General features: G+C 38.8%; 62 protein-coding genes, 4 pseudogenes, 1 riboswitch and 1 other annotated feature (2 of these 68 only partly in view). Of the genes and pseudogenes, 21 read left to right on the top strand and 45 right to left on the bottom strand.

Features of this window, described 5'->3' with window-relative positions:
• From MFF31_RS17575 to MFF31_RS17530, 10 genes are all read left to right on the top strand, one after another.
• Positions 1–158, top strand: the 3' end of a protein-coding gene (locus MFF31_RS17575; RefSeq protein WP_238189617.1) for a GntR family transcriptional regulator. It extends 469 nt beyond the left edge of the window; only the last 158 of its 627 coding nucleotides appear in the window; its start codon lies beyond the left edge, outside the window; its stop codon occupies positions 156–158.
• A gap of 188 nt (positions 159–346) precedes the next feature.
• Positions 347–483: riboswitch (cyclic di-AMP (ydaO/yuaA leader) on the top strand.
• Between the two features lie 529 nt (positions 484–1,012).
• Positions 1,013–1,885 carry an ectoine/hydroxyectoine ABC transporter substrate-binding protein EhuB gene (gene ehuB, locus MFF31_RS17570; RefSeq protein ID WP_238189615.1) on the top strand — a complete coding sequence of 291 codons (873 nt, stop codon included), beginning with the start codon at positions 1,013–1,015 and terminating at the stop codon, positions 1,883–1,885.
• Positions 1,882–2,541, top strand: a complete 660-nt coding sequence (ehuC, locus tag MFF31_RS17565) for an ectoine/hydroxyectoine ABC transporter permease subunit EhuC (protein ID WP_238189613.1) — start codon at positions 1,882–1,884, stop codon at positions 2,539–2,541. The genes ehuB and ehuC overlap by 4 nt, the downstream gene beginning before the upstream one ends.
• A 3-nt stretch (positions 2,542–2,544) precedes the next feature.
• Complete coding sequence (gene ehuD, locus MFF31_RS17560) at positions 2,545–3,216, top strand: ectoine/hydroxyectoine ABC transporter permease subunit EhuD (RefSeq protein ID WP_238189612.1); 672 nt, start codon at positions 2,545–2,547, stop codon at positions 3,214–3,216.
• Complete coding sequence (gene ehuA / locus MFF31_RS17555) at positions 3,216–4,061, top strand: ectoine/hydroxyectoine ABC transporter ATP-binding protein EhuA (protein ID WP_282570511.1); 846 nt, start codon at positions 3,216–3,218, stop codon at positions 4,059–4,061. The genes ehuD and ehuA overlap by 1 nt, the downstream gene beginning before the upstream one ends.
• Positions 4,058–4,594, top strand: a complete 537-nt coding sequence (gene ectA / locus MFF31_RS17550; protein ID WP_238189610.1) for a diaminobutyrate acetyltransferase — start codon at positions 4,058–4,060, stop codon at positions 4,592–4,594. Before ehuA ends, ectA begins: the two co-directional genes overlap by 4 nt.
• The gene (ectB, locus tag MFF31_RS17545) at positions 4,595–5,905 is read left to right on the top strand and encodes a diaminobutyrate--2-oxoglutarate transaminase (RefSeq protein ID WP_238189609.1); all 1,311 of its coding nucleotides are present in this window, start codon (positions 4,595–4,597) and stop codon (positions 5,903–5,905) included.
• A gap of 19 nt (positions 5,906–5,924) precedes the next feature.
• Positions 5,925–6,308: an ectoine synthase gene (locus tag MFF31_RS17540; RefSeq protein WP_238189607.1), complete on the top strand. Its 384-nt coding sequence runs from the start codon at positions 5,925–5,927 to the stop codon at positions 6,306–6,308.
• Positions 6,309–6,337: 29 nt separating this feature from the next.
• Complete coding sequence (gene thpD, locus MFF31_RS17535) at positions 6,338–7,213, top strand: ectoine hydroxylase (protein ID WP_282570508.1); 876 nt, start codon at positions 6,338–6,340, stop codon at positions 7,211–7,213.
• Between the two features lie 741 nt (positions 7,214–7,954).
• Complete coding sequence (locus MFF31_RS17530; RefSeq protein ID WP_238189606.1) at positions 7,955–9,643, top strand: beta/gamma crystallin-related protein; 1,689 nt, start codon at positions 7,955–7,957, stop codon at positions 9,641–9,643.
• 759 nt (positions 9,644–10,402) lie between these two features.
• Here MFF31_RS17530 and MFF31_RS17525 read toward each other — a convergent pair.
• The 4 genes from MFF31_RS17525 to MFF31_RS17510 form a co-directional block, all read right to left on the bottom strand.
• Complete coding sequence (locus tag MFF31_RS17525) at positions 10,403–11,347, bottom strand: tyrosine-type recombinase/integrase (protein ID WP_248565519.1); 945 nt, start codon at positions 11,345–11,347, stop codon at positions 10,403–10,405.
• A gap of 88 nt (positions 11,348–11,435) precedes the next feature.
• Positions 11,436–12,362, bottom strand: a complete 927-nt coding sequence (locus tag MFF31_RS17520; RefSeq protein WP_238189603.1) for a TolB-like translocation protein — start codon at positions 12,360–12,362, stop codon at positions 11,436–11,438.
• Between the two features lie 93 nt (positions 12,363–12,455).
• A complete protein-coding gene (locus tag MFF31_RS17515) occupies positions 12,456–13,511 on the bottom strand; it encodes a hypothetical protein (RefSeq protein ID WP_248565518.1) in 1,056 nt (351 codons plus the stop codon).
• Between the two features lie 843 nt (positions 13,512–14,354).
• Entirely contained in the window at positions 14,355–14,894 is a 540-nt protein-coding gene (locus MFF31_RS17510; protein ID WP_248565517.1) for a hypothetical protein, read from the bottom strand.
• Positions 14,895–14,925: 31 nt separating this feature from the next.
• On the opposite strand from MFF31_RS17510, the gene MFF31_RS17505 reads away from it, so the two are divergent.
• Positions 14,926–15,093 carry a hypothetical protein gene (locus tag MFF31_RS17505; RefSeq protein WP_248565516.1) on the top strand — a complete coding sequence of 56 codons (168 nt, stop codon included), beginning with the start codon at positions 14,926–14,928 and terminating at the stop codon, positions 15,091–15,093.
• 22 nt (positions 15,094–15,115) lie between these two features.
• On the opposite strand, the gene MFF31_RS17500 is transcribed toward MFF31_RS17505, so the two are convergent.
• From MFF31_RS17500 to MFF31_RS17485, 4 genes and pseudogenes are all read right to left on the bottom strand, one after another.
• Positions 15,116–15,583: an MFS transporter gene (locus MFF31_RS17500; RefSeq protein ID WP_238189597.1), complete on the bottom strand. Its 468-nt coding sequence runs from the start codon at positions 15,581–15,583 to the stop codon at positions 15,116–15,118.
• Positions 15,567–16,877 carry an NAD(P)-binding domain-containing protein gene (locus tag MFF31_RS17495; RefSeq protein WP_238189595.1) on the bottom strand — a complete coding sequence of 437 codons (1,311 nt, stop codon included), beginning with the start codon at positions 16,875–16,877 and terminating at the stop codon, positions 15,567–15,569. Before MFF31_RS17495 ends, MFF31_RS17500 begins: the two co-directional genes overlap by 17 nt.
• Positions 16,878–16,905: 28 nt before the next feature.
• A pseudogene (locus tag MFF31_RS17490) lies at positions 16,906–17,940 on the bottom strand (flavin-containing monooxygenase); the annotation flags it as partial.
• A 122-nt stretch (positions 17,941–18,062) separates the two neighbouring features.
• Entirely contained in the window at positions 18,063–18,509 is a 447-nt protein-coding gene (locus MFF31_RS17485; protein WP_238189593.1) for a MarR family winged helix-turn-helix transcriptional regulator, read from the bottom strand.
• 168 nt (positions 18,510–18,677) lie between these two features.
• On the opposite strand from MFF31_RS17485, the gene MFF31_RS17480 reads away from it, so the two are divergent.
• Genes MFF31_RS17480 through MFF31_RS17460 form a run of 5 tightly spaced genes read left to right on the top strand, consistent with a single transcriptional unit; the run spans position 18,678 to position 21,723 of the window.
• Entirely contained in the window at positions 18,678–18,995 is a 318-nt protein-coding gene (locus MFF31_RS17480) for an ArsR/SmtB family transcription factor (RefSeq protein ID WP_375541328.1), read from the top strand.
• 50 nt (positions 18,996–19,045) lie between these two features.
• Positions 19,046–20,338, top strand: a complete 1,293-nt coding sequence (locus tag MFF31_RS17475; RefSeq protein WP_238189591.1) for an arsenic transporter — start codon at positions 19,046–19,048, stop codon at positions 20,336–20,338.
• A 27-nt stretch (positions 20,339–20,365) separates the two neighbouring features.
• Positions 20,366–20,788, top strand: a complete 423-nt coding sequence (gene arsC, locus MFF31_RS17470) for an arsenate reductase (thioredoxin) (protein WP_238189589.1) — start codon at positions 20,366–20,368, stop codon at positions 20,786–20,788.
• Between the two features lies 1 nt (position 20,789).
• A complete protein-coding gene (locus MFF31_RS17465; protein ID WP_238189588.1) occupies positions 20,790–21,269 on the top strand; it encodes an ArsI/CadI family heavy metal resistance metalloenzyme in 480 nt (159 codons plus the stop codon).
• A gap of 22 nt (positions 21,270–21,291) precedes the next feature.
• A complete protein-coding gene (locus MFF31_RS17460; RefSeq protein ID WP_238189586.1) occupies positions 21,292–21,723 on the top strand; it encodes a protein-tyrosine phosphatase family protein in 432 nt (143 codons plus the stop codon).
• 49 nt (positions 21,724–21,772) lie between these two features.
• Here MFF31_RS17460 and MFF31_RS25330 read toward each other — a convergent pair whose 3' ends face one another.
• The 3 genes from MFF31_RS25330 to MFF31_RS17450 form a co-directional block, all read right to left on the bottom strand.
• Positions 21,773–21,973: a GNAT family N-acetyltransferase gene (locus tag MFF31_RS25330; RefSeq protein WP_309296686.1), complete on the bottom strand. Its 201-nt coding sequence runs from the start codon at positions 21,971–21,973 to the stop codon at positions 21,773–21,775.
• Between the two features lie 7 nt (positions 21,974–21,980).
• Entirely contained in the window at positions 21,981–22,160 is a 180-nt protein-coding gene (locus MFF31_RS25325) for a GNAT family N-acetyltransferase (protein ID WP_309296685.1), read from the bottom strand.
• A gap of 353 nt (positions 22,161–22,513) precedes the next feature.
• On the bottom strand, positions 22,514–23,965 hold the full coding sequence (locus MFF31_RS17450) for a SulP family inorganic anion transporter (RefSeq protein ID WP_375541364.1): 1,452 nt from the start codon (positions 23,963–23,965) through the stop codon (positions 22,514–22,516).
• Between the two features lie 179 nt (positions 23,966–24,144).
• On the opposite strand from MFF31_RS17450, the gene MFF31_RS17445 reads away from it, so the two are divergent.
• Positions 24,145–24,687 carry a recombinase family protein gene (locus MFF31_RS17445; RefSeq protein WP_238189583.1) on the top strand — a complete coding sequence of 181 codons (543 nt, stop codon included), beginning with the start codon at positions 24,145–24,147 and terminating at the stop codon, positions 24,685–24,687.
• Between the two features lie 275 nt (positions 24,688–24,962).
• On the opposite strand, the gene MFF31_RS17440 is transcribed toward MFF31_RS17445, so the two are convergent.
• The 19 genes from MFF31_RS17440 to MFF31_RS17355 form a co-directional block, all read right to left on the bottom strand.
• Positions 24,963–25,526: a cupin domain-containing protein gene (locus tag MFF31_RS17440; protein WP_375541327.1), complete on the bottom strand. Its 564-nt coding sequence runs from the start codon at positions 25,524–25,526 to the stop codon at positions 24,963–24,965.
• Between the two features lie 594 nt (positions 25,527–26,120).
• Complete coding sequence (locus MFF31_RS17435) at positions 26,121–28,001, bottom strand: alanine--tRNA ligase (RefSeq protein ID WP_238189581.1); 1,881 nt, start codon at positions 27,999–28,001, stop codon at positions 26,121–26,123.
• A 109-nt stretch (positions 28,002–28,110) separates the two neighbouring features.
• Positions 28,111–28,354 (bottom strand) — a binding site (T-box leader).
• A 482-nt stretch (positions 28,355–28,836) separates the two neighbouring features.
• Positions 28,837–28,998, bottom strand: a complete 162-nt coding sequence (locus tag MFF31_RS17430; RefSeq protein ID WP_238189579.1) for a hypothetical protein — start codon at positions 28,996–28,998, stop codon at positions 28,837–28,839.
• A gap of 308 nt (positions 28,999–29,306) precedes the next feature.
• Complete coding sequence (locus MFF31_RS17425) at positions 29,307–29,453, bottom strand: helix-turn-helix domain-containing protein (RefSeq protein ID WP_238189578.1); 147 nt, start codon at positions 29,451–29,453, stop codon at positions 29,307–29,309.
• 85 nt (positions 29,454–29,538) lie between these two features.
• On the bottom strand, positions 29,539–29,925 hold the full coding sequence (locus MFF31_RS17420; protein ID WP_238189576.1) for a rhodanese-like domain-containing protein: 387 nt from the start codon (positions 29,923–29,925) through the stop codon (positions 29,539–29,541).
• A 346-nt stretch (positions 29,926–30,271) separates the two neighbouring features.
• Positions 30,272–30,526 carry a DsrE/DsrF/DrsH-like family protein gene (locus MFF31_RS17415; RefSeq protein WP_238192118.1) on the bottom strand — a complete coding sequence of 85 codons (255 nt, stop codon included), beginning with the start codon at positions 30,524–30,526 and terminating at the stop codon, positions 30,272–30,274.
• Positions 30,520–30,930, bottom strand: a complete 411-nt coding sequence (locus MFF31_RS17410) for a rhodanese-like domain-containing protein (RefSeq protein WP_238192115.1) — start codon at positions 30,928–30,930, stop codon at positions 30,520–30,522. The genes MFF31_RS17415 and MFF31_RS17410 overlap by 7 nt, the downstream gene beginning before the upstream one ends.
• A gap of 110 nt (positions 30,931–31,040) precedes the next feature.
• Positions 31,041–31,268: a sulfurtransferase TusA family protein gene (locus MFF31_RS17405; RefSeq protein WP_238192113.1), complete on the bottom strand. Its 228-nt coding sequence runs from the start codon at positions 31,266–31,268 to the stop codon at positions 31,041–31,043.
• Positions 31,269–31,289: 21 nt separating this feature from the next.
• A complete protein-coding gene (locus tag MFF31_RS17400) occupies positions 31,290–32,435 on the bottom strand; it encodes an MBL fold metallo-hydrolase (protein WP_238189575.1) in 1,146 nt (381 codons plus the stop codon).
• 25 nt (positions 32,436–32,460) lie between these two features.
• On the bottom strand, positions 32,461–32,856 hold the full coding sequence (locus MFF31_RS17395; RefSeq protein WP_238189573.1) for a DsrE/DsrF/DrsH-like family protein: 396 nt from the start codon (positions 32,854–32,856) through the stop codon (positions 32,461–32,463).
• A 65-nt stretch (positions 32,857–32,921) separates the two neighbouring features.
• On the bottom strand, positions 32,922–33,500 hold the full coding sequence (locus MFF31_RS17390; RefSeq protein ID WP_238189571.1) for a sulfurtransferase TusA family protein: 579 nt from the start codon (positions 33,498–33,500) through the stop codon (positions 32,922–32,924).
• Between the two features lie 151 nt (positions 33,501–33,651).
• Positions 33,652–34,431, bottom strand: a complete 780-nt coding sequence (locus tag MFF31_RS17385; protein ID WP_238189569.1) for a sulfite exporter TauE/SafE family protein — start codon at positions 34,429–34,431, stop codon at positions 33,652–33,654.
• A gap of 357 nt (positions 34,432–34,788) precedes the next feature.
• The gene (locus MFF31_RS25250) at positions 34,789–34,911 is read right to left on the bottom strand and encodes a hypothetical protein (protein ID WP_282570507.1); all 123 of its coding nucleotides are present in this window, start codon (positions 34,909–34,911) and stop codon (positions 34,789–34,791) included.
• 377 nt (positions 34,912–35,288) lie between these two features.
• Complete coding sequence (locus tag MFF31_RS17380) at positions 35,289–35,837, bottom strand: peroxiredoxin family protein (RefSeq protein ID WP_238189567.1); 549 nt, start codon at positions 35,835–35,837, stop codon at positions 35,289–35,291.
• An 18-nt stretch (positions 35,838–35,855) separates the two neighbouring features.
• A complete protein-coding gene (locus MFF31_RS17375) occupies positions 35,856–36,581 on the bottom strand; it encodes a cytochrome c biogenesis CcdA family protein (RefSeq protein WP_238189565.1) in 726 nt (241 codons plus the stop codon).
• Entirely contained in the window at positions 36,578–37,246 is a 669-nt protein-coding gene (locus MFF31_RS17370; RefSeq protein ID WP_238189564.1) for a hypothetical protein, read from the bottom strand. Before MFF31_RS17370 ends, MFF31_RS17375 begins: the two co-directional genes overlap by 4 nt.
• A 98-nt stretch (positions 37,247–37,344) precedes the next feature.
• On the bottom strand, positions 37,345–38,151 hold the full coding sequence (locus MFF31_RS17365; protein ID WP_238189561.1) for a MerR family transcriptional regulator: 807 nt from the start codon (positions 38,149–38,151) through the stop codon (positions 37,345–37,347).
• A 170-nt stretch (positions 38,152–38,321) separates the two neighbouring features.
• A complete protein-coding gene (locus tag MFF31_RS17360) occupies positions 38,322–39,743 on the bottom strand; it encodes a dihydrolipoyl dehydrogenase family protein (protein WP_248565515.1) in 1,422 nt (473 codons plus the stop codon).
• A gap of 462 nt (positions 39,744–40,205) precedes the next feature.
• Positions 40,206–41,261, bottom strand: coding sequence for an RICIN domain-containing protein (locus tag MFF31_RS17355; RefSeq protein WP_238189558.1), 1,056 nt, complete (start codon positions 41,259–41,261; stop codon positions 40,206–40,208).
• A 378-nt stretch (positions 41,262–41,639) separates the two neighbouring features.
• Here MFF31_RS17355 and MFF31_RS17350 point away from each other — a divergent pair, with 378 nt between their 5' ends.
• The gene (locus tag MFF31_RS17350) at positions 41,640–41,792 is read left to right on the top strand and encodes a hypothetical protein (protein WP_248565514.1); all 153 of its coding nucleotides are present in this window, start codon (positions 41,640–41,642) and stop codon (positions 41,790–41,792) included.
• A gap of 1 nt (position 41,793) precedes the next feature.
• Here the strand turns inward: MFF31_RS17350 and MFF31_RS17345 are convergent, their stop codons facing one another.
• The 7 genes and pseudogenes from MFF31_RS17345 to MFF31_RS25320 all read right to left on the bottom strand — a co-directional run.
• Positions 41,794–42,198 carry a GNAT family N-acetyltransferase gene (locus MFF31_RS17345; RefSeq protein ID WP_238189556.1) on the bottom strand — a complete coding sequence of 135 codons (405 nt, stop codon included), beginning with the start codon at positions 42,196–42,198 and terminating at the stop codon, positions 41,794–41,796.
• Between the two features lie 565 nt (positions 42,199–42,763).
• Positions 42,764–44,023, bottom strand: coding sequence for a stage II sporulation protein P (gene spoIIP / locus MFF31_RS17340; RefSeq protein ID WP_238189554.1), 1,260 nt, complete (start codon positions 44,021–44,023; stop codon positions 42,764–42,766).
• 475 nt (positions 44,024–44,498) lie between these two features.
• Positions 44,499–44,747, bottom strand: a complete 249-nt coding sequence (locus tag MFF31_RS17335) for a hypothetical protein (protein WP_248565513.1) — start codon at positions 44,745–44,747, stop codon at positions 44,499–44,501.
• A complete protein-coding gene (locus MFF31_RS25460; protein ID WP_375541326.1) occupies positions 44,654–44,944 on the bottom strand; it encodes a DUF4372 domain-containing protein in 291 nt (96 codons plus the stop codon). The genes MFF31_RS17335 and MFF31_RS25460 overlap by 94 nt, the downstream gene beginning before the upstream one ends.
• A gap of 192 nt (positions 44,945–45,136) precedes the next feature.
• Positions 45,137–45,844: a stalk domain-containing protein gene (locus tag MFF31_RS17330; protein WP_238189553.1), complete on the bottom strand. Its 708-nt coding sequence runs from the start codon at positions 45,842–45,844 to the stop codon at positions 45,137–45,139.
• Between the two features lie 105 nt (positions 45,845–45,949).
• A pseudogene (locus MFF31_RS17325) lies at positions 45,950–46,252 on the bottom strand (S9 family peptidase); the annotation flags it as partial.
• 252 nt (positions 46,253–46,504) lie between these two features.
• A pseudogene (locus MFF31_RS25320) lies at positions 46,505–46,690 on the bottom strand (hypothetical protein); the annotation flags it as partial.
• A gap of 264 nt (positions 46,691–46,954) precedes the next feature.
• Between MFF31_RS25320 and MFF31_RS17320 the strand changes: the two are divergent.
• A complete protein-coding gene (locus MFF31_RS17320) occupies positions 46,955–47,590 on the top strand; it encodes a pentapeptide repeat-containing protein (protein WP_238189552.1) in 636 nt (211 codons plus the stop codon).
• A gap of 562 nt (positions 47,591–48,152) precedes the next feature.
• On the opposite strand, the gene MFF31_RS17315 is transcribed toward MFF31_RS17320, so the two are convergent.
• The 8 genes and pseudogenes from MFF31_RS17315 to MFF31_RS17280 all read right to left on the bottom strand — a co-directional run bounded on the left by MFF31_RS17315 (position 48,153) and on the right by MFF31_RS17280 (position 55,976).
• Complete coding sequence (locus tag MFF31_RS17315; protein ID WP_238189551.1) at positions 48,153–48,542, bottom strand: VOC family protein; 390 nt, start codon at positions 48,540–48,542, stop codon at positions 48,153–48,155.
• Positions 48,543–49,247: 705 nt separating this feature from the next.
• Entirely contained in the window at positions 49,248–50,042 is a 795-nt protein-coding gene (locus tag MFF31_RS17310; protein ID WP_238189550.1) for an N-acyl homoserine lactonase family protein, read from the bottom strand.
• Positions 50,043–50,181: 139 nt separating this feature from the next.
• Positions 50,182–50,511, bottom strand: a pseudogene (locus MFF31_RS17305) (winged helix-turn-helix transcriptional regulator).
• Between the two features lie 460 nt (positions 50,512–50,971).
• Positions 50,972–52,327, bottom strand: coding sequence for an FAD-binding oxidoreductase (locus MFF31_RS17300; protein ID WP_238189549.1), 1,356 nt, complete (start codon positions 52,325–52,327; stop codon positions 50,972–50,974).
• A gap of 183 nt (positions 52,328–52,510) precedes the next feature.
• On the bottom strand, positions 52,511–52,966 hold the full coding sequence (locus MFF31_RS17295; protein ID WP_238189548.1) for a DinB family protein: 456 nt from the start codon (positions 52,964–52,966) through the stop codon (positions 52,511–52,513).
• A 50-nt stretch (positions 52,967–53,016) separates the two neighbouring features.
• A complete protein-coding gene (locus MFF31_RS17290; RefSeq protein WP_238189547.1) occupies positions 53,017–53,562 on the bottom strand; it encodes a GNAT family N-acetyltransferase in 546 nt (181 codons plus the stop codon).
• A 314-nt stretch (positions 53,563–53,876) separates the two neighbouring features.
• Complete coding sequence (locus tag MFF31_RS17285) at positions 53,877–54,623, bottom strand: class I SAM-dependent DNA methyltransferase (protein WP_238189545.1); 747 nt, start codon at positions 54,621–54,623, stop codon at positions 53,877–53,879.
• Positions 54,624–55,001: 378 nt separating this feature from the next.
• Complete coding sequence (locus MFF31_RS17280; RefSeq protein ID WP_238189543.1) at positions 55,002–55,976, bottom strand: glycerophosphodiester phosphodiesterase family protein; 975 nt, start codon at positions 55,974–55,976, stop codon at positions 55,002–55,004.
• A 415-nt stretch (positions 55,977–56,391) separates the two neighbouring features.
• Between MFF31_RS17280 and MFF31_RS17275 the strand changes: the two genes are divergently transcribed.
• Positions 56,392–57,512 (top strand): IS3 family transposase gene (locus MFF31_RS17275; protein WP_238189541.1). Its coding sequence is split into 2 segments (ribosomal slippage): positions 56,392–56,641 and positions 56,641–57,512, totalling 1,122 coding nucleotides; the frame shifts between segments, so codons are not numbered across the junction.
• Positions 57,513–57,533: 21 nt separating this feature from the next.
• Positions 57,534–57,671 carry the start of a DUF3626 domain-containing protein gene (locus MFF31_RS17270; RefSeq protein WP_238192111.1) on the top strand. The gene runs 906 nt beyond the window's last position, so only the first 138 of its 1,044 coding nucleotides appear in the window; the start codon lies at positions 57,534–57,536; its stop codon lies off the right edge, out of view.

Genomic DNA, 57,671 nt, shown 5'->3' with positions numbered 1-57,671 from the left:
ATACTGGAGCTACCATTGTTGCTCTCCGGCGTGGTACTAATGTCTCTATCTCACCTGGCCCTCATGTTATTCTTATGGAGGACGATGTAATAGTAGTTGTTGGAGATGAAAAGATGTTCGAAGCTACTGGGGATTTTATCAATCTAATGCGTGAATAAATAAGTAACAAGCCTCATTTAACAAGTTAACTTCTCTCAAGTGGTTGTTCCTGCTTCAAAAGGGAACAGCTTTTTTTATCTGTGAAATTTCAAAAAAATTACAAACAACCTCATATTAATTATGAAGTTGTCAGATGCTTAATGTTCTGATATAGTAAGTTTAGTGTATTTGTCATAAATTACATTTTAATAATTAAATGCTAAATTTCCAGCAAGACTGGAAAACGGGGGACCCATATTCAGGGGCGAATCGATCTATCCAGATCGTAGGAAACCATCTATTCCGAGTCCGTCAGCTAACCTCGTCAGCAATAGGTGGGTCATATGAATTGACCCAATTTGTTGGGTCTTTTTTTGTTGCATTCCGATGATTTCAAACGATAAAACATCCCTGAACAAGGAAGTGCAAAGTTAAAAAGAATTACAGATAAGTTTGATGACTTACCAGGGAATGAGAAATACTGGGTAAAACCTGATAAGATATCAAAATAAAACGAAAGTTTATAACGTTAATTAAAGTAAGCTCTATTGAGGTTACTTATTTATATTTCGTCAAATTCGGCAAATTATGACGAAATTCATTCATATTTAATCAAATATTTAATAAAACAATATATTTTATACGATTATCTAACGTTTTCTTAATATGAAGCGATTTTTCTCAAATAAGAGTTAAGCAGTATTTCGGAGGAAAGTGGAGGAAAAGGCTGGAAGAGATACACCAGTTCCGCTCATCGCAGCTGAAGGGACCTGAACCCTCTACATGGTCTTATATCAGGGGTGAGTCATCTTTGTAACTCATGTTACGATTATTAACAGATTAAACCAAATTATTGTGAGAGGAGTAAGAAGTAATGATTAAAGTGATGTACAGTGGACTGTGTTTAATGTTGTTAGGACTATTAGTAGGTTGTGGAAATGGTGGGACGCCTGCGGATAGCTCGGAGACTACACTCGCGAAAGCTCAACGTGAAGGATATATCACAGTAGGCTTTGCTAATGAGCGACCGTATGCTTATGCAACTCCAGATGGAAAATTAACGGGGGAAGCCGTTGAAATTTCTCGTAAAATCTTATCAAATTTAGGTATTAAACAGATGGATGGAGTCCTTACTGAATTCGGTTCGCTTATTCCAGGATTAAAAGCTGATCGATACAGTATGATTACAGCAGGAATGTTTATAACAAAGGAGCGTGCTAAGCAGGTAGCCTTTGCTAACCCTGAGTACAGCATTGGTGAAGCATTAGCCGTCAAGAAGGGGAATCCTTTAAATCTTAAAAGTTACGAGGATATTAAAGCGAACCCAAAAGCTAAAATAGCTGTAATGGTAGGTGCGATTGAGCTGGAATACTTAAAAAGTGTGGGGATACCTGAAACACAAATCATTTCAGTGCCTGATCAACCCGCTGCTATATCAGCACTACAATCCAATAGAGTAGATGCATTAACGATGACGGGACCATCCCTTCAATCCATGTTAGAATCTGCTAAAGACGATAATCTTGAACGTGTTATGGATTTTACTCAACCTATTATTGATGGAGTAAGTGTCAGAGGATATGGGGCAGCCGTATTCCGAATTGGTGATGATGAGTTCCGAGAAGCCTTTAATGCTGAGTTAAATAAACTCAAGCAATCCGGTGAACTTCTTGAAATTCTAAAGCAGTTTGGTTTTACTGAACAAGAACTTCCTGGTGATGTTACTGCAGAAGAGTTAATTAAATGATAGATTTGCTATCTCTTGACTTACTGGTACCGTTACTAAAAGGGCTAAAAGTAACATTGTTCATAACATTTTTTAGTATTATATTAGCACTCAGTTGCGCCATTACGGCAGGACTAGGTCGGCTATCAAGATTTAGATTAGTAAGAGGAATTGTTATGGTATATGTTGAGATATTCCGTGGAACTTCACTTCTTATACAGTTGTTCTGGATATATTTCGCTTTACCCATGGTGCTAGATATTAGGATGTCAGCAATGACTGCTGCTATTCTTGCACTTGGTTTGAATTACGGGGCATATGGCTCTGAAGTGGTAAGAAGTTCTATTCTCGCTATTCCAAAGGGGCAAATTGAAGCATCCATTGCTTTAAATATGACACCTTTTCAGCGGATGAGAAGAATTATATTTCCTCAAGCTTGGACTATGATGCTTCCGGGGTTTGGGAATTTACAAATTGAATTGTTAAAAGGAACCTCTCTTGTGTATCTCATTACGTTAGCAGACCTTACTTATCAAGGAATGATGTTACGTTCCTATGATATTTCCCGTACTTCAGCAATATTAGTATGGTTATTGATTTTATATTTTGTTGCAGCGTATGTGCTAACTTTGATTGTTCGTTATGCTGAACGTAAAGCAGCTGTAGGGAGGGTGTAGCAAATGTGGGATTGGGAATATGCTAGATCCATTTTACCTAAGCTGTTGGTCGTAATTCCTACGACGTTAGTTGCAACACTGGCTGCCTTTATACTGGCATGTTTACTTGGTTTACCGATTGTATTGGCAAGGAGATCCAACTATAAATGGTTATCATTAGCAGTATATGCGATTACTGAGTTTATCCGAAGCACACCACTTCTTATCCAGTTGTTTGTACTTGTATTTGTATTACCACAAACCTTAGGACTTACCCTTTCTCCATTGCTGGCAGGAATTATTGGTTTGGGCATTCATTACAGTACTTATTTATCAGAAGTGTATCGCTCAGGTATTGAATCAATTCCTAAAGGACAATGGGAAGCTAGCAAAGCACTCAATTTTAATAAATTTCATACATGGACACGTATCATTCTCCCGCAATCAATTCCACCTATATTTCCAGTAATGGGAAATTACTTAATCATTTTGTTCAAAGAAACGCCCACCTTATCCGCCATTACCGTTGTGGAATTACTAATGACAGCAAAAGTTATAGGTTCTGAATCTTTTAAGTATGTTGAAGCTTTTACATTAGTTGGTGTAATTTTCTTTTTATTGAGTTTTCCATCTGCATTACTTGTTCGAAGATTAGAAAGTCGAGTTAAGCAAAGGGAAAGGAGACGTGCATTTTGATGAGTCAGAATATTCAGTCTAACATTAGTAAAAGTCCAATTGTTAGATACAACAAAATTACAAAGTCGTTCGACGCACAAATTGTCCTAAATGAACTTAACTTAGATATTAATCATGGCGAAAAAATTGCATTAATCGGACCTAGCGGTTCTGGAAAAACAACGATTGCTAGGTTACTAATGACTTTAGAGACCCCAAGCTCAGGTACGATTGAAGTAGACGGTGAACAACTATGGCATATGCAAAGTAGAGGGAAACTTGTAAGGGCAAACGAAAAGCATTTACATAATGTTCGCAAGAAGATTGGAATGGTGTTCCAACATTTTAATTTATTTCCTCACTTAACTATTCTGGGTAATGTTACAGAGGCTTTAATTCATGTGCTTAATTTGTCTAAAGCACAAGCAACAAAAAAGGCTATCGAAATATTAACTAGAGTAGGTTTACAGGATCATATCAAGCACTATCCATCACAATTGTCCGGTGGGCAAAAGCAACGAGTTGCCATCGCAAGAGCTTTAGTGATGGAACCAAAAATCATGCTGTTTGATGAAGTTACTTCTGCGTTAGACCCTGAACTAGTCGGTGAAGTATTAGATGTCATCAAAGGTATTGCTGCTCAAGGAGACATGGCTATGATTCTTATTACACATGAAATGGATTTTGCTCGTGACGTTGCAGATCGCGTTATTTTTACCGATGGAGGTATCATTGTTGAACAAGGCACACCAAAGGAAATCTTTGAGAATCCTCAAAGTCCGAGACTACAAACCTTTTTGTCTCGTTTTCTTAAAGGACATACTGATCAAGTTGCAAATTCACGAATAGCAGCAGGTATTGAATGATCAACAATAATCGATTGACAAATTTGATAACATACCGTAAACCAAACGTTTCCGATGGTTCAATGATTTGGAAGATGGTAAGAGATAGTGGGAAATTAGATATCAATTCTGCTTATTTTTATTTAACGATGTGCACTTGGTTTTCTGAAAGTTGTAGAGTTGCGATGGATACTTCAAAGGGGAGACTTGCTGGGTTTGTTATAGGTTTCCGGCAACCTCAATGCCCTAACACATTATTCATCTGGCAGATTGCAGTAGATCAACGTTATCGTGGGAATAGAATTGCCAGTAAACTTCTCGACGAAGTGTCCGAACATTCAGATATTCAATTCATGGAAGCAACAATTACGCCTTCTAATGTTCCGTCACAGCATCTGTTTAAAAGTTGGGCGATTGTGCGTCAAGCTAATATACTAACTTCCGAAGGATTTAGTAAAGATTACTTTCCTGGAAGGGATCATGAACGTGAGGAATTATTTCGAATTGGACCTATAAAGGATGCAATACCAAAAATAAAGGAGGAACAACTATAGATGACTAAACTAATTAATCAAACTCATGCGAGTAATGACTTATTAATATTTGATAATCTTGAATCCGAGGTCAGAAGTTATTGTCGATCATTCCCGACAAAGTTTATCCGTTCATCAGGCTATCAACTATGGGATGTGGAAGGAAAAGTTTATATCGACTTTTTTGCCGGTGCAGGTGCTTTAAATTATGGTCATAATCACCCGGAAATGAAAAAGAAGCTCATTCAATATTTGACGGAGGACGGTATTTCACATAGCTTAGACATGGCTACCGTAGCCAAAGAAATCTTTCTCACTAAATTTAGAGATATCATTCTTAAACCTAGAGAATTGAATTATAAAATTATGTTCCCTGGGCCAACAGGAACAAATTCAGTAGAAAGTGCTCTAAAACTAGCTCGTAAAGTGACTGGTCGTCAAACCATTATGAGTTTTACCAACGCCTTTCATGGAATGACATTAGGTTCTTTGTCGGTTACAGGAAATAAATTCAAGAGACTTGGAGCTGGAGTACCATTAAACCATTCCGTATCCATGCCTTATGATGGTTATATGGGAAAGGATGTTAATTCTTTATCGTTTATAGAAAGTTTTTTGAATGATAGTGGAAGTGGAATTTCTCTTCCAGCAGCTGTTATCGTTGAAACTTTACAAGGTGAAGGAGGCATCAACATTGCTTCTAATGAATGGCTAATCGGTTTAGCAAAGCTATGTAAACATTATGAAATATTACTCATTGTTGATGATGTACAAATGGGTTGTGGTAGGACTGGCTCCTTCTTCAGCTTTGAACGTACTGGTATTATTCCTGATATTGTGTGTTTATCTAAATCTATCGGTGGTTATGGTCTACCAATGGCGATTACTTTGATGAAACCCGAACTTGACTTATGGGAACCCGGCGAACATAACGGTACCTTTCGTGGGAATAACTTAGCTTTTGTAACAGCAGCTCAAGCTTTGGATTACTGGGAAAATTCACGTTTTACTGAAGAAATTGAAGCAAAAGGCGAAATGATACGCAATGCACTCTCAGAAATTGTAATTAGTGTACCAGAACTGAATGGTGAGGTTCGCGGGCTTGGTATGATGCAAGGTATTGCTTTCGAAAATAATATAGCACAGAAGATATCGGCACTTGCATTTAAACGAGGGCTAATTGTTGAAACCTCTGGCACAGATAGTGAGGTTATCAAGATCATGCCACCACTTACAATCGATCATATTGGATTAGCAGCTGGTTTACGTATATTATCCGACTGTATTTACGATATTGCCGTAGAGAACAACGCACTTGTAAGTAAATTATAGTGCAGAAGGAGAAATGAGAATGATTGTTAGACACTTAAATGAACGGATTGGTACCGAATATGATGTAAATACCGATACATGGAGAAGTCGTCGATTATTGCTCAAAGACGATGGCGTTGGTTTTTCTCTGCATGACACAATAATTAAAGCTGGAACAGAAACGATGATTTGGTATAAACATCATTATGAAGCCGTTTATTGCATAGAAGGTGAAGGTGAAATTGAACTGATTGAATCAGGGGAGAAATTTCCTATCACCGCAGGTATGTTGTATGTATTGAACAATCATGAAAAACATTGGCTTAGAGGAAGCACGGACATGCGAATGGTTTGTATCTTTAATCCACCCTGTACGGGAAGAGAAGTCCACAATAGTGAAGGTGCTTATGAAGTATCAGAATAAAAAATAAAAAATAAAAAGGATGAGTACATATGTCTCAAATTATTGATAAATATCCTACTAGAAAACAGGATCAGCCATCATTTCTTGAACGTCAAGATCCTGTTGTATATAATTATGAGCTGAATCAAGCTGAAATTGATCAATCTCAGCTTGCATTTTATGAGGAAAATGGGTATTTATTCATAGAGCAATTTTTCAATCCTGATGAAGTGGAAAATTTAAAATCTGAGCTTAATCAGCTATTGTTATCCAGCAAATCTGTTGAAGCACCAGAAGTTATTCTAGAACCAGGAGGGGATCAAGTAAGATCGATCTTCGCTGTGCATGAAAGTAATAAAGTCTTTAGTGATCTTTCAGCACATCCTCGATTAACTGCAGTAATAAAGCAAATTATTGGAAGTGAAGTTTATATTCATCAGTCCCGAGTGAACTTCAAACCAGGATTTAATGGCAAAGAATTTTATTGGCACTCTGACTTTGAAACATGGCATGCTGAAGATGGAATGCCTAACATGAGAGCATTGAGTTGCTCAATTGCTTTGGAAGATAATACGTTATTTAATGGAGCATTAATGGTCGTGCCAGGATCACATCGCACATTTGTAAGCTGTGTCGGACAAACTCCAGATGATCATTATAAAGAATCATTACGTAAACAAGAATATGGGGTGCCTGATCAAGCGAGTTTAACTAAACTTGTGCAGCAAGGCGGAATAGAGATGCCGGTAGGAAAAGCCGGTTCAATCCTATTGTTTGACTGTAATCTCATGCATGGTTCAAGCAGCAATATTTCCCCTTATCCTCGAAGCAACGTTTTCTATGTATACAACAGTGTAGAAAATAAATTGCAACAACCTTTTTCTGCAACTACATCTAGACCTCACTACATCGCATCAAGAAAGTAATTACCGACTTAACTTATTAAACTAGTGACGAATCTTATGAAGCAACTACAAAGAGAGTTGATGCAGAAAGTTCTCTGCACCAACTCTCTTTGTAGTTGGATTGTAACATTTTAAGTTGTTAGCTCTGTCTTGAAATGAGTTATTTAACTAGATACATCTCAACAAATTGTTTAATTACGTATGTTTTCCCATTCTTAATACTTGGTGCGTAAGTCAACATTCATTCTTTCATTCCATCATTTTTTTACAATTAATCATTATCATGTAATTAATCGATCTGAGCCAGCTTGTAGAATTGGTGCTCCAGCACACTGCCTTTGATTGAGATGACAAAAACATGGTTGTTCAAGTGTTTTTTGGTTATTAGTAGCATTTCTGTGACTGGTGCTTGATCCCCATTACTTGGGGTGAACTGCATAATTCATATTCAGTGATATCGAACACATATATATTATATTAAAGACTAGACATAATTGAGGTTTGATAGTTAGTGCCTACGTCAGTAGCATCGAATAAAAAACATAATGATCTCGCTTTATCTTTTTGACATTTATGTAGCAGTATTTTTAAAGTCCTAAAATATCGTACTATAATAGATTTATCAAGAATACATTTTATGGAACATACAAGAAATTGAATGCCATCTCCGTTATTATGTGCGTTTTTTAACATTACAACAGAACTGAGTATTCTATGTGACCGTTCTTGCATTGTTAACCTATTTATACAGGAGGATTATCAGTGAACTTAAATGAGAATGAAGAAGTGACTATGGATCATGGACTTATGAGCAATCAAACCGAACAAGGGCTTGAAAAAGTGCAACAGGCGGAAAGCTCAGTTTTGTTCGAAAGTTCTTTATTTAATCACTTAAGTACAGATGGAAAAGCTTATGGAGACTATATTAAAAAATATTCTCCTGTTATTTATCAAGATGTAAATCCAAACCATAATGAAAAAGCAGATTTAATTACAAAATTTAATGTAGACGGTGACTGGAATATGGGTAACCAATGGGAAACAATAGGGGTATATCCTCAAGTCCCATATGTATATGCTTCTATTCAAGAAACAAAGACACATCTCTTTTTAGGCTATTATTTTTATCATGTACGTGATGATGGACCTACCGACTTCGACAAACATGAAAATGACCTAGAAGGAATCATGATGGCAGTGCGAAAAGATGGAAATTATGGTGTTCCTGTTGCTATGGAAACAGTAAATCATTCTGATTTCCTTCGGTATCGTTTAAAGGATCCTAATGTCCAGCCAGGATATGTAGGAATTGAAAGTACAACGGTTCTTTTCTCTGATGTAACCCATCCACAAATTTTTATATCTTCTAATGGATCTGGTAGCAACCACGGGCATGATGTTAGAGCTTTTACAGGTAAAGAGGATGTTGGAAATGATGGGATTGTCTATAAATTTGGTGAGCCTACATCTGGAGAACCTACTCAATTTTCACCGAAATGGCAACATACTTATAATTATGGAATCTTATCAATTGACGAATTGTGGGAGAGGAAATTTCATTATAACAATACACCTTTTCAATCCTTTGGTATTTTTCCAAATACATTACCAATAGTCTACGGTAATGCAAATGCTCCTTGGAACTGGAAAGATAAAGATCAAGAGGGGACGTTAGGAAAAGGAATCTTTTTCACGGATCCAGCTTATTTATTTGATATCGACTTTAATGGATTAGGGACATTCTCTCATGAGTATGTGTACAACCCATATTGGACACATAAAGTAACAATCAAATCTGTCACCCCTAAAGTTTATAAAGACCCTAGCAATAATCTACCTGATATATATATTAGTGTGGCACCAGTAGGTCAAGATAGATATTTAAGTGAAAAAGTGTGGATGAAAGAGAATGCGGCTTTAAATGTACCGCACACCGTCATTTTCGGTGGTGACCAAAAAACCGCAAATACTACTTTTTCAGAACCTACGAATACCATTCATATTGCTTTATCTAACGTAAATCCTCTATTATGGTTGGAAGTCAAAGATTATGATCCATCAGACACGGATGATTATATGGGGTCAATCGTATTGCCATTAGACATAGGTAATATAGCAGGGAAAGCTTCTGTATCAGAAGCGATCATTGACTATGAGGTGATATCAAATCCGAGTTTTCCATTAGCGCCAGAAGGGATATATATTTACAAGGATTCCAACTTTTCAGGGACCTCTAAGCATTTGACAAGTAGTGTTACGAACTTTAAAAATATTGACATGAACGATACAGTAACTTCCATTAAGATTGTAGGTCCTTATGAAGTTATTGGCTACTCCGATGCAGATTATAAAGGGCGTTCCGCAACATTAGTAACAACTGACAATCTAAGTTCTTCCTCCATTGGTAATGATCAAATGTCTTCTATTAAAATCACACGAAAAACAGTCTAGGCCCACAAATACTTAAGACATAAAGATGGGCAAGAGGTATTATTGTAATGTATTTAACTCCCAATACATATCTAATTAAATTGCAATTATCGGTTGCTCTAACTACTTAGGTCTCTCTGAAACTAGAGAGACTTTTTTTGTTTTACAATAGTTTCCATGTCCGTTAAACGAGCAATAAAAAAGTTTAAGAGATGAAGCTAACAGATGAACAAGTGCGTAATCGAGGGAATTTGATAGCCAAGTTGCAACCGCAAATAATCTTGAAATAAATTTACAATATTGTGTGAATCGTTGGAATGATAGGGATGCACAGAACCAATAAGTGATGTTAGAAAACAATAAATACGAAGAAATGGCAGGCAGTATGTTGATTGCTATTTACTAATTTCATTAGGAATATACAACCGAATACTAATATTAAGAACGCGCAGGTATGACTCGCACATTCATTATGGAATTCCAGAATTTAAAGGAACTCATGCACAATGTTAATACGGATAAAACAGTAGTTGTCGTTGGCAGTGGACGGCTAACATGCGGAAGCTACATAAAGTTTATCACACTTTTACACAAAACTCGTATTTTGTACATATGTATTCAAATCGATTCAATGCCTAGTAACTACTGAATTTTCATTTAGTTGTCGGATGACAAGAATGTGTTCCGATAAATGACAAGAATATGTACCGATTACCGTTTCAGAACTTATGTTCCTCTCCTCTTATTATATAACAAAAGGTTAATCTTCATTGTTGAAGATTAACCTTTTGTTATGAGTTGCTTTTGAGTTTTCCTTGCATAGATCAAGGACATTTCGGATGTTACATTTGCAATGAGTTTATGGACCTGTCCAAGATTTAATCCAGTGTTCATAAGTTTCATACCATATCTATGCTTAAATCCATTGGCAGTAAAATGAAATATATCACCAGTTTCTGTTCTGATATTTGCTCTTTCTGAAAACCGATCTAAATACCTTAATATAGATAATTGTAAAAAGGGAATTCCTACACCTTTAGTACCAGAGTATCTTAAAAAAAGAAGTTTATTCGGGTTTAAGCTGCCTGGAAACAATTCTTGAACCTTTGAAATATTCTCTTTAAGCAATTCTGCTAAATCCTTTTCGATAGGAACCATTGGATTCTGATATCGTGAATTAGTACGTTCTGACCTCAGCCAATGATAACCATTAATATCAAATATACAGTCTTGTTTCAATTTTAAAATTTCATCAAGTTTAAATCCAGTAGCCTCCAATACTAATAGAATTGGCAAATACTGTGGCTCTATCATATCTTTTTTAGATACAATTTGATTCCATACGTAGTCTGATACAAATTCATAGTCGTCGTCTTTCTTTGGTTCAAGCTTTGGGCGATCCTCTTGATAAATTAGTTTACGTATTGGTATCTCTGGAGCTTCCGGCCATTCGTATCTCTGTAGGAAATACAAAAAGTTTTCAACCCCTCCTATCATACGCCAAAGATAATAATCTGTAGGTTCGGTTGCATTGTAATTTGTACCCTTGTTACCACGCATTGGTGTACTTTTAAGATTTTCTAGATACTCTTCCATGTCATTCCTGCATAATCCAGTAAAATCAGTCCACTTTGGATATTTCAACCCAATAAATTTTACAAAAGGTACTAAAGTGACAAGTTCATTCCGTGCTGTTGCAAACTTTATAGAATCTTGAACGAACAACCTCTATTGTAAAAAGCTATCCGTCTATAACAATTCCGGAGTCTCACCGGAATTGTTAAATTTGATGGTATAGGGGTAGTTTTAAAAATTATCGAAATCGTTCAGGAACATCCATTATATACAAATAACTTGTGAACCATTGGTTCGAATTAGCGGTAGTAAATGCAATTCGATCTCCCTTAGGGGACCAATCTAACTTTGCAGCTGCGATGTCGGAGTGTACAATCGCTGTTGGGTCGCCTTTCTTATCCGTAGGAATTACCATAATAGTATGGTCAAGTTCGATGTATGCCAGCCAGCGGCCATCAGGTGAGAATGAAGGTTCAGCTAAATGTTCATCACTAATAACCCAATGCCTTCCCGATGCTAATTCGATGATTACACCTTGTACTTCCCCATCAATCTTTGCATTAACAAAAAGCAGCTGACCGTCCCGAGACAGTCGACTGTCTCCTTGAATGCTAAAACCAAACTGCTCAGAAACATTCGTATAATTAGCTGTATCAAGCTGATAGATGAACATGCTCGAGTTTGCTTCATTATAATTTTCTTTTCCATTAATATAGAGGCTCTTGCCGTCAGGCGATGCATCTACATGATCGATGAACTGAAAAAAACTCGAATCGATATTGACTCTCGTTTTGCTCTTAAGATCGGCAGACGATAGAACTTTTCCGCGTTCGAAATCAATAATTTCGTCCGTTTTCTTATCTTTCGGATAGTCGAAATAATAAAGCTTACTTCCGTCCGCCCCCCAAGCAAGCGAACGTGAAGAGATTAGCCCCGTTTCTTCATCGACATATCGTGAAAAACGAAGACCGCCATCTTTTTCTTCGTATACTGCCAGAAATGAAGATTCTGTTATGACTGCCAGCTTCGTTCCATCTGGTGACCATCTGACAAATCTCGCATCATCGCTAAGTCGCGTAAGATGCTCACCATGTTTTGTTGTAACCGATCCATTATTAGAATTACAACCAACCATCAAAGAGAAACTCGCCATAAGAAAAATCATACAAATGCCTCGTACACCCACTCCGAATCCCCCACATATGCAGCAAAAGAACGGTTTACAACCATTCTTTTGCTGCCAAATTCATTCTATGAACTATTCCAAATACTTCTTCTTAATAGCCTCAATCGTCTTTGCTGCTGGATCAACGAATTGTAGTTTCCAATCTTCGCGAGGCGAATCAATAGTCAGCCCTTTGCTCTGGAGAAATGCACGAGCTTCGTCATCTGCTGATCCAGGAATCCACCAAGTGAACACGGGATTCGTACCTTCATTCAATAAAAATTCCATGTAGGCTCTTATTATCTCTGCCGTCGCTCCATTGCCATAATCAATTGTTGAACTTGATGGTGCAGGTGCTGGATAAACAGTCGGATACTTAAATGGTCCCGAGTTAAGGAATACACCAATAAGCCCAACTGGCGGAACGTTATTGCCAAATGTCGGAATACTGAACGGCAAATCAGAGGTGAACTCAACCCTAATAATAACTCCATCAATAAATGTCTGCTTTACTGGATCCTCGGAACCGTAATAGCCGTAGCGTCGTGCAGAATCGTCCCAATATACAATTGACGTGTTATGCGATTTCCAGAAGGAAGCACTCATTGTACGAACATGGCTATAAAATTTGGCAGCCGTTACATTATCGAACGGGTTAGCCAATTGACCTAAGCTTAAACGACCATATTTCTTTAAGTAAACTTTACCTGTTTTCCGATAGTCTATCAATCGTTGAATATTGATCTGATTGCTCGTCTGATTATTGTCCGCTAGTGTTTTTGCTCGCTGGGTGTCGTAAGTAAAACCAGCATTCACCCACTCCCAATAATTAATTGTTCCTATGTTGTATCTGGTATCTGAGATTCTATTCGATTCAATTTCCCAGCTGGTGAATAACTCAACATCCATCCCATGATACATATCCTTCTTGTTAGTAAATAGTATAGGCCGGTACCATACGCCAGTATATTCGACCTTCGTAGCCACTTTCATTTTATAAGGACTTACTTCCATATACCACTGCTTCATAGCATCATCACGATCTGAAGGAATAATAGTCGTTGCACTAAGAGAAGTAGCTGTTAGCCGGAAATCCGTCGGTTCCACATAGTTGATCGTTGTGGCTATTGTATCCAAGTTGACGTTCACAAATGAATCAAATACTACAGATCCAGACTCTTCCACCAACTCGTTCCACGAATCACTAATGTCTGTACCAGTAGCCCCGACAATTGAAATTGGTGTAAGCTTTGTCCCCTTAAAGTTGAGTGTGCCACCGTTCTGTACCCTACAATGAACACTCCAGGAAGAAGTTGTTCACATCGGGTAAACCATAAGTGGGAGCCCTTTACTGAATGAACATCATCGAAGGTTTGGCAATTCCGGTGTCTCACCAGAAAGATTAAAAAGCGATTTTATCAAAAGTGGATTTTAGGGGTAGTAAACATATAGTGAAAATAGCTTACGTAAATGATGCAGGTATTTTCTTATTTTATAAAATTCGTCTTAATAAAATGGAAGGATTATGCGCTCCCCTTTGTTTTACTATATTTCTCTAAAAAATGCTTGAATCCTTTCTTATCTAATATCAGATCCGAAATTATGAGCGACGCTTTTTTTATTTTTGAAGATTATGTAAGATTACTGGATAAAGTTTCAAAAGCTGATGAATAGCTGATCGGCAATGAGTACACATTCTTGGACTTTATCGGCAATCGGTACATATTCTTGACATTGCACATTGCCAAGAATGTGTACCGATAAAATAAAAAAACCGCGATTTACACGGTAATTAATAGGCTTATATTCTTGTCATCCGACATCTTACTTAGTTGTGTAGCGACACAAACATACATTCATTACCGACAAGAACATACCTTCATTACTATTCGCGACACAAACATACATTCATAACTTTTGAGTTTGAAGGTTGATCTTCAACTATTCAGATCAACCTCTTCTTGGGATTAATTTTTATTATTAATTGAAGATTTAAAGCATTGTATTTATTTTCACTACTCTCTTTCGATCAAAAGCTCTCTTTATTACTGTTCCACTAAGAGAACACGTAATAAGTAATAACGCAGTCATCCATGCAGTTCCTAGATCTCCAAAAAAAGAAATGAATGAAAATCCAAGTAACGGGCCTACAGCAGCACCTAAATCGCTTGTCATGGAATAAGTTGAAATCACACTATGTCGATGTTGACCAGTTGCGTACAGAAAGATCTTGGCATCATTTAGATTCATAAGTGTAGTAGATAACAACAGTAATAGGATTGTTAAACTAAGCCATATCACAATATTCATCTTCAATGGAAACAAGATTAACAAGGTACTAGCCACAATAGTTAGTAAAACTACAAATCTGTTCCCAGTGGTACTTCGATCGTTTAGTTTACCTATCCATGGTGCAACAATCGGATCTAAACTTAACTTTACCGTTATTAATAAACCAGTAATTGTGGCGGCACCAAGCACTTGTAAGAAAGGTATCGACGTAAAGTTTTGATTACCTACCCAATAACTCATGGTAGATTTAAGGAATCCTTGAAAAATTAATGTGAGGACGAATCCCATCACTATAAGTGAAATCAATTCAGCATTGAAAGCAGTTCGTCGTTTAACTGTTTCAATTGTAATTTTGGATGATCCCTTTAACCTTCTTACAATGAATAAAGTTAGAAATGCAAGTACAGCAAATACGATAAGAATTGTATCTGATCCATAGAAAGTGGACACCCATCCCCCAACTAACATACCAACGCGCCTATCCCAGATATACTATTATAAATACCTGATAACCGCCCACCCTTCTCACCATTGTCTTCAATGGTTGAAACAACTTGCAATTGCCCTCCTTGCTTAAGAAAAGCCCAAGCAATACCCCAAATACACCTAGCGAGAAAAAGTATCCAAAATCCATCAAATAACCCATAGAACGAAGTCGACACAACTGTGAGAATAATAGCAATGATGATACCTGTTTTTATCTCATACTTTGAGTAGAACCAACCAATAAACGGATGAATTGGGATTCGAACGAACCGATTAATCGAAAGTAGTACCCCTACTTGCCATAATGAATGGATACCAAATTGCTCCCCAAAAATGGGAAGTACAACATAAAGCATTGTATCCCCAAGCAAACAAACAGCCGTTATTGCAGCTATGAGTTTTACTTTAGACTCTTCGCTTCTCTTACTAACATGAATTTGCATTCAACGGTTCCGATCCACAACACGAAGGCTGAGATAATTTTATCGCCGTCTTTGGTCGTGATACGCTACACACACCTGTTTCAGGAAGATGAAGTTTCACTTCTCGAGCTGAATCCCAGTCGCCAGCCAAAGCAGACACAACACTTCTCACTTGTTCATAACCCGTAGCAAGTAAAAAGGTAGGTGCACGTCCGTAACTCTTTGCTCCTACGATATAGAAATGATGCTCCGGCTGTCTAAGTTCAGCTTCACCGTGTGGTCTGACTGTACCACAACTATGAATGTTAGGATCAATAAGATCTGCTAATTTGGGCACGCACTCAATGGAAGAATCTGATTCATATCGCAGCTCTCTAATAAATGTGAAATTCGGTCTTGCTCCAGTTGCTGCAATAATCTCATCCACCTGTTTAATCATGGTGCCCGTACCAATGATGTTTATCTTCTCACCTGCTCGTTCAAGAGCTTGAATGCTGAATGGTGTGTGAACCTTTACAACCCCTTCCTTCACTAATTTTGCTACACGTGAACCTAGTGCTCCTCTTGCAGGTAACCCATCAAGCTCACCACCTCCAAAAACATCCTCAATGGCTTGTTTTCTTAAAATCCAATGAATCGTCGTTCCAGGATGCTGGAGTTTCAACTCATGTAACATTAGAATGGCATGAATTGCTGAATGTCCGCTACCAACGACAGCTACTGTTTTATCTGTGTATCGGTTTGCATGAGCTACTGTAAGATCTGGAATACCATAATGAATATGAGAGCTTAAATTTACCTCTTGATTAGCATAATCACCACTAGCTCCAATTGGGTTTAGCGTATTCCATGTACCTGTAGCATCGATTACAGCTGAAGCTTCAAAACGATAGATATTGTTATTTTTTTCATAAACAACTTCAAAAGGTACCTTATCCCTTCCAGCACTTTTCATTTTATCGAAGCCTTGACGATGAATAGCTACCACCTTTGCTTCAGTCTTAATGAAAGGTTTTAATTGATCTAGTTCAGAAAGTGGATACAAATAGTAATCAAATAATTGTTTGCCCGTTGGCAAATCTTCTTTAGGTGGTGCTATCCATCCAGATGCTGCAAGTAGTTCAGATGCAGCTGAATCAATATTATATTCCCAAGGAGAGAACATTTGGATATGACCCCATTCTAGAACAGACGCTCCAACCGATGTTCCTTGTTCCAGCAAAACAAACGAAATTTCTCTTTTTGTTAATTGTGCCGCAGCAGACAGAGCTACAGGTCCGCCACCGATAATTGCAACAGGTAATTGATTATTCATATTCATTCTCCTCGTTTTAAAAGATTTTTTAAATGCGTTTTTCCGCTAACGTTATAAACGACTTCTTGTTTTGTTTGAGCTGCTTCACTATATATTTTGCGTCCGAACCAACGCCACGGATCGTTGCTGATGAAAATGTGCGTTGACCAGATAGTCCTAGATAAAATAAACCTGATACCGTGTTGCTCGCCCCTCCCCTCTGAATGGCATAACCACGATCATCTAAAGCTCCTTCCACTTTAAAAAGAAACGGGAATATTGGTTGGAAGCCTGTGGCAAAGATGATGCTATCTATCTTTTCCTTCATACCATCTGACCATATAACTCCGTCGTCATATATTTTTGTAAACATTCGTTTTTGTTTAAGTTGACCACTCATTAATTTGTTCTTGAAACTGCCCATATCAATAGCTCCACGGGGACTACCAACAGTCAAACCTAAGCGCCAAAACGGAAAAGAATCATACCCTATGATCGTAAGCCAAAAATGAATATCTCTCCCAAGGAATCGTTGTGGAATGATTTGAACAGGTTGTAACGTAGCCAGTGTTGTGGAAGAAGCAACTTCACTGATCTCAACTCCAATTTGCATGGCTGAATTACCTCTGCCTACTACGATAACTCGTTGGTTATGGAAAGAAGCTGAATTTCGGTAATGAGATGAATGAATGATTGTACCGTTAAAATTCGAATTGCCATCTATCTTCGGAATAAAAGGCTTATTAAACGAACCTGTAGCACATATAATGTTATGGCTTCTGTATACCTCACCATCAGAGGTATGTACATAAAAACAATCGGATTTCTCAACGCTATCTACTCGAACGTTAACATGTATAGGGAAGTTATTGGACGAAGCATACCTTTTTAAATAAGAAATGACTTCATCCCTAGTAGGGTACTCGTCGCTATTTAATGGGAGTGGCATCCCCGGCAACGAAGAATAGCTCGCTGGTGAGAATAACCTGAGACTGTCGTAATATTGTGGCCATGATCCTGTTGGTTCAGAATTTGCTTCTAAAAGTACATAATGAAGCTTACTCTTCTTTAAATGATACGCAGCTGCAAGTCCTGCTTACCCAGCACCAATGACGATAGCATCATAAATGTCACCCAAATGAACACCACCTCTGAATTATATTTGCATTTTGCAAGTATTTTCACAAAAGAGATGAGGTAAAATCTTTACCCCATCGGTGTGCAGCATATGTTGGATTTTTGCATACTAGTGTTCAGTAACTGTAGTGAACGGATAACCGTATCCTTTTCAAATTCATTCATGAATGAAAAGACTTGGTCTAAGTAATCGTTCATCATTTGTTCAATGGAGCCAGCCACAAACTTCCCTTCCGTTGTTAGGGATAGCAGATATACTCTGCCATCTTCGGATGATGCCGATTTCTTCACTAACTTCATCTTGATTAACGATTGAATTTGCCTGCTAAAGGTCGTTATATCCACACCAAGTGTTTCTGCTACCTTTTGCATGGAAGGTGTGTTCTGACGACTAATTTCATATAGAATATGACTTTGAATAAGCGATATATCTAGACCACTGATCTGGCAACAGCTTTTATTTAACAAACCAAACTGCCTCGCAAGTATTTGTAGTAGTTCACGTGGGTTGTTCATTGTTCATTCCCCCTACTTTATTTATACGTGCTTTAGTTGTAATTTGCAAGTATAAATTTTCGAAGTGCTTTTTATATTCGCACACACTTATATAACTGTTTACTTATATAAAAATTTGAGTATAATAAACAATGACGATCAACTACCATGTTAAAAAGGAGCGACTATATGATTCAACCGCTAGATCATCTTGCTGAGACATTAAAGCTATTATCTGACAAAACACGCCTTACTATTATGGCTCTGCTTAAGGAGCGAGAAATGTGTGTTTGTGATATCGTAACGATTCTTGAAACAACTCAGCCCAATGTAAGCCAGCATTTGAGAAAGTTAAAAGTTGGTGGATTACTTCATGAGACTAGGCGTGCACAATGGATTTATTATTCGTTAAATATCGAAGATAAGCCATATCTACATGACATCTTACAAGCACTCCCATCGATGAAAGAAGAGCTAAAGAAGCTGAATCCTGACGCTTGTAATTAAGGATCATCCTTCTAGAGTTGATGTTATGACTATTGTTCTTAGGAGGTACTATGTTAATTATTGCGTCTATTATTTTTCTTATTACTTTGATCTTCGTTATTTGGCAACCTAAAGGTTTGAACATCGGTTATTCAGCAGCTGGCGGAGCTATACTCGCCCTACTCTTTGGGGTTGTTGATTTTAATGACGTGTGGGATGTAACGAGCATTGTCTGGAACGCTACTCTAACTTTTGTCGCTATCATCCTGATCTCACTGATTCTTGATGAAATCGGATTTTTCGAATGGTCAGCACTCCATATGGCACGTTTTGCAAATGGGAATGGGTACCTCATGTTTTCCTACGTCGTATTGCTGGGTGCAGCTGTCGCAGCCTTTTTCGCAAATGATGGTGCTGCACTTATTCTCACACCCATTGTACTCGCTATGGTCAGAGCACTGAAATTTGATGATCGTATGATCCTGCCATTTATTATGGCAAGCGGATTTATTTCGGATACAGCGTCGTTACCTCTTGTGGTCAGTAACTTGGTTAATATCGTTTCTTCTGACTTCTTTGGGATTGGATTTGCCGAGTATGCGAGTCGAATGATTATTCCTAACTTCTTTGCAGTTGGAGCAAGCTTGCTCGTTTTGTTTCTCCTTTTCAGGAAAAGCATCCCAAAACGCTATGATCTTAACCACATCAAACAACCTCGCGAAGCGATAAAAGATATGCGTATGTTTAAACTGTCTTGGATTGTTTTAGCTGTATTATTCATTGCTTATCTCATAAGCGAGTTTATTCATGTACCGGTATCAATTATTGCTGGTCTAGCAGCAATCGTCTTTATACTGGCTGCTCGCAAAAGTCCTGCTATCCAAACTGTCACTGTCATCAAAGGTGCTCCATGGTCTGTTGTCGTTTTTTCTATCGGCATGTATGTTGTTGTTTACGGTCTGCGAAATGTTGGACTTACGGATCAGCTTGGGAAAGTGTTTCAATGGACAGCTGATCAAGGTTTATTTGTCGCAACGATCGGTACAGGATTCATCGCTGCCATTCTTTCATCCATTATGAACAACATGCCTACGGTAATGATTAATGCCCTAGCTATTCAAGGCACCAACACAACTGGTGTGTTACGAGAAGCTCTGATTTATGCCAATGTTATTGGATCTGATTTAGGTCCTAAAATTACGCCAATTGGATCGTTAGCTACCCTTTTGTGGTTGCATGTACTATCCAAGAAAGGTGTAAAAATCACATGGGGCTATTACTTCAAGGTTGGAATCATACTAACGCTTCCGGTGCTGTTCATTACATTACTTGGCCTTTACTTCTGGCTTAGCATAATCCACTAAAAAGAAATTCAAAGGAGACATAAAAAGATGGAAAAGAAACTGGTTTATTTCTTGTGTACAGGTAACTCTTGCCGGAGTCAAATGGCTGATGGCTTTCTTACTGCCCTAGGTAGTGAACAATACGAAGTAAAAAGTGCAGGGCTTGAGGCACATGGTTTGAACCCGAGAGCCGTTCAAGTGATGAAGGAAGCCGGCCTTGATATAAGTCAAAACTCTTCTAATGTAATCGATACAGAAGTATTGAATCGCGCTCATTATGTAATCACACTTTGTGGCCATGCTGATGAGCATTGCCCTGTCGTCTCGAATCCTAATGTAGTTAAATGGCATTGGGGGTTTGAAGATCCAGCAAAAGCTTCAGGCACGGAAGAAGAAATTATGGATCAATTTAGAAACGTTCGTGATCAAATCAAGGCTAGAATCGAGAAGTTTGTGAAGGAAGGACTATAAGATGTCCACGATCAAACGAATGCATGTAGCCGTGAACTGCTCCAACTTGGAGAATTCGCTGAGCTTTTATCGACATTTTTTCGGGAAAGAACCTTCGAAAGTAAGGGACAATTACGCAAAATTTGAATTAGATAACCCAGCACTTCACTTTTCATTAAACGTACGTCCCTTTGAAAAAAATGGCGTACTTAATCACCTTGGTTTCCAGGTAGATCATACAGAAGATGTTCTTGCAATGGGTGAGCGTTTAAGACAAGCGGATCTACTTCTAATCAATGAAATGAATACAACTTGCTGCTATGCTGTACAAGATAAAGTATGGGTATACGACCCTGACGGTAATGCCTGGGAGATATTTTATACTAAAGAGGATTCGGAATTTGAATCTGCGGGCGATCAACGTGATCTCTCATTGTGCTGTGCTCCTCCTTCCGCACCTGTTCAAGTGGAGTTTACTTCGTTTAAGAAACAATTATTTTAATAGTCGAGGGGAGAATATAGACATGAGTAAAGCTTATCACGAATTAATTCCTGGTCGCATATTTATGGGCGGCGCCCAAGATGTTCAATCGATGGTTGATCATGAAGGTGTTGTAGTTGTTGTTGATTTAAGAGCAGAAGCTGAGCAGTGCGCAGCTGAAGCTGAAGGATTAGAATGGATCAAGGTACCATTAGGCGATGTAGCTAATGAACCTCAGGAGGAATTGCTTCATAAAGCCATTAAAGCCGTTGTTGAATCCTACAAAGAAGGCAAAAAGGTCGTGTTTCATTGCGGAGGCGGCAAAGGCCGTACAGGGACTGTTGCTTACGGCACACTCCTTGAATTAGGATTAGCCAAGAGCATAGATGATGCTGAGCAGCAAGCCCAAAGTATTCGCTCGGTATTAAGTATAAAGCCTGCACAGAGAAAATCATTAGAAGCCATCTATTCATAATAAAAGGAACGTTTATATGGCAACTTTGCCGGTAAACGTTCCTTTTTTGCTAGTTGAAAAGTTTGCTTCTTCTTTCTAAAAATATAACGTCTCTCCATATGTCGTTCATTTTCCCCAATTTTTCTCTTGTACCAACTTCTCTAAATCCAAATTTATGATGTAAATTAAGGCTAGAAGAATTTTCAGGAAATATACCTGCTTGAAGAGTCCAAAAACCTTCTTTTTCAGATAGATTTATTAATTCATTCATTAAAGATTTATATTTCACCACCATCAACGCATACAATACTGCATTCTAAAACATGATTAGAAAACCATTGTTCCTTAGATGGAGCTTCAGTTTGGAATGTTGCATTCCCCGTTGCGATGCCTTCCAAATAAATAGATTTTATCTGATCCCAGTCATCCTCTACAGCTCTGCGTAAAAAGAATTTCATATATAGCCTCCAATTATGGATCGTATTTCGGTAACTGGTCAGTTACGAAGACTATGAGATGTCATGATGAGGTACGCCAAATTGAAAATTGTTTTGGATTTCTTTCAGGAGTTCATACTATAAATTATTTTGCAAAGTCTTTTCGAATAGCTGCAGATTTTCATTTGTTTATACATACACAATAGTAAGTCTCGCTTTTGATTTTAGAAATGTCCGTTATGAAAATATTTCTAACGACAGATCTGAAAATAATGTCGCAATAATCACAACCTTATCGGCTGCAATTATTGCGTTTTCTGATCCATCAGCGGATAATCGAATACGGTTTTACATGTGTATCCTTTCCTCACTCTTTAATGTGTTTTTAACTGTGCATGTGATTCTTGGGATATAGCTAACTTTTTAATAATTTTTTCACTAGAGGCATTTAGCCCATTAATCGTGACATGATTATTATTTGCTCGATATTTGATGACTACTTTATCTACCGCACCTACACCAGAATCGTCCCAGATATGTGCCTTTGAGAAATCAATAACGATCTTAGTATCAGCTACACTAAAGTCAAAGCCTCCAATAAAACCTTCAACAGAAGCAAAGAACAATTGACCGGTTACATCATATATCTCCTCGTTGCTGGTCTGTCGTCTAGTAACCTCCAGTTTGGAGATTTTGGCCACAAAGAAAATCGCACTAAGAATGACACCAGCTATAACGCCTTTTGAAAGGTCATGGGTAGCGACAACGATAATTACTGTAGCCAACATGACTAAAGCATCTGTCTTAGGTGCTTTACGCAAATACGAAAATGAAGACCAATCAAACGTGCCGATAGATACCATAATCATGATTCCTACTAATACAGGCATCGGTATTTGTACAACCAATCCACCCAATACAAGGATCAGAAATATTAAAAATAGCCCTGCAACCAAAGTGGATAATCTGCCTCGTCCTCCTGATTTGACGTTGATGACAGACTGTCCTATCATCGCACAACCTGCCATACCTCCAAAGAATCCCGTAATAATATTCGCGATACCTTGACCTCTGGATTCTCTATTCTTATTACTCTCGGTACCTGTCATATCATCAACGATAGAAGAAGTAAGCAGCGTCTCTAATAATCCAACAATTGCTAAAGCAATTGAATAAGGAAAAATGATTTTAAACGTTTCAAGGTTAAATGGAATATCTGGAACAAAGAATGAAGGAAGTGTTTGAGTAATTACCCCCAAATCCCCTACCGTTCCTAAGCTCAGATCACCCCAAATTGCAGCCGCTGTAAGCACTACAATCGCGATAAGAGGGGCAGGAATGGCTTTGATAAATCTAGGCAATACATAAACTAAAATCAAAGTTATAGTGACAAAAATATAAGTCAAAGTTGATATTCCTATAAAATGAGGGACCTGCGCCATAAATATCAGAATGGCAAGCGCGTTAACAAATCCGATCATGACGGCTCTCGGAATAAATTTCATGACCTTACCGATCTTGAATATACCAAAAATAAGTTGTATGATCCCAGTGAGTACTGTTGCAGCCAATAAATATTGCAATCCATACTCTTTCACTAATGGAACCATAAGCAGAGCCATTGCACCGGTAGCGGCAGAGATCATACCAGGGCGACCACCTACAAATGCTATAATAACGGCAATACAAAACGATGCATACAAACCAACCATAGGATCAACACCTGCAATAATCGAAAAGGCAATCGCTTCGGGAATGAGAGCTAATGCTACAACAATTCCTGCAAGTACATCCCCCCTTACATTTGAGAACCATTCCCTTTTCATTCTTTCAATCACGTTTACTTCCACTCCTTATTTATTTTATGGTGACTTTTAACTCTCATAAAAGTCAGGTTCCGTATGAGGCTCATTCATTTTATCACCAAAAAGACCAAAAAGGAACCTTTTTGGTCTTTTTGTATGGTATGCTTTTAAAAAGGCTTCCGTAGTTAGGAGAACATATAATGTTAATTGGGTATATGAGACCTAATCAAGATGATTTGAGTTGTGAAATCCAGTTAAAGATTTTAAATAACCTAAGCTGTAATCAATTGTATACAGAGGAACACTCTTCTGCAAAAAAAAGAGTAGTGCTAAATACTATGATGAATGAACTTCAACCAGGGGACACTGTTGTTGTAGCTAATCTATTCTCGTTTGCCGATTCAACACGACACCTTGCAGAATTATTAAATGAATTACATGATAAACAGGCTTTTCTCCACTCAATCGGTGAAGATATTGCTACTTCTCATACAACGAGGTACTCATTTTATGACAGTGTACATTTTTTGTTGAATTTTCAAAGTGACGTCATTAGCGAGAATACTAAAAGAGGTTTGTATGAGGCTAAACAAAAAGGAATGAAGCCTGGTCGTCCGCCTAAAGCAGATGAGAATGTGAAGCGAGCTATTATTATGTATCAGAGCAAAAAATTTAGTCTTGCTCAAATAAAAGAAGAAACTGGAATTAGCAAAACTACATTATACCGATATTTAGAAAACTGAAAATAATTGCTTATTTTCTTAGTAATATCAACTTCTTAACTTATGGACAAATGTTAAGATAAAAAGTTCAACGAACCAACAGACTGCTACTAGCAGCCTGTTGGTTCGTTGAATATACTTACCTTTGTTTTAGCATTTTATGTGGTTACCTTTGAGGTGTATTATACCTACGCTTAAATCCAATAGTCCTAAAATGTAATATCTTCTCTGTTTGCGACGCATTATCTATTCTATAGGTATTGAGAACCACAAGTGGTATGCTTTTACTTGATTCATTAGTAATTATTGTTTTCTTTTTTAGACATGGCATCTGCTTTTGTTTCATGCACCGTACCATATGGATGCTCTGGCGGAGCATAGATAACGTATACTTTAAGTGGAGTATTACCTGTATTTGTTACATTATGCCATTTTCCGGCAGGTATAATAATTGCAAAATCTTCACAAGCCATTTCTTGATAATCCAATATTTCTTTACTATCCCCCATCTGAACAAGTCCTTGACCTTCTTCAATACGAATGAATTGATCAGTTGTGGGATGAACTTCTAAGCCAATGTCATCCCCCACATCAATACTCATAAGGGTGACCTGAAAATGTTTCCCAGTCCATAAAGCAGTTCGGTAAGTATTGTTTTGTTTAGTAGCTCGGTCAATATTCACCACTAATGGTCTTAGTCCGTAATCTGTTAATTTATTGTACTCCATATAAGGAATACAATAGTTGCAATTGTTCCAGTTATAATAATGAGGATTCCAATAATTACTCCAATTTCTGATATTTCTATTGTCGTGCATAGGTATATGCCATTGATAATGATTGTATGGATTACAGTACATACTCTTTCTCCCCTCATGTTTCCATTTCTTATCTCTTATAACCTATGCTGTTACCTATAAAAAGGATTGTTAATTTGGCAATAGCATGTTTCCCAAATACAACGGACATCAAATTTCAAAAAAATAGAGATTTATGTTTGTTACTATGTTTACTTCATTTTAATGTCTCTTTCTCATTCATTCGGATCATCCTTTACGCCTGTTAGTTCATTGGCAATCGGTATACATTCTTGGACTTTTTCGGCAATCGGTACACATTCTTGACATTGCACTTTGCCAAGAATGTGTACCGATAAAATAAAAAAACCGCGATTTACGCGGTAATTAATCGGCTCATATTCTTGTCATCCGACAATTAGTGTCCTACACCATATAGCTCGATTTTCGTTCTGTTTTTTTATAAGTTCCCCTTTCTTGCAGTAAAAAAGCAACTCGGATTAAATCCGAATTGCTTTTTCTTTGAATACTGTTCTCCGGTATCGCCAACGCAAAGGCCAAGCGATGTCAAACTCTCTTAGATTGCCAGATTTATCATTCATCCTGGATTCCTGGAAACTCATAACGTTGTTACAAATGGCAATCCTAAAACATCAGCTATTGTTCCGCGTTCTGGAAATATTTATTAATTACTCCTTTAATCCTTCTAACTCCAGCAGCAGAAGATTGTTCTTTTTTAATACTGAACTTTCCTAAATTTGTTGTATCTTCTACATGAGGTCCTCCACATACTTCTCGACTCCAAACTTTCCCTTCGTTATCTTTGATTGTATACACCTTAACGATATCCGGATATTTATCCCAAAAATTCCCTTCAACATTACTTTCTTTCGCTTCAATTTTAGGCAGCTCTGAAATATAGGTAACTGCTTTTGATGAAATCGCATCATTCACATACTTTTCCACCTCAGCTATTTGCTCTGGCGTAAGTTTTTCATCATGGTTGAAGTCAAACCGTAATCGTTCTGAAGTAATATTACTTCCTTGTTGATGAACATGATCACCTAAAACTTCCCTTAAACCAGCAAGTAATAAATGAGATACCGTGTGCAGCGCTGTTGTTTCTGTTGAATGTTCAGCTAATCCACCTTTAAATTTACCCGCAGAAGCAGTTCTGCTCTTTTCAGCATGTTTCTTTGCCGCCTCTATATAAGACGCCTTGTTCTCCATGCTATATCCACTTTCAGTTAGAAACTCTTCCGTCAACTCCAAGGGAAACCCATATGTTTCGTAAAAATAAAAAGCATCTGCACCTGTAACTTTACCCTTATTCTTAAGATGTTTTTGTATTTCATATTCTCCTTGCTGTAAAGTTCTATAGAAAAGATTTTCTTCCTTATTTACTATTTCGATAACTTTCTTTTTATTACCGATCAAATCTTCATAAGCTGTTGCTTCATCTATATAAACTTCAGACAACTCACCCAAAAAACTTCCTTGTATACCTATTTTTTTACCTGCACGAATCGCCCTTCTTAATAACCTTCTTGTTATATACCCTGCATCACTATTAGCTGGCTCCGCACCATCATTAATTAGAAAAGTAGCCGCTCTCACATGATCAAGTATGATTCTAAACGACTTTAAATCGTCAGTATATTGTTTACCACTTAACTCCATCAATTTTTTCTTGGGATTAAGGAAGAAAGCCGTATTATAAATATCCTTGTCACCATTAAGGGCTGTTGCAACCCTTTCTAATCCGCCTCCATAATCAATATTGGGATTATGCATTTTTACAAACCCTGTGTCTTCTTTTTTGTAACACATAAATACGTTGTTCCCAATTTCTAAAAACCTCTCGCTTACAGAAGCAGGATGATCCAGTGAATCACCGCCTGGTTCAAGATCATAGAACATTTCACTATCAGGTCCACCCGGTTCACCAACAGGCATATCTAATGGACTTCCGGCTCGACTCCACCAATTTTCTTTTTCATCGTATAAGAATATTTTTCCACCTCTAGATGCCCCATATTGATAGGGATCATCTTCAATGATAGGTTCTATACCAACTGATTTAAATTTTTCTGACCAGATTTGAATGGCTTCCGTATCTTTCTGTATATTCAAATCATCACTTCCTATAAAAGCACTGATATACAGCCTGCCAGGATCAATTCCTAATTCGATAATATGCCAATTCCAAATGGCATCGATTTGCTTTCTCTTATAGTTATTTTCACTTGCTTTAAACTCCCATCGACCTATCATTTCAAAAAATGTCAGATGCGACGTATCTCCTACTTCATCAATATCCACTGTCCTTAAACACTTCTGAATATTAGCAATCTCGTTACCTATCGGATGCTTTTCCCCCAATAAATATGGAACCATAGGTTGCATTCCACTCCCTGTAAACAACGTTGAGGGATCATTTTCTGGTAACAAGCTAGAAGAGGGCACTTGGCTAGCCCCTATTCCTTTCATAAAATCAATATATGATTTTCTTAACTCATCTGGTGTCATTTTCTCCATGCTCAATACCTCCATATCAATTATTATTTATTTTCGGGAAATTATTTTGCAAATATTCAAACCAGAAGAAATAAAACAAAAAAGCCCTAAGCTGACATATTTCTTGTCAACTTAGGGCGAACTATTATGTCCGTGTTACCACCTAATTTCAGATTTCTCTGCACTCTATCAATAAGGGATATCTCCGATATTGTTTCCTGGATAACGGTGGAACTCCGTTGAAGCCTACTAAGATTCCTCTGTTCGGTTCACAGCTCCGAGACTGCTTCACTATTAGATCAATGAAGATTCGCACCAACCATCTTCTCTCTGTGAGATCCCTAATAGCTACTATTTCTCATCATAGCCTTTTCGTTTTAAGTTAAACCAATGCTATCACACTCAACTTACTCCGTCAATTAACATTTTTGTTATATTCTGAAAGGTGTAGAAATTGGTTATTGATCCAGAAGGAATAGGTATCCGCCAAAACACAATTCGTAAGAACCAAGAACTTTAAACCAATACTGGGTGTTGATAAGAATAATGGCGCATCATTAGACAAGTCGTTGAACTTAACCTGTGTTTTTGCAGAATGCCGCCGCTCTGAGTTTATATATTTGATTAGTCTGTTCAATCGTTCTCCTGCTTGCTCAGGAACAGTATCTTTGTATTCCAAATTTATAAGTGGTGAATCTGTCTTAATAGATATTTCCTGACCGCTTCCTTCACTGCTTCCGGTTCGTCAACCCACCATACTTTTTTAGCTTTATAACTACTAACATTTGTATACTGAATGACCCTTCTAGTTGAACAGAATGAATGGCAAGGTAGAGGTTCTCCTGACGGTACTCGCTTAGCTTCGCCTCCTTTGGAATTCCTGTACCTTTTTTAAGAAAGCATTCTCCGCTCGAAGTCGCTCCATTTCATACTCCAGCTTCCTCATCGCGAGTCTATGGTGATCTGCTTCGGTTAGCTCTTCCGTTGCTTTTTTACGCCCTCTGCCATCTTTCAGCATATCTTATCCTCTGTCTTTTGATAATCATGCTGATGTGCAATACAGTAGAGAGCCACATCGATTCTTTCCTGCCACGTTGTTGAACGCCCCTTTGTCATAGCTTTCTTTCCCCCTGAATAGGTTTTTAAGCTGTTATGACCATTATACTTCTTCGTCCAACTGGCAAGTTGCGTTATACTAGCTATTTTGTACTTATCAATAATCTGATATTGGGACAACCCCCCATTAAGGTAGTCTTGCACAGCCTGCAACTTCAACTCTGCGGTATACGTTCGATTTTGAATGTGCTTCTCTAAACCGTCGTATCCCTAAACCTCATACCGACGTCGCCATTTCACTAATGTTGTTTTAGATATACCGAATTTAATGGCTGTAGCCTTAAGACCAATCTCTCCATTCTTCAGTTCATCAAGAATAGCCATTTTCTCTGGTGCACTAAAGTGATTTTTGGACATGAAAAAAATCCCCTTACAGCAACAGGTTTTTATTATTTATCCTGTCTACCGTTTGGGGAGCATATCAGTGTAAGGGACTCCTTTTTTATTTCCGATGAGAGCTATGCCAAGCCATTATGCCGCCTTGTAGGTTCACTATACTGGGGATACCGTTTTTTTTGAAAATTACTGCAGCCCGTTTGCTTCTCATTCCGCTCTGACAATAAACAAATACGGGTTTATCCTTTGGCAGTTCGTTCATTCTGCTGCTCAATTGAGATAGCGGAAGATTCTTCGCCCCTGGTATGTGCCCCGACTTAAATTCATGCGGCTCACGGACGTCGATGAGAATGGCGTCTTGAATGGACTTTCGCTCTTGTTCGAACTCTATAGAATTTATTGTGCGTACTCCTTTAACCGGAGCAAACAGTTTATAAAAGAACAAAATAACGACTAAAGCGATAAGAATGTTAATCATCGTTGATGTATCCATTTTATCATCATTCCTTACATTTTCTTATCTGCTGTTGATAAGCAGATCAACCGCTTGCTTCACAACCTGTCCGGTTTCTTGCCCTTGTTCCATTTGTTCAACAAGGCACTGCTCCAAATTAACTGCCACGATATAGGCAATCGCCTTGTCCGTTGCGCTCCAAATAGCACAAAGCTGACCTACGACATTACATCATCATATTTCATGAAAACCACACTCTCCTATTAAGCGGATAGGTATATTATGAACATAGTTCCCTAGGTTTACAGTACACCAAATGCGAAGGTGATGTCCGTTTTCGAACTTAGATGAGCAAGTTAACTTTCGCTTCCGTCGCATCGCCCAGCTAGGCTACAACGCCGGCATATTCAATGCCATCCAGCAATTCTTCTTGCTTCAGACCACGCGGCATCAACCAGGTAAATACCCTTTCCAATAACCCATTTTTGACCGGAACAAGCAGGTCTTTTCGCTGTGCATTTAGTCCCCAAAATGTGAAGAAAATCGTAACCTCATGATCGCATGCAGCTGCTCCGTTCGCAATGATGAAAGCAGAAATCCATATACGGGTATGGGGCTTAAAATGGGTAAAAATTAGGATACTATAGAAATATTCGCTTTTGTCTGCCCTTCCTTACTCTTCGAATCGTTGATTCCGATCCAAAGCACACCGGATAGATGATTGTAGCCGGCTTTTTTCAAGATCCGTGCCGCTTTGCGTATTGTAGACTTAGATGATGAAATGATCACAATCTCACTGTCTTGGTCCAACTCCTTTTTATAAAGATACGGAAGGCGGCCCAGATAAATATTTATAGTGTTTGGATGATGTTCTTGTTCATAATTATTAGGGTCTCGAATATCAAGGATCTGCACATCGGCAGATTTAATTCGGTCGAAAAATTGTTGTTCAGTTATAAAGGTGAGACCTTTGACCGGCAGCCATCCTCGAATAATTCTTGATAGGAGCAGAAAACCTATAATGATCACCGCTATATGCAGCACACTCAAACTTTCATCCCCCCCTCTTGTCGCAAGGAGTATATATCAATTTTATACCTATAGGGGTATGTGATCAACATGAGAAATCTATTAAGCTCATTTCCACTTCTATATTAGCCCTTTCTAATCCAAAATTTGTAGACCCCTTCTTCTTCCTTACTATCCAATATTTCATGGCCAGTCTTTTTGGCCCATACTGTCAGATCATTTTGGGCACCTTTGTCGGTAGCATGAACCTCCAGCACTTGCCCAGATGATAATTCATCAATGGACTTTTTTGTTTTAACGATAGGCATCGGGCATGCCAATCCTGTTGCGTCTAACAATTTATCACTGATCATCATACATTCCTCCAAGAATTATTAGTTGTCGTGAACGGCACAGCGGTTTGGACCAATTTCCATTTCACGCTGTTCTTCTTCGTTCGGATTGATTTTTCCCATATTTGTTTGGCGAATTTCCTGATAAGCGTTTGGCTGAGGCGGTAAGTTTTCGGTGACTGTCTTGCGGAATTCGCCTTCATCCATGATGTTTAAGCCTGGGTTTTGCTTATAGAGGTCACCTAGTCGACCAGATACTAGCCCCTTCTCGCCAAGTTCGGTTATTTTACCGAAATGCGCTGGCAGAACAATGAAGTCTTCAGACAGATTTTTATACCGGTTGTAGAGCGTCTCTCGAAGGTCACTAACCCAATCCTCAGCCAACCCTGCCAGATCTGGACGGCCAATTGATTCGATGAACAAAATATCGCCGGACAACAGAAATTTATTATCGATAATAAACGACGTCGAACCGATTGTATGTCCAGGAGAGTAGATTGGATGTACAATAATTCGCTCCCTGCCTACGGTGATATCCTTACCATCTTCAAGCTTCTCGTAGTGGAACGTTACTTCACCTGCATCCTTCTCAGGCAAGTGATAGGTCGCGCTGTGCTTTTCTGCCAGAGCCCTGCCTCCAGAAATATGATCGGCATGAAGATGCGTATCGATTGTATGAACTAGCTTGGCTCCTTTTTCTTGCAGGAAAGTCTCATACTGGTCGATCATACGGTTTGTATCGATAATCGCAGCTTCACCTTCTGAAAGCACTACGTAAGATAAGCAGCCTTTTCCGATACGTACAAACTGGTATAGTTCGCCTCCACCCGTCAAATCTGCAACCTTAATCGGCTCCAGGTATTCACTCCACGACTTCATCCCGCCTTCCAAATAAGATACGTTGCTTCTGCAAGCTTCAGCTATTTGCTCGGCAACAAATATCGACGAGCCTTCCTTCGCACATACGACAAGTACGGGTTTACCAACTGGAATTTGTTCAAGCGCAGGATCAACGCTATCAATCAAATCAAAGTATGGGATATTGATAATCTGCACGCTACTGCCTTCAATTTTCCAGTCAGCAAAATCAGTTTCATTTCGCACATCGAGGATAAATATTTCTTTTCCTTCAAGAACTAGTTGTGCAACTTCTTTTGCCGACATCTTCGTAATGGTATTCGTAGTCATGTTGTTTCCCCCTCTAGGCATTAAATTAGAATGTTAATGTCACACTAGCATCTTGAGCAAAATCAAGGAACGTTACAGCTCCGCCAACATCAATACCGTCAATGAAATCTTCCTTCTTGAGATTCATAACGTCCATCGTCATCTGGCACGCAATAATCTTCACACCCATTTCTTGCGCCATGCCAACAAGTTCTGGAATGGATGGGACATTGGCCGTCTTGAAGCCTTGTTCGAAGTGCTCCTTGCCGGCCGGCATTGGCAGCTGAGCATAAGTTTCTTTATGAATGAGATTCAAGCCCTCGAAAGTGAAGAAGATGGCAACTTCAGTATCCGTAGCGGCAGCTGCCGTAGCGATATTGAATACTTTATAAGCATCGAACAATCCACCATTGCTTGCTATAATTGCGAGTTTGTTAGACATTTTTTATTCCTCCAATTAATTAATGTAGTTAAATTGTTGTGAAACTAGAACTTATCCCCTTGTTATCAAACGTCTTTCTCCACGTCGCCATCCCACTCGGTCATACCCGGAATGACATTCTTCAGCTTTGAAAAACCTTTGTCAGCCAAGGTACGGCATGCCATGTCACTTCGGATGCCAGTACCACAGATAACATGATAGTCTTTTTCTGGATCCAACTCCCGATAACGTGCCTCCAGCTCTCCTGCAGGGATTGATACTGCTCCGGGAATACGACCGAAAGCGTACTCAGCTGGTTCACGTACATCAAGAATGTTCAACTTCTCTCCAGATGTTAGTTTATTGCGAATTTCATCCAGTGAAGTCGTGTGTTGAAATTTCACGTCCTCTTTTGTCTCAATTGGATCGGCTTTGCGGATGTAATGGCGGAATACCCCGCCTTCCTCTTTAAGTCCGATATACTGATGACCAGTCCGTTTGGACCAACTTTGCAGGTCTGCTACAGAGCCTTTATCGGTTGCTTTTACTTCTAAAACCTCTCCAGTGTTTAGTTCTTCGATTGCTTTTTTCGTCATTACAACCGGAAGGGGACAAGCTAAGCCTTCGCATTCGAGTGTCCGATCAACCTTAAGTATCGTTGTCATGGTGAACATTTCCCCCTACAATAATTATTTTCCTTATTGAATGTCCCCTTGCTATGCGGTCATACCGCAGGCATATTGATTACGTTATAGTTCATGGCTACCAAAAATTCACACGCTACATTGCTTCGACTTCATCGTTAATCATCCTTCCCTAGGTCAAAATATCAAGCCAAAACTTTATGACCGTCGCAACAATAAGAACCGCTAGAATCCATTGCAATACCTTTGTGTTAAGCTTCTTACTAATCATAGCGCCGAGCGGCGATGCGATTGTGCTGGCTACAACCATGACGATTGATGGAATGAGCAGCATGTGGCCGCCCATAAGTTTCCCTGCTGTTGAGCCGATGGAAGAAATAAAGGTAATCGCTAATGATGAAGCAATTGCAACACGTGTAGGGATTCGCAAGACAACAAGCATAATGGGAACAATAATAAATGCACCGGCTGCTCCCACAATACCGGATAGTATCCCGATAAGGCCAGCCAAGCTAGCCGCAAGAGTTTTATTAAAACTTAGCTTCGTGAAGTCAGCTTCCTCGTCTCCCTTTTTGGGAAGGAACATCATAACACCAGCTACAAGTGCAAGAACAGCATACGTCAGGTTAATGGCTTCATCAGGCATAAACTTTGAGCCATAACCACCGGCGAAGCTGCCGGCTACGATAGCGACTCCCATGTATAAAACGAGAGACTTATTGATATAGCCTCCCTTTCGGAAGGCGAATATCCCAGCTAACGAAGCAAAGAATACTTGTACTGCACTAATTGCGGATACCTCCTGTGCTGTAAATGCAACGAAGCCCAGTGCCGGCGGAATGTAAAGCAGCATCGGGTACTTAATGATGGAGCCTCCGATACCGACCATCCCGGAAATCAAAGATCCGGCAAACCCGATCACAAACAATGTCAGAATCCAAGCAATATCCAAGGGGGTCTCCGCCTTTCTGTTTTTCGGGACTGGCAAGATTAGTGTGCTTATTTTCGATCACCTGCATACCCGTATGGGTATTATTCTGACCAAAAAAAGAACTCTTTATAATTCGTTTAGCCGTCCTTTTCATTTCTAAAACAATAATACATATACCCGTAGGGGTATTAAAACAAATATAAGCCATAGCTTCATATTCGTCAACCCCTGTATTTAAATTATTAAATAATTGAGCTTCTCTCCACTCTAGTTCGCATTGCGGCTCCCAACTTAACCCTTTATAGAAAAATCCGCAGATGGACATGTATGATATATCGTTGAGACTTACAGATGCGCTCATCAGAATAGCAACTTCTCCTATTCGTTCTTCAAAATAACCTCCGTTAATTGGGATAATGGTGGAAAGGGATTACTAAGTCCTTCTGTTCTTTCCTTCAATAACAGGCGAATAGCCGTTATTCTCGGAGTTTTAACCGCCATCTGGTTTTTGTATTCTGTTACGTATGAGACAAGCGTATCTTTTTGAAAGAGATAGATATTATATACCTCCTCCGCACCTCTAGGTTCGCCGTAGGAACGATTGTTTGTTTATGTCACGCATGACAGCCATGACTTCGTCGGTCTCCATGAATCCCTCAAGGCGATCTCGTTCTTCTCCCTTTCCGTCAAGCAGAATAGTTGTCGGGTTCGTCGTAATCATCCATCTGTTCGCTAATTCTGGTTACAAATCGGCATAAACGATTTCAAACTCGATCTCTGACAGAGAGTTGCAAGCTTGATGCAAGACGTCTTCCATTGATCTTCCCATCGGACAAGTCGTAACGGTAACCAATTTGAGTTTTCGAGCATTACGCTCCTTAATCCATCCGTTCCAGCGTTTGCTCCATGATTCTATAATCAATCGCACCACGGAAAATTTCTTGAATTACTCCATCGCGATCGATGGCGTATGTCGTCGGATAAGCAACAACTCGGTAGGTTTGCATAATTTCTCCTTGTTCGTCGAGAACGATCGGAAAGGTCAATCCATATTTCTCGACAAACGGTCCGACGTCTTCCATACTCGCTTCGGTTGTCGTGAGGTTGACCCCGAGAATGACTACTTTGTCTTTGTAATCCTCATAGATGTTCTGCATATGCGGCATTTCTACTCGGCATGGCGGACACCAGGTTGCCCAGAAATTAAGAAGTACTTTCTTTCCGCGAAAGTCCGAAAGGTGTACCGGCTCACCATACGTATCAACAAGTTCAAAGTTTGGCGCAGCCTCTCCTCGGTTGATTCCTACAGACACTTGACCATTGACAGCGTTATCAGTTTGTAAAGTATCCTTAGGTTTTGTGTAATCATAGACACCGTATCCCGCTAGCAAGAGTAATGCGATAATTCCAATCAGACTTTTCTTCAAGTTCTCTTCCCCCTGTACTTAAAGCGAAATATCGAAAAGTGCGTATCTAGCCAGACATGCTCCTATTTTTTGCATCTGGCCAGTAAAGAGTAGCAGGCCCAAGGTAATAAAGATCAGCCCGTTAATCGTTGATAATAATGGAACATAACGATTCATTTTACTGATGATGCCGGTAGAAACTGTTAATAAAACCGCGATCAACAAGAACGGTATCCCCAACCCTAACGAATAGAGCGCTAACAATAAGATGCCGCTCCACATGGTATCAGCAGTGCTGGCCATCAGCAAGATCGAAGACAGCGCCAATCCGACACACGGCGTCCAGCCCGAACCGAAAGCTAAACCCGTCAGGAAAGACTTCGTCATACCGCTGTTAGTGGACACGTTAGCTGCGTCCCAGGTTTTATTCGACATTAACCACCGAAGGTTTAACCACCCCATCATCTGCATTCCGAATACGATGATGAGAAATCCGCTCACCATTTGTACCAAATCCCGGTACTCTGCAAGCAAACTACCGACCATTGTAGCGGAAGCCCCCATCGCGATAAAGACAAGGCTGAATCCGACTATAAAACTTATCGACCGCATCACAAGCAGCTTACGCTCAACTTCGATCTTGCCGTTCATAATTGAAGCACCCGTCAGATGAGATACATATGCGGGAACAAGCGGAAAAACACAGGGCGAGAGAAACGAAAGTGCTCCCGCCGCAACGGCGATTAGCAACGTGACGGTATTCATGATCCATTTCTCCTTTCGAGTCTGCGTTCAATAACAAACAATACCGTTCCCAATACCATACCTACTATCTGCTGCTTGCTGAACGATAACAAGATCAAGTCCCTAGAAGGATACAGGAACCAAATACCCGTCCAGCCGAGCATCACCCAAAACCAACGCACGACAAGCTTTCTCCATCCGACAGGCTTATCGGTCATATAAAAGGCCAACAACATTCCTATCGAGAGCACCGCACTGCCAGCATGAAAGAACTTATTTTCGGAATCCAACAAGGCTAACGCAATATGATAAGCCATAAAACCGCCAAGTATATAGACTGAAGCTGCGGCTGCTACAACAGCTGGCGCAAAATCGGCCTTACGGGTAGACCAAACCACATATGCGATTACAGCTATGAAGGCCATCCATATGCCTTTCTCTCCTCCATCATAATAAAGCAACGAAATTGGCTGTTCCCAAGTTGCCACAGGGTCCCACAATATGAGACTACCTTTCCAGACCACAAACCATATCAGAAAAGCATTCGTAGCGATTGCACCAATACGCTCGGCATTCGATTGACCACGCAAGTATAGTCGAAGAGAAGCCCATCCTGTTAAACCGAAGAGAAAAATGAGCAGTATTTGCCCGTTCAGAACGAACGATCCTGCCTGTATTGTATACAAAATGCACCTCCTCTCTGACGTCGAGTATTAGCTTAATCTTTTAATGCGAATAGTTGCTCTTATATAATTACCTAATTGGAGACAACCGTCACTCCGCTCTAAATTAACGGGTATATCACATGAATATAATAATTTTCAGATTTTTTCTCATCTGACAAACAAATGAGAAAAACCTCATATTTTTCTTCGGATAGTGTAAGTTTATGCTCTTTACAGTAACCCTTGATTTGTTCATCGATGTTTTGCATATAGTCAGTGTCTTCAAATGGATTTCCTACATAGTTAAAACGCAAGGCACGTTTAAAATTTATATCTTCGGCCGCATCACATTCACTGCTAATAATATTTGAACAATACATTTTAGTCTCTGTAGATTGATCTAGCTGCTTACGATAATATCGGCTGATCAATGATGTTCGAGTCCAAAATAAGTCGTCCACTCCTTCATTTTCGTAGGACGAACTCAAGTTTACAGTATTTTTGCCCCATGCGAATTCCATCCCTCTACAAATGAATAAGGAAGAATTCTCAATCAGCTTTATCTCATTAGGGGCATCTAAGAAAGAATTCAGTTTCTCATTGAAAACTTGGAGATATTCTATTTTTTTTTCTAATTGTTTAATTTCTTCTGATAGATTGTCCACCTGAATATGATGAAAGGCCGACACATCATTAATGTTATTGAAATTCAACCGTTCTTTGATCGAACTAATGGGAAGGTCTAGTTCTCGGAGCATAGTCACATGTCCGAGATTCATCACTTCTTGCAAAGTATAGTATCTGTACTTGTTTTCACGGACAAGAGATGGTTTCACGAGATCCTCCTTGTCATATAAACGCACCGTATCTGTACTAATATTATGAAATTTGGCTATATCGCCTGTTTTAAAATATTGATCAGACATCTTCATTCCCTCCTTGATGTGTATAGTAGACCGTCATAGTGCTAAACTCATCTTCAATCTTGCCACACAGGGTAATACTCTCAAATACTAGTACTCTCTTGTGACAAACCCTTCATCTTTTCATGGTCTAAAATAATAAATCAGCCAGAAATATTCTGGCTGATTTATTGTTAAGCTAAAGAAGCGTCTTTGCTTAAGCCTAACAACAGTTCGCTGTATGAAGGATAGGGGTGAATACTATCCTTTAAGACAGAGAAAGGTAAATGCAGTGTTTTTATCAATTGTACTTCTCCTAACATTTCGCAAGCTCGCTCACCTAAGATACTTGCACCGAGAACATAGCCTTCAAGATCACAGATGACTTTTGCAAAACCATTCGTTTTCCCATCAACGACTGCACGATCAACTTCCTTGTAACCTCTTGTAAATACTTTAATCCTTTCTCCATATTTTTCACGTGCCTCTTCTTCAGTAAGACCTGTTCTTGCTAGTTCCGGATGTGTAAAAGTGCACCATGCATATTCATCAGACATTTTATCTTTATTATCATTAAATGCGTTACTAACAGCAAGTTTTCCTTGGATCGCTCCCATATGAGAGAACATGTAGGGGCCTACCAAATCACCAACAGCATAAATATGAGGGATATTCGTTTGCATGTGCTCGTTTACTTGAACTCCTTTGGCTGTATACACTACGCCAATATCATCCAAATTCAAACTATTTATATTCGGTTTACGACCAAGTGCAAACAGAATTTTTTCCGCTTGCAACACTTCTTTATGACCATCTTTAGCTATGCTCAACGAAACTCCCAATTCCTTTTCGCATGCCTCTTCGGCATTAAAGCCTGTATATACCTCTACTCCTTCCGATACTAAAATGTTCTCAAGTCGATGAGACAACTCTGAGTCTTCTTTAATCAAGATATGTTCAGCTCGTTCTACGAGTTTGACCTGTACACCTAGACGGCTAAAAGCTTGACTTAACTCAACTCCTATTGCACCTGCTCCAACAACAATCAGACTTTTAGGCAACTCTGTTAATGTAAACACATTCTCATTCGTCAAGTAGTTTATGCCATCCAAACCTTTGATTTGTGGTACAAATGCAGAAGAACCAGTACTTATGACAAAATAATCTGCACTTATTGAGACATTATTAACATGAATGGTATTAGCATCCTCAAATCTTGCAGTTCCATTCAAATACTCAATTCCCTCTCCAACGAGTATTTCAACAGTTTCTCCTTGATGAGCTTCTTCTGTAAGCCTTCTAACTTCATTCAAAACATTTGATGGAATAGCAATATTCCCATATTTTTTAGCTGTATGAATTTCATCGGCGATTTGAATTAATGCCTTACTTGGAATACATCCTGCCCAAGTACACTCCCCACCTGGCTTAAATTTCTCAACAAGCAAGACCTGCTTTCCTAACTCCACTGCTTTTAGGGCAGCATTTAACCCACCTGCACCTGCACCAATAATTATAATATCGTAATGACTCTTCACCATTGTCCTAACCACCTTGAATTGATGTTGTCTATCTGAAATCAAGAATAAACTATGGAGTTGTTCAAGAGTCAACACTTCAATTTTGAAGTTTTAATTATAAACTCAAACTCTATACCCAAAGACGTGGATATTAAATAAAGTGGCTGTTCAAACTTCATCCTCTTCTGGAAAAGTTCTGGTCTAATATCTTTCAGTACATCCATTCTTACTTGTTTTACTGGGATCTGCCGCTGGATCAGTTGATAAAAAAAACGGTCGTTCTCTTCTGATGGCAAGATCCGCAATTAATGATTTTCTTTCCTTTGATAGTGTAGGTGAAAACCAACCGTCTCCGTCGTACCGATCGCACTGAACAGGGTCTCCGAATATGGTCAATCAGTTTACAACTGTATTTACTCAGCTTATCAAGACCTGAATTTATGAAAGTCAGATATAATAAAGGGTTCCACATATTAGTCATGACTAATATGTGGAACCCTTTTTCCCAAAGTTTTTCTAAGTTCAGTACTTGAAAATTATATGTTCTCTTTGCATGTTCTAATTATCCAAAAGACTTGCTGTTGGTGGGTAATAACTGGATCTAGTGGTATTTGGATCTGTTACTGTCCATGGTTCCCTTACGAGTGTACCATCTGTACGCTGTAAACTATATTCTGAAACCAATACATATTTAGTCCATGCGACAATATTGGGGCTTGTGTTGACAATTGACAATTCTTTTGTTTCTTCTGTCAATTGTGTCGTTGTGTGACTTTCATGTGTTGCTAATTGCGTTGTATATTGATAAGACAGACTAGCAGAAGAATGGCTCTTTTCTGCCTTTCCAAATTGAAATCCTACGTCTACACCTATCGTATGACCAACCGTTTTTGACACTATATTTTGATCTTCCTGTGTCATACCTGTGGTTTGTATATATTTGTGTGTTTCATTCGGAGCAAGTGTATGCGATGACACTCGCTTCCAGTATTGTTTTCTTATGTATAAATAAAAGGAATTAGTTTTTATTTGTTGTTGCCCATCACTATAATAAGGATCGTCAACCGCAATAAATGGTGCTAGCGTAAATTGAGTTGTAACCTTTTCGGTAAACTCTGGTAGTACATCATTTATATTCCCATATTGCGGTACAGCCGGTACAGGATACGTTGGAACAGAAGGAAGGTTGAAGCTTTCTACAGCTTCAAGAAGCCATCGTTGATTATCCCCGCCATGCCATGGATACAAAGTTATTTCCTTTCCGCCTTCCGAATATCCGTAATCCTGTACAAGTCCCTTTTTTTTGTTGGTAACTTTTTTGTAACCACCTTCCAAATCATGCAAGAACCATTGTTGATTATCCCCGCCATGCCATGGATACAAAGTTATTTCCTTTCCGCCTTCCGAATATCCGTAATCCACTACAAGGCCCTTTTTCTTGTTGACAATCGCATAATAATTATTATTAAGCGCTATGAACATCCATCGTTGATTATCCCCGCCATGCCACGGATACAAAGTTACTTCCTTTCCGTCTTCCGAATATCCGTAATCCTGTACAAGTCCCTTTTTTTTGTTGACAACCTTATAAAATTGATTTTGATTAGGTTTCACAAAATCATCCCTTTTTAATAGATTTACTCTCTTAAACTATGTTTAAATTAAAATAATATTCCAAAAAACTTTCACTAAGTGAGGTCTTTCTTTTCCAGGTTATCCTGCCCGTTATCTATCTATGCATCCTCTCTAATGCACCACAAAGCATGAAAGTTGGAGCATTCTCAATATAGTAGACACAAGTTTTAATGACTTACTCTATTTAAGTGATATCTTCGTTCGAAATCATTTGTCGTAAAATGATGAATAGAAGAATGAATGAGTATGTTATAAAAAAAATTCGGTATATTCGAATATGCTATTTTGTGGTTTTTCACATTCAAAAATATATAACGAGAATTTACGGGAAATAGATACTGACAAAATACTGACAAAATGAAATATTTCTTAATTCGTGAAGAGCCTGCACTTTACCTTTCAGTGATGATCCATTATCGGATTCTTCCTGTTGCTTCAATGAAAACGGTAGCTAATCGGTTGATTGGCTTCATCTATATCATGATTCAACTTTCCTGTCCCGTTAGTTAAGTCATATCAACTCTGAGATAAACATTGGTGTAGCTCCATCCTCTGTATTAAACCCAAATTTATTATAGAAATCCACTGCATGAGGATAAGAAATTAATACTTTTGTTTTACACCCTTTATATCTATCAAGCATTATATTCATCATTTCCTTACCTATACCTATACTCTGATAACTCGGATTAATAAGCATATAATGAAAATACACCGTTAAAACACCATCAGACAAAGCATTTATTAAACCGACAAGCTTTCCTGCTTCCCAAGCGGTAACAATTGAATGAGACCCTACGATTGCTTGTAAAAGCTCGTTTGGATACTTGCCAGACTCCCATTCTACCGAAAGAAATAACTCTTGGAGTGCATCCTTAGTGATATCCTCTTTGCTTGAAGCGTAATAAATACTCACTCCTATACCTTCCTTTCATAAAACTAACTACGGAACAACATCTGTTTTAAACTCCCAAATCACTTTTTATTTCCCTCAATATACTATTAAAAACTTGTATAAAAAATAGATTAACTGAAGTGGAATTTGCATTTATTTGCATTAGAGTATTCATCAGAATACTTCTATTACTTAAGCATACTAATCCTAAGAGGCTTATATCATTAATCTGCCCATTAACTTAACGAAAACAAGGAGCAGCTACCGTGTATTTTGTACATATGTAAATGAGTCGTTTTAAATCCCTGGCATACTGATCATTCATATATTGTCGGATGACAAGAATGTGTACCTATAAATGACAAGAATAAAGTGTTTGTATTCTAGATCCGTTACAGCTCCTCTATTATCTACACGAAACTTCATCGAGTCCATCCCTACATCTAAACTTTCTTTACTGGCATAAAAATACACCCCCTAGAATTACATCGGATTTAACCAGAGGTTTTTCCAATATCTATTCTAGGGGGTGCATTTCACCTGATTTTTACATTGTTCGTTATGATGATAATGAATAGTAGATCATTCACTTCATTGATTTATAATATTCCGCAAATACGTCTGCGAAAGCTTCAGCTGTATCGAGATTCTCTTGCAGCGTGTTGTTTACTCCCCCAAACTCGAGCAACAGGCTTCCGTTAGAGACAGACTGGTTGTATTCAGCATTCCCTTGATGAGCACTTTTTAGCAATATGCCTCTAGATATGCCCGGATACTTTTTGTTCAAAAGTGTGTTCAACGCTTCGGCAAACTTTTTGTTTTCCTTATGAAAAGGATTTGCGTCCCCAATGACGAACATAATGCGAGCATACGATTTCCCATTAATAACAACCGTTGTTTTGTTACGCGGAATATCCGCATCCCGATGAATATCGAAAAAATAGGTCAAGGAAGCATGGGACTTCATTGCCTTGTCTACTGCTTTCCTCGATTCGGCATAGGCCTTCGAGTAGCTTAATTTCTGTTCATTCAGCTTTTTAGTAAAATCGGTTTCTTCAACAATTGAAGATATCCCCTTTTTCTGCAGACTCTCCGCCAGCTGCTTGCCTACAAGTGTAATGTTCACTTTCGGATCATCGAAGGAAGTCCCCTTCGTACTGCTTGAAACATTTTTCCAAGACTCCCGATTATGCGTATGGTAGATATACACTTTACTGTCGCTTTTATTGACAACTCCTGTATTCACCACCCACTTGGCAACGTAAGCGGTTCCTCCGCTAGGCAGCGAAACTTGATACCAATTGTCTTGTAATTCTAAGACAGAAAACGTTTCGCCCGCCCTTGCTTTGGTAACAATCTCATAATCTAACCCCGGCCCTTTGCGCAAATTGGTGGTGCCCACTATGTTTACTATTTCTTCCTTATCTTTGGAACCGCTGGTCTGTTCATCTTTATCTGGTTTTTGTCCATTATTCGTAGAAGATTGATTGCTGTCACTCGGTACGGTTTCCACTACCCAATTTGCAACATAAGCCGCGCCGCCGTCTGAAAGAGATACTTTATACCATTCTCCTTCGGTGCCAATAATAGGGTAGGATTCGCCTGCCTTCGCTTTGGCGACAACGTCATAATCCAGCCCTGGTCCGTTGCGTAAATTAGTAACAGCCACAATATTTGCAACGGTTACTTTATTTTGAGCAGATGCAATCTGCGCGTATTGTTCAGCTCCCCCGCTCAGCGTCTTCCCTTTCGATAAACTCTGAATAGATGCATATGCAGCATCCGATCCACTGGATAATAAAGCAAAAATGACGGTTACACCCAATAATTGATTTCTTAGTTTCAAAGCTAGCTTTCCTCCATTCATAGACTTGTTCTACGAAATTCGACAACAATGGAGGAAAATCCTTCTAAACTGCAATCCATAAATTAAAAAAGGGTACTATGTTCCAACAATAAATCATATAACTGCACTGTTAACAAAAAAGGCGTATAATAAATATCATTGTTTTACCAGAGCATTTAATATAAAGAGTTTCTTGAAGGTGAGGTGAAAGATATATCTCATTCCCTTCAGGGTGGTTTTTTTGTGAAAAATTCTGACCATTTTCGGCATTCGGTTCATATTCTTGACATTGCACATTGCCAAGAATATGTATCGAAAATCACTAGTGTTGCATAAACCTACAAAACAAAAAGTTTGAAAAGTTAGACAATAATTTATATTTCAAAAAACCAAAAGGTTAAACACCACTTAAACGTAACTCTGTCCATTGGGTAGTTATATGTATAAATGTACGTTAGCGACAGTTTCTTTTTACTCAAGGAATCTCTTTCTTTTTCCGCCCAGCGGATGTTCGGCTTGGCTTTCGGTTCATTTGTGCAAGCCAAACATCACAGGTCTCCCACATAAACACTTTTAGCCATCGATAGATTTGCAATAAGCGATGTTTTACTCCCGTTTCTTGTAACTTTGTCAGGAACAACGTCGAGATGTGCAGGGTCGACTTGATTGTGTATTCGGCAGAGATTGATGTGAGCCCAAGCGCTCTTTCTGAACGTCTGCACATAGCACATTGTCAGCTATATCACGACGCCCATCACGTCCCTGTAGTTCAGCGTGTAGGATTAACTTAAAGTTTGCTAATGTTATGAGCTTCTTCACGTACTTATCTTGGCCGCTATTCGCCACGCGATCTATGAACGTTTTCGTACAAATTGGCGCTAGCCATTTACCAAATGAAGAAAATAGCGTATGCTTGTCCATGAGATGATCCTTTTCAATGGATTATGGACAGGGCTACCTACCATATCTATTGTAAAGGATTTTTTTGTGCTCGCATCGATGAATGGCAGAATATTATGAAAATTCAGGGAACATTAATGCAACGCTAGTGTTTACAGGATAAAATGCAAAAAATAAAATAACCGCGATTTACGCGGTTATTTATCGTTTCTATTAACGTGATCCTAAAGAGTTATAGTTTATCATAAAGGTATAATCATTTATCCACGAAGTAGATTTCGAACTACCTAAAGTTAAAACAATAGTTTGTGTAGCAGGATCAACTTTTTCAAATACTAAATTACCAGTTAGAGTTGTTCCTGCTTCAATGTCTTTATCAAAATCACGTTTCTTTGATGTATCATAACTACCATAGTGACCTAAAATAAAAGAAGTTTCTTTTATATATTTATGATGTCGGCTTTTCCCACCTTTTACTCCAAAATCTGAATGGATATTAGCCTCATCAATTGAGTACTTTTGTTTAGATTTATTTTCGACAGTTACATTTACAATAGTAGAATCATTATTTGATTCGATTGAATTAACCGTAACTTCAATATTTTTTTGTTGTATGGAAACAGGGATTTGCACAAAGTATGATATATCTTGTTTTTGTAGGTAATACCTATCAATAATGTTGAAAGTTTTAGTTTTAGTATCATGCAAAATTGTAGCACCAATAGTTTTTGAAAAATCTCTCAAAGGAACATAAGTAGTTCCTTCATAATGTATGGAATCTGTTGATGCTTTCATGCTTCCATTGAACTCTAATATAGCAGAATTTAATTTTGCTTTAATCTCATTCGCATTAGCTGCAAGAATAGTCGTTCCACCGAAAATCATGGAACCACAAATAAATCCAATTAAGAATCTCTTCATAGATGTCTCCCCTATTTCCAATAATTTTATATATTCATTATCATAACACAAACTCTCCAGACTGCAATAATTCCCCTTGCAATCCCCACTATAACCATCTATTTACTTAAAAAAGATCTGATTCTTCTTATTATTCCCGTCACCAACGGGGCTAAGGTATGTGATATTCCTAGAGTCTGGAGACCATAATGGGTATGCACTATCTATATCCCTAGTTGTTAATGGGTAACTCTGCCCCTTATCTTTTTTGTATATTCATACATGATTTCTATATGTATTGTCTTTCCAATTATCTATCTTCTTGGCAAATGCTACGTTTTTGCCATCTTCACTTATGTTAGTACCTGATAAGGTTGGTAATGAAATAATCTCTTCTTTACTTAGATATGTTTTTTTATTCATTTTCATTAATAAGTCCCCACGTAATGTATAGTAGTCTAATTTGTTCAATAAATCTCTGACCCATGCTGAACCCCTTTAGAACTGTGTTTAGCTTTCACCACTGTAATACCTAGACTTTCAATGCTTTTCAATGAATAACTTGTTCAAGCTCTACTATCAATCACAAGATTTATAAACAGTCGATCATAAATAGTTTTTCATTCTCCAAATACATTTGAGCAATTATATAACGTCGATTAGTCACATCATCATTCGATTTTGTAAAATGATAGTATTTATTAATTGCAATCACAAATTGCACCTTCACTTCATCAGTAATATTATACCAGCCTGATATTCATTGACAATATTCAATTTTCTAGGGCGGTCTACCTTTTCTTTTGTTAAATCTTTTGATTTCCCTTTACCTCCTGAATTTGAGTAATTGGGTAATAAAGCATTCTTGATTACGCAAATTTATTTAAACAATTACTTCCTCCAATCGGATTCCAACTACATAATTCCCTGTGCTTTTTTATCAAATTCTAGCAATTTCCACCTGTTAGCTAGCCTTTTTGTAAAAAGAAACTTTTTTGGAAAAGGCAACGTTATTACTTATAATCGCCATAAGAACTATTCATTGGAACAAATCGTCTCATCAGATCACTATCATTCTGACGGTATAAGACTGGTTAACATATGGAATGCCAGAAAATATTAGGAGGGTCTATGTCGAACAAAAAGTTACTCATTGCAAGATGGGAAGATGACCAGCTCGCTGAAGTGAATCGATTGTTAACCGCTGTTACAGGCAAACATAATCTGCATAAAAAAGACCGCTCCTTCCCCTCATCCCCCTATGGACAAACGGATACTGGACTAGAGGATTATCGGGGAGTAGTCCTGACCGAAACCATACAATACCTGACAGTACAGGGCGTCGATCTGTCTTATGCACGTTTCGATGATTCTGCAAGCTTAAACACCTCAATATTTACAAATTGTTGCTTTGACGGGGTCAAACTGGATGGCAGATTTGTTACTCATACATTCAATCACTGTTCTTTCCGAGGAGCAAAACTCAATAATGCCAGGATCAGCAAGCAATTTAACGATTGCGATTTTACAGGCTGCAATTTAAGTAAAGCGATCGCGAACGATGTAACGTTCACACGCTGCCGTTTTTCCGACGCCAATTTTCGCGGTGCATTATTATTGTATTGCCGGTTTGAGGAATGTAGCTTTGATGGAGCCTTTTTTCATAACGGTTCGTTAGCTGGAAGTAGCTTTTCGGGAGAGACTAGCTTGCTCCCTGTTTGGGGAAATACGATTCTGGACGATGTCAAAATCAAAGAATTTGATTAAAGAATACCTTTAGCGATGAAGATGATGGCAATAAAATGGGGGGATATCCCTTTTCCCAAGATGATGGGTGGCCGGATGACAATAACTAGCGGTTACTGATGCAATTGCATGCGAATTTCAATCCTTTTTGCTTGCCGGTAAGAGCCTTGCCTTTGATTTTAGCATTTGTGAATGATGATCACACGACCGGAAAGTTCGTGATACAGGATTGTTAATGAGGAGCGTTGCGATGTCAATATAAACCTTCGGGAAGAAGCCGTAGAGTGTGCTTGTCCAGATTCAGATGTAACCTTCTCCCTTCTCCTATATTTTTATGAAAATATAGGAGATTTACAGGATCGTCAATAAAACATGTAAACGTCTCCTAGGAATCTTCAAACATAATGAGACGGTTTTTACTGCTCACTCTCTCAGGTTAATATCCATGGAAAAGTTCCGTAATATTTTTGTCTTTGTTTTCAATGCTTTAATGACTACAACCTGCCAAATGACGTAGAACCAATGCTATTAATACAATTCGTACTATATTGAAAGTCGAAATACCTAACCCTTGCTTGGCTTGTTATTCTGCATAGATGGAGTGGATGTTTCCTTCGGGATCGGCAAAAAAAGCGGCTGTATGTCCCCATGGCATGAGCGCAGGCTCTTTAATTGCAGTACCGCCATTTGCAATAATTTTCTCATAAGCTAAGTGGACCTGTTCAGGCGAATCGCACGGGAAGCATAATTCAAAAGCTTGTCCCCTATGCGCTTCAGAATAAGAAGGATGGTCATTTGTATTAGCCGCCATTAATTGATTGGAACAAATGGATAGGCGCACACCACTATTTTCAAACTCCACGTACTCTTCAGAGTCGACAATAGTTGGGAAACCAAGCACATCCCGATAAAATCGAGTCATTCGGGTAACGTCATTCGTTAACAACGTGATTACGGTTATTTGAGGTTTCATAGATAAAACTTCCTTTCCGGATTTTTTATTAAAACATGAAGCTAAATTACGGAAGATCAGTCATTAATCCGTATTGTTGCTTCCCTCCTCAGCGGTGAGATATTCTTGTTATTCAGGCGAATTCTTTACAAGCTCGTCCAAGGTTTCTACGATACCTAGAATTTCAACCTGAATTTCTACGTTGGGGCTGATTTGTATTTACATTTTGGGGAAATCTACGAATTGACTACGGTCCTTGCCCTCATAAAAAACATATACATTATCGAATAGCTAATCGTTCAGTAGATTATCTCACCGATTGCCGTGTACCTACTGTTATCCGTTAGTTTAATCATTAAAATGAACTAAAACAACATATTTTGGGTGAATTGTTCAGAAAAATAAGTTGTTCTTTTCCTCCTTTAAAAAACGAAGCACATTTTTTCATGTGCTTCGTTTTTTTATCTTTGTTCTTAAAAAATTTGATTAGTCCGTTTATGACGCGATCCTCGTTTGGAAACCTTCATGTTTTTTCTTAAAGAGTTTCAGTATTAACTGTACATGTTGACGATAAAGTAATCATTTTACTTAGGATTTTCGATAGAAATATTCAAATGGTCAATTTTGTGAAGCCTAGAGAGATTCCGCACAGACTGGCCCCCTGCTCTTAGGCTTCCGCTGTGATTAGTTTCACTTCTCATCTCGTTTATCTTTGTCTACTACCTCTCAACCATAGACAGTCGGTTGTACAACAGGATCATGATTGGCTAGGACGGCCAAACAATCGTTCCTTTGAGAAAAGCGTTGCACCCATTTCAACGATTCGAGCGCTTGCTCTTGACTCACCGTTATACCGGGCAACAAAATCTCCTTCCATGAACGCTCAGAATACCCGACATCCGAAGCAAGCAATAGCCATTCGTTCTCCAGTCGTATGAGAACAGAGACTTGCCCTGCTGTATGTCCCGGCGTAAACACTAAATAAATCAGACCGTCGCCAAACAAATCTTTCCCTAATCCGTAAGGTCCATGGGGAATGGATTCGAATTCAAACGTTTCCAGCGGCAGACCTTCATACCACTTCTTTTTGAACGGTTGCACATGCTTTAGCTCGATGTCGCTCACATAGAAACGTTTCGCTCCATCAAGCAGCTTCAATCCACTGATATGATCCACGTCCAGATGCGAAACTACGACGAGATCAATATCTTTTGGAGATAGACCCTTAGACGCAAGCTGTTCCCTAATAGACGAACCCGGTGAGAGCCGGTATTCCACAAAATGAGCCGCAGCCCCCAGATGCTCCAGAGGGTTCGTCCTTACTTCTTCATGCCAACCTGAATCAACGACGATTCGACCTTTCGGATGCTCGATCAAGTAAGAGGATATTGGTAGCCACTTCTGAAATTGTTCCCCTCTCACATTGACGGGCGGCACCTCGCCTAGCTCTTTAAAGGGCAATGCCCGATCTACTTTCACCTCACCCGTATGCATGACATGTACTTTCACTAGAGATTCCATATCGCTCCCACCATTCCATCAGAATTTATAGGTATTATTCGCTCTGATTTCATGATAGTAGCATCACTAATGAAGATTCAAGAACGCACTTTAAAGTGCGTGACTATCCTAAAAGTAAGGTAGTCCTTAAGTTGCTTCTTCAATTCTTGTCCGTTTCCTTCAACCTGAATTTGATTCCCCATTGCTGCAACGATTTCAGAATGGGTTGTATTTCTACTCCGAGCTCGGCTAACGAATATTCGACCTTCGGCGGCACCGTCGGATAGACCTCTCGGATGATAAAGTTATCCTTTTCCAATTCCTTTAACTACTGGGCGAGCATTTTGTCCGTGATATTAGGCAAAGTCTTTTTTAATTCGCTATAACGTTTTGTCCCCTTGTTCAACTGCCAAAGAATCAACGCCTTCCATTTCCCCATTATCGTATTTAAGGCTAACTCAACCGGACAATTGTAAGTATATTCATTCATGCGATATTTGGACACGCAAAGCACCCCCCTTTCCAAAAAGTGAGTATATTACAAAATAGTGCACTCTTCCCGAACGAATTGCTTGCTATTATTATACAGTTTAACTAGGGCCAAACAACTCAAATAGAGGGCAAAGCGAAAGAAAAGGAGCTATTCGTTTCGTCATTGCGGCCAGTTTGATCAAATTTACGATGTTAGGAGATTAAGAATATAGAGAAAGCGAATGACAAGAAAAAATATTAATCGTCGTTGCGAATCCTTTTGTTTGTTATTTAACAGTGAACTCATTTCATCTCTTAAATGAAAACAAGGCAGCCACTAGTATTTACTGGCTGCCCTCCTCAGAGAAGTATTACGTTTTTCTGATTGCGATGTCTATGTGGACATAGTTTGTTAGATTTTTCGTATACATCCAATTTGACAATTAATGCATACTGAGATGTTAATAATTCTCCCTTAATTAGATTCTCACTTTTGCCGGAGGAATACTTTGAGGATTATTAAATACATTTTTCGGATCATATTTAGCTTTTACTCTACGCAGCCTAGGATAGTTCTTGCCATAATATACTGGTCCAGAATGTTTTATACCTTGATCCGGAACATTGATATACGATCCTACAATATATGGCTGTAGCTTCTTCCTTGTGTTCCGAGCTAAGGCAATATTTCTAGCTGCATGAGATGGCTTAACCCATGAACTATTCCACTCCACATAGAATTTCGCGTTGCGCCAATAAAATGCCGTGGCTTTAGGTGCAATGCGTTTTATTGCACCACCCCAGTTAAGGAAGAAAAATCCGGCTGGAGTCCCTCCTTCTGCTTTTGTAAGAAATTCACGCATGACTTTGTAGGCACTATTCGGAAATGGACGTCTTCCGAATCCACTAGAGAACTGGTTACTGAACTTTTGGGTAAGCACTGGATCTGGGGCTAATAAAAACTTAGTTGCTTCGATATATGGGAGCGATCGGATTGTTCTTTTCGTAGTCGTCCCCACTCTAAGAATAGGTGCTAATTGGCGTAGGGCCTCCCTTTTAGAACCAAGGTACAACCCGAGCATGCTGACATTTCCGCCTCTTTTGGGGCCAACAGTTAATTCGCTGCCCAACTTGGTACTGGCGTTTGGAGCCCATACTTGCCATTTCTTTACGACTTTTTCGAACTGCTCCCATGGCCAGGTAATGCTGAAGACTGTAGCTTTGGCAGGGGAGCGCAATACTTTGAATTTGTATTTTGTGTATACGCCAAAGTTACCGCCACCACCACCACGGGAAGCCCATAGGAGATCGGAGTTTCGTTTTTTATTTGCCCTAATAACTCTTCCTTTTGCATCAACCATCTCTAATTCGAGTAGATTATCACTGATGAGGCCAGTCGTCCTTTGAAGCGGACCTATCCCTCCGCCGAGTGTAATTCCACCAATCCCGACCGTTGGACTGTCACCAAATGGAGCAATAAATCCTTGTCGTGCTAGGGTATCTACGATTCTCCCTACCCGATTACCTGTCTCAACAACGACAGTATTGTTTTTTTTATTTAACATAATTTTTTTCATTTCACTGACGTCGATGACAATACCACCGTTGACCTGAGAAAGGTTGGGCTCTAAAGCATGCCGTCCGCTTCTCGGGCGAATTGGAACATTATTAATACGAGCCCATTTTATAGCGTTAGCAACATCTTGCGTCCTTTGGGCAAAAACAAACACTTTAGGGAATCTGTCCGTATGAGGATCCCAATTTTTACGAGCCGCTTCATAACCCGGTTTACCTTTGAAAATAACTCGCCCTGTTAGTTTCGTATTTGTTCTCATATATCCAACTCCCTATGATTAAATGAATGTACATTTCTACCACAAATTAGGCAGATACCATATAACATATGTAGGGGTATTTAATTGGTATGGACTGAAGCGGATGAAGTACAAAAAGAACCGTAATCAAAAGATCACGGCTTTCACAAGTTACTACATTATAATGTGGACTATTTGGCCCTTTTAGAGCCTAGCGAACGTGATGTAATCGACTTGAGCTGGCTCTGCTGATTCGATCCGAAGTGTCCGGTTGATTTGTCCCCGGTGATATTGCCCATGTAAGATGACCTGCGATAGGATGTCCCGGACGGACGTTTGGAACGGAACCCCGCTCTGGTTCTCATAGTCGATCATATCATCCAACTCAGATTCCTCGAGCCCTTCGATGAAGATGCGATATTGCTCGGTGTTTTCTTCAAACATCGTCCGTATCATCGTGAGGTCTCCCGCTTCCTCCCACAACGAATATTGTGCGCTACCCTTGCCCTGCAATCGGGACAGCCAGACTCGTTCCGCGACCGCGACGTGCCGAACCAGCTTCAAAAGGTCCTTGTTCTTCGTCTCATTCTCCTCGAGTGCGTCCAAGATGCGTCCATCCGCCCAGTACAGGTGGTCCATCATGCACTTGATCGTCTTCATTTCGGTTTCCCCTCTTCGTCTTATCGAATACTTGAGTCTACAGTTATACTTTACTTTTTGTTCCATTCCTCTGCTAATATGCCATAAACAATGTGGTCAACATAATAGTCATATAGCCACTCAGCTTGCCTAATACATCCTTCATTAACAAAGTTTAATCCTTCAGGAATACTCCTGCTTTTTTTATTTCCTGCTGCTACTCTAATTTCAACTTTATTTAGTCTTAATTCGCTAATAGCATAATTTGTTAATGCATTAGCTACCTTGGTCATAATTCCTTTCCCTTGAAACTTTTCTCCAAGCCAATAACCTATGTATGCTGTTTTGTTGGTCCAATTAATACTATTGAAGCCTGCAACCCCAACGATTTTTCCTTTATATAATATAACTGTATTCAAGCTCTTCCTTTCTGCGAAACCTTTTAGACATATTTTGATAAACTCAGTTGTATCTTCAAGTTTTTTTGTTGTATCTAGCCAAGGAAGCCATTCTCTTAGATAGATTCTCGAACTATTTGTTAATTCAAATAACCTTTCTCCATCCTTTACTTCTATTAATCTTAAAGATATGTCCTCATCTATTTTATGTACAAACATTGTATCACTCACCTTATGGTTAATTTTGTATTTTACATATTATATTAAGATGTTGGTGATATGGCAGTTTGTTTAGCAGGTTACGATAGATAATTCAAAGTATCCCGAAAAACTGGATGGTCTTTTACACGTTTGAGGGATTTGAACGCGGATATTGTCATGAAAAGTTCTCCAGCAAACAGCTTCGAAATACCATCTTCAAAAGGAAGCCGTAAATAACGCAGAGTGGGTGCGACACTTACTTAATAAAACTAAAAATAAAATACACTTGCTCAGTAACTAATCGGATTATATTTTTTCATCCGACTTCTATCCTAACATTTCCTACAAACGCTAATAATAGATGAAGATGACGGAGAGAACGGCGTTTTATCCCAGTTAGCATATTGATGTTCGATGCGAAAGCCATGACGAGTTAATAAAGAATGTAGTGTATATTGATCCGTGAACCGACAAGCAATTCGGGAAGTTGTTCGCTTATGTCCCCAATCACGCATAGTGACCCAATGCATGATATGCTGGCTAGCATCATAACATTGTGTACCTGATACCTTGACGTTATGTCCATCTTTATCAGTAAATGATCCCCATTCTGTCTCCTCTTGATCGGATAAATCCGTTCCCTCCGGATTACGGGACTCGAATGAAAAGATTCCATTGGGTTGTAAATGTTTGTGAACGGTCGTGAGTAAATCGATTTGATCTTGATCACTTAAAAATGCCTGAAATGCATTACCAGTCAAATAAATCATCGCAAATCGCTTGTCTGATTCGAAAGTACGGGCATCGCCTTCCATAAAAGTAACAGTCAACCCTTCCGCCTTCAACCGCGCATATGCGAGCATCGCTGAAGAGATATCTACACCGGTTATCGTTATACCGGCTTTCGACAGGGGTATCGTTGTTAAACCTGTACCACATGCAAGTTCTAACACTTCCCCTGAACTTGCTCTAGCAAGCTCAAGATAGAACTGATATTTGTCCATTTCACCGTCAAATTCAAGATCGTAATTTACCGGATCTTCATATTCTTCAAGATTGCTATGTTCAATCAAAGCCATTTCACCTCTTATTTCATGTTTTACATATCGATTTATCAAAATGAATCTATTGAATTAAATAAACACAATGTTGCAATGAGGAATAATAAGCTCTAAAAGAAAAAACTTATGCTTATATAGACGCAGAAATGTAAACGAAAACCCTATCACCAACATCGCGTTCAACAGTATTATTTTACTACTTTTTTTGATAATTCGTTTGGTAATAAATATTTTTAATCAATTTTTATAGAACCTTATATATCCTCTTTAAGTCGATAATTACTAAGTTATCCTTTCTTTTAATTATTACGTGTAGTTGCCTCCTACGAAAAACTACAATCAGCGCTGCGGCTAAATGAAGAATCAACTATGTTTGAAGAATTACATGCTGAGAAATCATTTAGTAACTTTATCAACCCTATTTGTCCATATATACCCCTGATATCCTTCTGGAATTTTTTTAAGGCTTTCTTTTGTGTCAAATCCTTCTGACCATTTCCCATTTCCCTCTACGATTACGACTCGCGTATTGACAGATTCCATTCTATCAACAAATTTATTTGGCCAACCCCATAAATACTTCGCATAATTTAAAGGTAAATGTAGCTCCATATTATGCAATTCTTCCGGAATATATCCCGTCCAACCTAATAATTCATATTTTAAAAGCGCATCTTTCATCATTGTTTTCGTTAACAATTTCAACTTTACATGTTTTGAACGTAAATACTCAAATCCCTCGCTGTCCCCATCACCATAAACTGTTATTTTATCTAATTGTTCCTCTGACATTTTACTTAAATATGAATCCCACAATACTTTTGTTGCTTCCATCTCTCCATCTTTGTCATGAATTAATAACTCTTTATTAGGAAAAGTTGCAAAAACCTCATCTAAGCTTGGTATCATACCAATGCCTTTGCCGCGAAACGGATAACTCTCTCCATTATCAGCCGTATATCTATAGCCCACATCTAGCTTCTTCAATTCGTTCATCGTATAATCTTTGACTACACCTTTCCCATTTGTTCTATATTCTAAAGTGAAATCATGAAAAACAGCTAATTGATGATCCTTCGTTAACTTAATATCTAATTCCACTACATCAGCACCATTATCAAATGCTGCCTTCATAGATGGAATTGTATTTTCTAAATAAGGGTGTTCCGGAGGATGAATGATTTCAGCTGTATTCGTATCATTCTCTACCTTGGAAATATCGAAGGTTTGAGCCAACCCTCTATGAGCTAGAATCTTATAATTTGTATCTTTCGAATAAAATAGACTCGTATTATTCAGCCAAACCATAACAACCAACAAGGTTAATACTCCAAAAATGATAAGTGTCCTTTTATCTTTTCTTTTTTTCATTTGTGTATCCTTTCTTTTCTCACATAAAATGAATCTCAACTAACAAATCTCTAGAGGGAAGATGATTTTAATCATTCTTTATATTAAATTATCGATCTTAATTAATTTGAATATCAATTTAAGAGGCTTTGTGGAAACTCCAGTTTCATTAGGGGGCCTAGGAGGTTATTGTTCAATGAAACGAGTGTCCAATGTATGATGTGACACAAGATATAAAATTATAATACTATCGAAGCCTTTGCAATAAAACTTGTAATTTAATACTATATAATATTTTATAAAAAGGGGGCTGCCTATGGAATTATCGAAATCTCAGCTATTAGCTCAAGAGCATATGGATCGGCTACACTAAGTTGGACAGAGAACTTAAGGGCTTGTAGAATAAACCTATCATGTTAAGGAGCGGATCTCTACAATGCCTAAAATACAACGACGTACGTTTACAACTGAATTCAAAAAGCAAATGGTGCAGCTCTATGAAAATGGGAAAACCAGAGCTGCGATTATAGAAGAATATGATCTTACAGCCTCTGCTTTAGACCGCTGGATCAAGCAATCTCAGTCAACAGGCTCCTTTAGAGAAAAGGACAATCGATCGTCAGAAGAAGAGGAATTGATTGCTTTACGAAAAGAGAACCAACGTTTAAAAATGGAGGTAGATATTTTAAAGCAAGCCGCGCTGATCATGGGACGAAAGTAGCTATCATCGAGAACAACCGTGATAAATACTCGGTATCAGCAATGTGCGACGTCCTACAAATCACAAGAAGTACATTTTATTACGACGCCCAAGAACGAGCCACAGAAGATGATGTCACTGAAGCTATTGTGGATATCTTTCTCAAGAACCGAAAAGCCTACGGCACACGCAAGATTAAAGTGAAGCTTCACGAGCGTGGTTTCATCGTATCCAGACGCCGAATTGGCCGTATCATGAAAGAGCAAGGACTCGTTTCTACTTACACGGTGGCACAATATAATCCCCACAAATCGTCCTGTAACGAAGCAACAACGACAAATGTTCTGAAGAGGGAGTTCGAGCAGACAGAAGTTAAACGCTTCGTCGTCAGTGATTTGACGTATGTGAAAGTCCAGAACCGATGGCATTACATTTGTGTGCTGGTCGATCTGTTTAATCGAGAAATCATTGGGCGTAGTGCAGGTCCGAACAAGGATGCTGCTCTAATTACCCGCGCCTTCGCAAGTGTTGAAAGTGATCTACGTCAGATTCAATGGTTTCATACCGACCGTGGCAGCGAGTTCAAAAATCAAAAAATGGACGAGCTCTTGGAGACGTTTGAAATTGGTCGATCACTAAGTATGAAAGGCTGTCCTTACGACAACGCTGTGGCTGAAGCCACATACAAGATCATGAAAACGGAGTTTGTGAACCAAATGACCTTTCAGAATCTCACTCATTTAGAATTGGAATTATATGATTACGTTAACTGGTTCAACAAGCATCGTATCCATGGAACCTTAGGCTACATGACGCCTGTTCAATATCGACAAGAAGCCCTTAAGAAAGTTGTCTGATTTACTGTTGACAGTCCACATATAACAAATTACGCAAGAAGCCGCAAAAATGAGATGGAGCAAACCATTAGGGACATCCTACGAATGTCCAACATCGAGCGGAAGACATTTGAACATGCTATCACAAAACTAAAATCTTACACAAATATTGCGCTACAC

The organism is Paenibacillus sp. L3-i20 (assembly GCF_022180385.2).
Classification (GTDB): domain Bacteria; phylum Bacillota; class Bacilli; order Paenibacillales; family Paenibacillaceae; genus Pristimantibacillus.
The sequence above is the reverse complement of the archived record's forward strand: the minus strand, read 5'-3'. Positions and strand labels throughout refer to the sequence as shown.

Bases quoted from the DNA above. Each gene is read 5' to 3' on its own strand.
- MFF31_RS17290 (WP_238189547.1), bottom strand. From the start codon at position 53,562: ATGTTTGTACATAAAATAGATGAGGACATATCTTTAAGATTAATAGAA.
- MFF31_RS17540 (WP_238189607.1), top strand. From the start codon at position 5,925: ATGATTGTTAGACACTTAAATGAACGGATTGGTACCGAATATGATGTA.
- MFF31_RS17365 (WP_238189561.1), bottom strand. From the start codon at position 38,151: ATGTCTGATCAATATTTTAAAACAGGCGATATAGCCAAATTTCATAAT.
- MFF31_RS25325 (WP_309296685.1), bottom strand. From the start codon at position 22,160: ATGAAATTCTTTTTACGCAGAGCTGTAGAGGATGACTGGGATCAGATA.
- MFF31_RS17445 (WP_238189583.1), top strand. From the start codon at position 24,145: ATGTTAATTGGGTATATGAGACCTAATCAAGATGATTTGAGTTGTGAA.
- MFF31_RS17395 (WP_238189573.1), bottom strand. From the start codon at position 32,856: ATGTCTAACAAACTCGCAATTATAGCAAGCAATGGTGGATTGTTCGAT.
- MFF31_RS17435 (WP_238189581.1), bottom strand. From the start codon at position 28,001: ATGGAGAAAATGACACCAGATGAGTTAAGAAAATCATATATTGATTTT.
- MFF31_RS17400 (WP_238189575.1), bottom strand. From the start codon at position 32,435: ATGACTACGAATACCATTACGAAGATGTCGGCAAAAGAAGTTGCACAA.
- MFF31_RS17450 (WP_375541364.1), bottom strand. From the start codon at position 23,965: ATGAAAAGGGAATGGTTCTCAAATGTAAGGGGGGATGTACTTGCAGGA.
- MFF31_RS17510 (WP_248565517.1), bottom strand. From the start codon at position 14,894: ATGAGTTATTGGGTAGGTAATCAAAACTTTACGTCGATACCTTTCTTA.
- thpD (WP_282570508.1), top strand. From the start codon at position 6,338: ATGTCTCAAATTATTGATAAATATCCTACTAGAAAACAGGATCAGCCA.
- MFF31_RS17285 (WP_238189545.1), bottom strand. From the start codon at position 54,623: ATGGCTTTGATTGAACATAGCAATCTTGAAGAATATGAAGATCCGGTA.
- MFF31_RS17390 (WP_238189571.1), bottom strand. From the start codon at position 33,500: ATGACAACGATACTTAAGGTTGATCGGACACTCGAATGCGAAGGCTTA.
- MFF31_RS17310 (WP_238189550.1), bottom strand. From the start codon at position 50,042: ATGGAATCTCTAGTGAAAGTACATGTCATGCATACGGGTGAGGTGAAA.
- MFF31_RS17420 (WP_238189576.1), bottom strand. From the start codon at position 29,925: ATGGATACATCAACGATGATTAACATTCTTATCGCTTTAGTCGTTATT.
- MFF31_RS17330 (WP_238189553.1), bottom strand. From the start codon at position 45,844: ATGAAGAGATTCTTAATTGGATTTATTTGTGGTTCCATGATTTTCGGT.
- MFF31_RS17350 (WP_248565514.1), top strand. From the start codon at position 41,640: ATGAAATATTTCTTAATTCGTGAAGAGCCTGCACTTTACCTTTCAGTG.
- ectA (WP_238189610.1), top strand. From the start codon at position 4,058: ATGATCAACAATAATCGATTGACAAATTTGATAACATACCGTAAACCA.
- ehuB (WP_238189615.1), top strand. From the start codon at position 1,013: ATGATTAAAGTGATGTACAGTGGACTGTGTTTAATGTTGTTAGGACTA.
- MFF31_RS17485 (WP_238189593.1), bottom strand. From the start codon at position 18,509: ATGAACAACCCACGTGAACTACTACAAATACTTGCGAGGCAGTTTGGT.
- MFF31_RS17405 (WP_238192113.1), bottom strand. From the start codon at position 31,268: ATGATCAGTGATAAATTGTTAGACGCAACAGGATTGGCATGCCCGATG.
- arsC (WP_238189589.1), top strand. From the start codon at position 20,366: ATGGAAAAGAAACTGGTTTATTTCTTGTGTACAGGTAACTCTTGCCGG.
- MFF31_RS17465 (WP_238189588.1), top strand. From the start codon at position 20,790: ATGTCCACGATCAAACGAATGCATGTAGCCGTGAACTGCTCCAACTTG.
- MFF31_RS17500 (WP_238189597.1), bottom strand. From the start codon at position 15,583: ATGCAAATTCATGTTAGTAAGAGAAGCGAAGAGTCTAAAGTAAAACTC.
- MFF31_RS25330 (WP_309296686.1), bottom strand. From the start codon at position 21,973: ATGAATGAATTAATAAATCTATCTGAAAAAGAAGGTTTTTGGACTCTT.
- MFF31_RS17315 (WP_238189551.1), bottom strand. From the start codon at position 48,542: ATGAAACCTCAAATAACCGTAATCACGTTGTTAACGAATGACGTTACC.
- MFF31_RS17480 (WP_375541328.1), top strand. From the start codon at position 18,678: ATGATTCAACCGCTAGATCATCTTGCTGAGACATTAAAGCTATTATCT.
- MFF31_RS17295 (WP_238189548.1), bottom strand. From the start codon at position 52,966: ATGAAGACGATCAAGTGCATGATGGACCACCTGTACTGGGCGGATGGA.
- MFF31_RS25250 (WP_282570507.1), bottom strand. From the start codon at position 34,911: ATGGCGGTTAAAACTCCGAGAATAACGGCTATTCGCCTGTTATTGAAG.
- MFF31_RS17320 (WP_238189552.1), top strand. From the start codon at position 46,955: ATGTCGAACAAAAAGTTACTCATTGCAAGATGGGAAGATGACCAGCTC.
- MFF31_RS17495 (WP_238189595.1), bottom strand. From the start codon at position 16,877: ATGAATAATCAATTACCTGTTGCAATTATCGGTGGCGGACCTGTAGCT.
- ectB (WP_238189609.1), top strand. From the start codon at position 4,595: ATGACTAAACTAATTAATCAAACTCATGCGAGTAATGACTTATTAATA.
- ehuC (WP_238189613.1), top strand. From the start codon at position 1,882: ATGATAGATTTGCTATCTCTTGACTTACTGGTACCGTTACTAAAAGGG.
- MFF31_RS17335 (WP_248565513.1), bottom strand. From the start codon at position 44,747: ATGTGCAGACGTTCAGAAAGAGCGCTTGGGCTCACATCAATCTCTGCC.
- MFF31_RS17460 (WP_238189586.1), top strand. From the start codon at position 21,292: ATGAGTAAAGCTTATCACGAATTAATTCCTGGTCGCATATTTATGGGC.
- MFF31_RS17475 (WP_238189591.1), top strand. From the start codon at position 19,046: ATGTTAATTATTGCGTCTATTATTTTTCTTATTACTTTGATCTTCGTT.
- MFF31_RS17520 (WP_238189603.1), bottom strand. From the start codon at position 12,362: ATGATTTTTCTTATGGCGAGTTTCTCTTTGATGGTTGGTTGTAATTCT.
- MFF31_RS17430 (WP_238189579.1), bottom strand. From the start codon at position 28,998: ATGCTGAAAGATGGCAGAGGGCGTAAAAAAGCAACGGAAGAGCTAACC.
- MFF31_RS17300 (WP_238189549.1), bottom strand. From the start codon at position 52,327: ATGAGAACAAATACGAAACTAACAGGGCGAGTTATTTTCAAAGGTAAA.
- MFF31_RS25460 (WP_375541326.1), bottom strand. From the start codon at position 44,944: ATGGACAAGCATACGCTATTTTCTTCATTTGGTAAATGGCTAGCGCCA.
- MFF31_RS17425 (WP_238189578.1), bottom strand. From the start codon at position 29,453: ATGTCCAAAAATCACTTTAGTGCACCAGAGAAAATGGCTATTCTTGAT.
- ehuD (WP_238189612.1), top strand. From the start codon at position 2,545: ATGTGGGATTGGGAATATGCTAGATCCATTTTACCTAAGCTGTTGGTC.
- MFF31_RS17280 (WP_238189543.1), bottom strand. From the start codon at position 55,976: ATGAAAAAAAGAAAAGATAAAAGGACACTTATCATTTTTGGAGTATTA.
- MFF31_RS17440 (WP_375541327.1), bottom strand. From the start codon at position 25,526: ATGTACTGTAATCCATACAATCATTATCAATGGCATATACCTATGCAC.
- ehuA (WP_282570511.1), top strand. From the start codon at position 3,216: ATGAGTCAGAATATTCAGTCTAACATTAGTAAAAGTCCAATTGTTAGA.
- MFF31_RS17375 (WP_238189565.1), bottom strand. From the start codon at position 36,581: ATGAATACCGTCACGTTGCTAATCGCCGTTGCGGCGGGAGCACTTTCG.